The 57,671-nt window shown below is 39.4% G+C and carries 51 protein-coding genes, 8 tRNA genes and 1 pseudogene (2 of these 60 cut by a window edge); 35 read left to right on the forward strand and 25 right to left on the reverse strand.

Annotated features, from left to right (window positions below; genetic code table 11):
• Together AC1M9N_RS08970 and AC1M9N_RS08975 are read left to right on the forward strand one after the other, a co-directional pair.
• Positions 1-815: the final stretch of a DUF6160 family protein gene (locus AC1M9N_RS08970; protein WP_481954612.1), read on the forward strand. The gene continues 1,654 nt to the left of window position 1, outside the view; only the last 815 of its 2,469 coding nucleotides appear in the window; the start codon falls outside the window, past its left edge; it ends in the stop codon at positions 813-815.
• Between the two features lie 32 nt (positions 816-847).
• Positions 848-1,807, forward strand: a complete 960-nt coding sequence (locus tag AC1M9N_RS08975; RefSeq protein WP_481954613.1) for a DUF6160 family protein — start codon at positions 848-850, stop codon at positions 1,805-1,807.
• Between the two features lie 36 nt (positions 1,808-1,843).
• On the opposite strand, the gene AC1M9N_RS08980 is transcribed toward AC1M9N_RS08975, so the two are convergent.
• The 4 genes from AC1M9N_RS08980 to AC1M9N_RS08995 form a co-directional block, all read right to left on the reverse strand.
• Positions 1,844-3,559 carry a proline--tRNA ligase gene (locus AC1M9N_RS08980; RefSeq protein ID WP_481607740.1) on the reverse strand — a complete coding sequence of 572 codons (1,716 nt, stop codon included), beginning with the start codon at positions 3,557-3,559 and terminating at the stop codon, positions 1,844-1,846.
• A gap of 94 nt (positions 3,560-3,653) precedes the next feature.
• Complete coding sequence (locus tag AC1M9N_RS08985) at positions 3,654-6,758, reverse strand: efflux RND transporter permease subunit (RefSeq protein WP_481954614.1); 3,105 nt, start codon at positions 6,756-6,758, stop codon at positions 3,654-3,656.
• Positions 6,759-6,773: 15 nt separating this feature from the next.
• Positions 6,774-7,895, reverse strand: coding sequence for an efflux RND transporter periplasmic adaptor subunit (locus AC1M9N_RS08990; RefSeq protein ID WP_481954615.1), 1,122 nt, complete (start codon positions 7,893-7,895; stop codon positions 6,774-6,776).
• A gap of 34 nt (positions 7,896-7,929) precedes the next feature.
• Positions 7,930-8,574 (reverse strand): hypothetical protein, encoded by a 645-nt coding sequence (locus AC1M9N_RS08995; RefSeq protein WP_257227584.1) that lies wholly within the window; start codon positions 8,572-8,574, stop codon positions 7,930-7,932.
• 276 nt (positions 8,575-8,850) lie between these two features.
• Here AC1M9N_RS08995 and pilG point away from each other — a divergent pair, with 276 nt between their 5' ends.
• From pilG to AC1M9N_RS09020, 5 genes and pseudogenes are all read left to right on the forward strand, one after another.
• Positions 8,851-9,237 carry a twitching motility response regulator PilG gene (gene pilG, locus AC1M9N_RS09000; RefSeq protein ID WP_035269072.1) on the forward strand — a complete coding sequence of 129 codons (387 nt, stop codon included), beginning with the start codon at positions 8,851-8,853 and terminating at the stop codon, positions 9,235-9,237.
• Between the two features lie 18 nt (positions 9,238-9,255).
• Positions 9,256-9,630 carry a response regulator gene (locus AC1M9N_RS09005; RefSeq protein ID WP_035269071.1) on the forward strand — a complete coding sequence of 125 codons (375 nt, stop codon included), beginning with the start codon at positions 9,256-9,258 and terminating at the stop codon, positions 9,628-9,630.
• A complete protein-coding gene (locus AC1M9N_RS09010; RefSeq protein WP_481607736.1) occupies positions 9,627-10,181 on the forward strand; it encodes a chemotaxis protein CheW in 555 nt (184 codons plus the stop codon). The genes AC1M9N_RS09005 and AC1M9N_RS09010 overlap by 4 nt, the downstream gene beginning before the upstream one ends.
• 529 nt (positions 10,182-10,710) lie before the next feature.
• Positions 10,711-11,835, forward strand: a pseudogene (locus AC1M9N_RS09015) (methyl-accepting chemotaxis protein); the annotation flags it as partial.
• A gap of 7 nt (positions 11,836-11,842) precedes the next feature.
• Positions 11,843-15,901 (forward strand): hybrid sensor histidine kinase/response regulator, encoded by a 4,059-nt coding sequence (locus AC1M9N_RS09020; protein WP_481954616.1) that lies wholly within the window; start codon positions 11,843-11,845, stop codon positions 15,899-15,901.
• Between the two features lie 72 nt (positions 15,902-15,973).
• Here the strand turns inward: AC1M9N_RS09020 and dapE are convergent, their stop codons facing one another.
• The 3 genes from dapE to AC1M9N_RS09035 form a co-directional block, all read right to left on the reverse strand.
• Positions 15,974-17,107, reverse strand: coding sequence for a succinyl-diaminopimelate desuccinylase (dapE, locus tag AC1M9N_RS09025; RefSeq protein WP_035269063.1), 1,134 nt, complete (start codon positions 17,105-17,107; stop codon positions 15,974-15,976).
• 138 nt (positions 17,108-17,245) lie between these two features.
• The gene (locus AC1M9N_RS09030; protein WP_092766976.1) at positions 17,246-17,398 is read right to left on the reverse strand and encodes an entericidin A/B family lipoprotein; all 153 of its coding nucleotides are present in this window, start codon (positions 17,396-17,398) and stop codon (positions 17,246-17,248) included.
• A 126-nt stretch (positions 17,399-17,524) separates the two neighbouring features.
• Complete coding sequence (locus AC1M9N_RS09035) at positions 17,525-18,370, reverse strand: DUF1853 family protein (protein ID WP_481954617.1); 846 nt, start codon at positions 18,368-18,370, stop codon at positions 17,525-17,527.
• Between the two features lie 99 nt (positions 18,371-18,469).
• Here AC1M9N_RS09035 and AC1M9N_RS09040 point away from each other — a divergent pair, with 99 nt between their 5' ends.
• The 11 genes from AC1M9N_RS09040 to AC1M9N_RS09090 all read left to right on the forward strand — a co-directional run bounded on the left by AC1M9N_RS09040 (position 18,470) and on the right by AC1M9N_RS09090 (position 21,045).
• Complete coding sequence (locus AC1M9N_RS09040; protein WP_481954618.1) at positions 18,470-18,838, forward strand: YbaN family protein; 369 nt, start codon at positions 18,470-18,472, stop codon at positions 18,836-18,838.
• A 36-nt stretch (positions 18,839-18,874) separates the two neighbouring features.
• Complete coding sequence (gene elsL / locus AC1M9N_RS09045) at positions 18,875-19,402, forward strand: cell wall-recycling L,D-carboxypeptidase ElsL (RefSeq protein WP_035269058.1); 528 nt, start codon at positions 18,875-18,877, stop codon at positions 19,400-19,402.
• Positions 19,403-19,614: 212 nt separating this feature from the next.
• A tRNA-Val gene (locus AC1M9N_RS09050) sits at positions 19,615-19,690 on the forward strand.
• Between the two features lie 22 nt (positions 19,691-19,712).
• Positions 19,713-19,789: transfer RNA gene (locus tag AC1M9N_RS09055), tRNA-Asp, on the forward strand.
• Positions 19,790-19,838: 49 nt separating this feature from the next.
• Positions 19,839-19,915, forward strand: a tRNA-Asp gene (locus AC1M9N_RS09060).
• 22 nt (positions 19,916-19,937) lie between these two features.
• Positions 19,938-20,013 (forward strand) — tRNA-Val (locus tag AC1M9N_RS09065).
• A gap of 13 nt (positions 20,014-20,026) precedes the next feature.
• Positions 20,027-20,103, forward strand: a tRNA-Asp gene (locus tag AC1M9N_RS09070).
• A gap of 23 nt (positions 20,104-20,126) precedes the next feature.
• Positions 20,127-20,202 (forward strand) — tRNA-Val (locus AC1M9N_RS09075).
• A 51-nt stretch (positions 20,203-20,253) separates the two neighbouring features.
• Positions 20,254-20,330 (forward strand) — tRNA-Asp (locus AC1M9N_RS09080).
• A gap of 92 nt (positions 20,331-20,422) precedes the next feature.
• Positions 20,423-20,498: transfer RNA gene (locus AC1M9N_RS09085), tRNA-Val, on the forward strand.
• Positions 20,499-20,574: 76 nt separating this feature from the next.
• Entirely contained in the window at positions 20,575-21,045 is a 471-nt protein-coding gene (locus AC1M9N_RS09090; RefSeq protein WP_035268330.1) for a DUF2750 domain-containing protein, read from the forward strand.
• Positions 21,046-21,050: 5 nt separating this feature from the next.
• On the opposite strand, the gene AC1M9N_RS09095 is transcribed toward AC1M9N_RS09090, so the two are convergent.
• From AC1M9N_RS09095 to AC1M9N_RS09115, 5 genes are all read right to left on the reverse strand, one after another.
• The gene (locus tag AC1M9N_RS09095; protein ID WP_481954619.1) at positions 21,051-21,791 is read right to left on the reverse strand and encodes a YdcF family protein; all 741 of its coding nucleotides are present in this window, start codon (positions 21,789-21,791) and stop codon (positions 21,051-21,053) included.
• 142 nt (positions 21,792-21,933) lie between these two features.
• Positions 21,934-24,522: a PepSY domain-containing protein gene (locus AC1M9N_RS09100; RefSeq protein ID WP_481954620.1), complete on the reverse strand. Its 2,589-nt coding sequence runs from the start codon at positions 24,520-24,522 to the stop codon at positions 21,934-21,936.
• A gap of 155 nt (positions 24,523-24,677) precedes the next feature.
• Positions 24,678-25,238: a YcxB family protein gene (locus AC1M9N_RS09105; protein ID WP_035268336.1), complete on the reverse strand. Its 561-nt coding sequence runs from the start codon at positions 25,236-25,238 to the stop codon at positions 24,678-24,680.
• 101 nt (positions 25,239-25,339) lie between these two features.
• Positions 25,340-27,514 carry a YccS family putative transporter gene (yccS, locus tag AC1M9N_RS09110; protein ID WP_481954621.1) on the reverse strand — a complete coding sequence of 725 codons (2,175 nt, stop codon included), beginning with the start codon at positions 27,512-27,514 and terminating at the stop codon, positions 25,340-25,342.
• A gap of 146 nt (positions 27,515-27,660) precedes the next feature.
• Positions 27,661-28,368 carry a nitroreductase gene (locus tag AC1M9N_RS09115; protein WP_481596314.1) on the reverse strand — a complete coding sequence of 236 codons (708 nt, stop codon included), beginning with the start codon at positions 28,366-28,368 and terminating at the stop codon, positions 27,661-27,663.
• 376 nt (positions 28,369-28,744) lie between these two features.
• On the opposite strand from AC1M9N_RS09115, the gene AC1M9N_RS09120 reads away from it, so the two are divergent.
• The 5 genes from AC1M9N_RS09120 (at position 28,745) to AC1M9N_RS09140 (ending at position 33,901) form a co-directional block, all read left to right on the forward strand.
• Complete coding sequence (locus AC1M9N_RS09120) at positions 28,745-29,998, forward strand: DcaP family trimeric outer membrane transporter (protein ID WP_481954622.1); 1,254 nt, start codon at positions 28,745-28,747, stop codon at positions 29,996-29,998.
• 509 nt (positions 29,999-30,507) lie between these two features.
• On the forward strand, positions 30,508-31,755 hold the full coding sequence (gene gltS / locus AC1M9N_RS09125) for a sodium/glutamate symporter (RefSeq protein WP_180028146.1): 1,248 nt from the start codon (positions 30,508-30,510) through the stop codon (positions 31,753-31,755).
• Between the two features lie 131 nt (positions 31,756-31,886).
• Complete coding sequence (locus AC1M9N_RS09130; protein WP_481954623.1) at positions 31,887-32,882, forward strand: patatin-like phospholipase family protein; 996 nt, start codon at positions 31,887-31,889, stop codon at positions 32,880-32,882.
• A gap of 153 nt (positions 32,883-33,035) precedes the next feature.
• Positions 33,036-33,215, forward strand: coding sequence for a hypothetical protein (locus AC1M9N_RS09135; RefSeq protein ID WP_035268348.1), 180 nt, complete (start codon positions 33,036-33,038; stop codon positions 33,213-33,215).
• Between the two features lie 170 nt (positions 33,216-33,385).
• On the forward strand, positions 33,386-33,901 hold the full coding sequence (locus AC1M9N_RS09140; RefSeq protein WP_035268353.1) for an acyl-CoA thioesterase: 516 nt from the start codon (positions 33,386-33,388) through the stop codon (positions 33,899-33,901).
• Between the two features lie 31 nt (positions 33,902-33,932).
• Here the strand turns inward: AC1M9N_RS09140 and AC1M9N_RS09145 are convergent, their stop codons facing one another.
• Both AC1M9N_RS09145 and AC1M9N_RS09150 read right to left on the reverse strand, forming a co-directional pair.
• Entirely contained in the window at positions 33,933-34,277 is a 345-nt protein-coding gene (locus AC1M9N_RS09145; protein WP_035268380.1) for a hypothetical protein, read from the reverse strand.
• A gap of 232 nt (positions 34,278-34,509) precedes the next feature.
• Positions 34,510-34,740: a hypothetical protein gene (locus tag AC1M9N_RS09150; RefSeq protein WP_035268355.1), complete on the reverse strand. Its 231-nt coding sequence runs from the start codon at positions 34,738-34,740 to the stop codon at positions 34,510-34,512.
• A 581-nt stretch (positions 34,741-35,321) separates the two neighbouring features.
• Between AC1M9N_RS09150 and AC1M9N_RS09155 the strand changes: the two genes are divergently transcribed.
• The 4 genes from AC1M9N_RS09155 (at position 35,322) to sbmA (ending at position 38,698) form a co-directional block, all read left to right on the forward strand.
• Entirely contained in the window at positions 35,322-36,323 is a 1,002-nt protein-coding gene (locus AC1M9N_RS09155; protein WP_481954624.1) for a CobW family GTP-binding protein, read from the forward strand.
• A 102-nt stretch (positions 36,324-36,425) separates the two neighbouring features.
• The gene (locus AC1M9N_RS09160; protein WP_481954625.1) at positions 36,426-36,956 is read left to right on the forward strand and encodes a YaeQ family protein; all 531 of its coding nucleotides are present in this window, start codon (positions 36,426-36,428) and stop codon (positions 36,954-36,956) included.
• Positions 36,957-36,994: 38 nt separating this feature from the next.
• The gene (locus tag AC1M9N_RS09165) at positions 36,995-37,333 is read left to right on the forward strand and encodes an FKBP-type peptidyl-prolyl cis-trans isomerase (protein ID WP_035268363.1); all 339 of its coding nucleotides are present in this window, start codon (positions 36,995-36,997) and stop codon (positions 37,331-37,333) included.
• Positions 37,334-37,498: 165 nt separating this feature from the next.
• The gene (sbmA, locus tag AC1M9N_RS09170) at positions 37,499-38,698 is read left to right on the forward strand and encodes a peptide antibiotic transporter SbmA (protein ID WP_481589098.1); all 1,200 of its coding nucleotides are present in this window, start codon (positions 37,499-37,501) and stop codon (positions 38,696-38,698) included.
• Between the two features lie 69 nt (positions 38,699-38,767).
• Here the strand turns inward: sbmA and AC1M9N_RS09175 are convergent, their stop codons facing one another.
• From AC1M9N_RS09175 to salA, 3 genes are all read right to left on the reverse strand, one after another.
• Positions 38,768-39,658, reverse strand: a complete 891-nt coding sequence (locus AC1M9N_RS09175) for a LysR family transcriptional regulator (RefSeq protein WP_373683302.1) — start codon at positions 39,656-39,658, stop codon at positions 38,768-38,770.
• 124 nt (positions 39,659-39,782) lie between these two features.
• Positions 39,783-41,147 (reverse strand): MFS transporter, encoded by a 1,365-nt coding sequence (locus AC1M9N_RS09180; protein WP_051586596.1) that lies wholly within the window; start codon positions 41,145-41,147, stop codon positions 39,783-39,785.
• Between the two features lie 58 nt (positions 41,148-41,205).
• The gene (salA, locus tag AC1M9N_RS09185) at positions 41,206-42,513 is read right to left on the reverse strand and encodes a salicylate 1-monooxygenase (protein ID WP_481954626.1); all 1,308 of its coding nucleotides are present in this window, start codon (positions 42,511-42,513) and stop codon (positions 41,206-41,208) included.
• Positions 42,514-42,820: 307 nt separating this feature from the next.
• Between salA and AC1M9N_RS09190 the strand changes: the two genes are divergently transcribed.
• Positions 42,821-43,306, forward strand: a complete 486-nt coding sequence (locus AC1M9N_RS09190) for a hypothetical protein (protein WP_481954627.1) — start codon at positions 42,821-42,823, stop codon at positions 43,304-43,306.
• A gap of 137 nt (positions 43,307-43,443) precedes the next feature.
• On the opposite strand, the gene AC1M9N_RS09195 is transcribed toward AC1M9N_RS09190, so the two are convergent.
• The 5 genes from AC1M9N_RS09195 to gatC all read right to left on the reverse strand — a co-directional run bounded on the left by AC1M9N_RS09195 (position 43,444) and on the right by gatC (position 48,974).
• Positions 43,444-44,343, reverse strand: coding sequence for an NADP-dependent oxidoreductase (locus tag AC1M9N_RS09195; RefSeq protein ID WP_481954628.1), 900 nt, complete (start codon positions 44,341-44,343; stop codon positions 43,444-43,446).
• A gap of 385 nt (positions 44,344-44,728) precedes the next feature.
• The gene (locus AC1M9N_RS09200; RefSeq protein ID WP_481954629.1) at positions 44,729-45,568 is read right to left on the reverse strand and encodes a DUF6236 family protein; all 840 of its coding nucleotides are present in this window, start codon (positions 45,566-45,568) and stop codon (positions 44,729-44,731) included.
• Between the two features lie 92 nt (positions 45,569-45,660).
• Positions 45,661-47,136: an Asp-tRNA(Asn)/Glu-tRNA(Gln) amidotransferase subunit GatB gene (gatB, locus tag AC1M9N_RS09205; protein WP_481954630.1), complete on the reverse strand. Its 1,476-nt coding sequence runs from the start codon at positions 47,134-47,136 to the stop codon at positions 45,661-45,663.
• Positions 47,136-48,614: an Asp-tRNA(Asn)/Glu-tRNA(Gln) amidotransferase subunit GatA gene (gene gatA, locus AC1M9N_RS09210; RefSeq protein WP_481597676.1), complete on the reverse strand. Its 1,479-nt coding sequence runs from the start codon at positions 48,612-48,614 to the stop codon at positions 47,136-47,138. Before gatA ends, gatB begins: the two co-directional genes overlap by 1 nt.
• Before the next feature lie 45 nt (positions 48,615-48,659).
• Entirely contained in the window at positions 48,660-48,974 is a 315-nt protein-coding gene (gatC, locus tag AC1M9N_RS09215; protein ID WP_035269791.1) for an Asp-tRNA(Asn)/Glu-tRNA(Gln) amidotransferase subunit GatC, read from the reverse strand.
• A 133-nt stretch (positions 48,975-49,107) separates the two neighbouring features.
• Between gatC and AC1M9N_RS09220 the strand changes: the two genes are divergently transcribed.
• The 6 genes from AC1M9N_RS09220 (at position 49,108) to AC1M9N_RS09245 (ending at position 53,887) form a co-directional block, all read left to right on the forward strand.
• Positions 49,108-50,154, forward strand: a complete 1,047-nt coding sequence (locus AC1M9N_RS09220) for a rod shape-determining protein (protein ID WP_035269793.1) — start codon at positions 49,108-49,110, stop codon at positions 50,152-50,154.
• Between the two features lie 30 nt (positions 50,155-50,184).
• Positions 50,185-51,042, forward strand: coding sequence for a rod shape-determining protein MreC (gene mreC / locus AC1M9N_RS09225; protein WP_035269796.1), 858 nt, complete (start codon positions 50,185-50,187; stop codon positions 51,040-51,042).
• Positions 51,029-51,523, forward strand: a complete 495-nt coding sequence (gene mreD, locus AC1M9N_RS09230; protein WP_092766998.1) for a rod shape-determining protein MreD — start codon at positions 51,029-51,031, stop codon at positions 51,521-51,523. Before mreC ends, mreD begins: the two co-directional genes overlap by 14 nt.
• Positions 51,511-52,077 carry a Maf family nucleotide pyrophosphatase gene (locus AC1M9N_RS09235; RefSeq protein ID WP_180028090.1) on the forward strand — a complete coding sequence of 189 codons (567 nt, stop codon included), beginning with the start codon at positions 51,511-51,513 and terminating at the stop codon, positions 52,075-52,077. Before mreD ends, AC1M9N_RS09235 begins: the two co-directional genes overlap by 13 nt.
• A 51-nt stretch (positions 52,078-52,128) precedes the next feature.
• Complete coding sequence (gene rng / locus AC1M9N_RS09240; protein ID WP_035269804.1) at positions 52,129-53,583, forward strand: ribonuclease G; 1,455 nt, start codon at positions 52,129-52,131, stop codon at positions 53,581-53,583.
• Between the two features lie 136 nt (positions 53,584-53,719).
• Complete coding sequence (locus AC1M9N_RS09245; protein ID WP_171076802.1) at positions 53,720-53,887, forward strand: PA1571 family protein; 168 nt, start codon at positions 53,720-53,722, stop codon at positions 53,885-53,887.
• Between the two features lie 52 nt (positions 53,888-53,939).
• Here AC1M9N_RS09245 and AC1M9N_RS09250 read toward each other — a convergent pair whose 3' ends face one another.
• Together AC1M9N_RS09250 and AC1M9N_RS09255 are read right to left on the reverse strand one after the other, a co-directional pair.
• Entirely contained in the window at positions 53,940-55,394 is a 1,455-nt protein-coding gene (locus AC1M9N_RS09250; protein ID WP_481591639.1) for a WS/DGAT/MGAT family O-acyltransferase, read from the reverse strand.
• A gap of 166 nt (positions 55,395-55,560) precedes the next feature.
• Entirely contained in the window at positions 55,561-56,295 is a 735-nt protein-coding gene (locus tag AC1M9N_RS09255) for a phosphoadenylyl-sulfate reductase (protein WP_481954631.1), read from the reverse strand.
• 198 nt (positions 56,296-56,493) lie between these two features.
• Between AC1M9N_RS09255 and thrH the strand changes: the two genes are divergently transcribed.
• Positions 56,494-57,111: a bifunctional phosphoserine phosphatase/homoserine phosphotransferase ThrH gene (gene thrH / locus AC1M9N_RS09260; RefSeq protein WP_035269809.1), complete on the forward strand. Its 618-nt coding sequence runs from the start codon at positions 56,494-56,496 to the stop codon at positions 57,109-57,111.
• Between the two features lie 52 nt (positions 57,112-57,163).
• On the opposite strand, the gene AC1M9N_RS09265 is transcribed toward thrH, so the two are convergent.
• Positions 57,164-57,671: the end of an OmpP1/FadL family transporter gene (locus tag AC1M9N_RS09265; RefSeq protein WP_481954632.1), read on the reverse strand. 680 nt of this gene lie beyond the right edge of the window; the window shows 508 of its 1,188 coding nt (coding positions 681-1,188); its start codon lies beyond the right edge, outside the window — the gene reads right to left on this strand; it ends in the stop codon at positions 57,164-57,166.

Consider the following 57,671-nt stretch of genomic DNA (forward strand, 5'->3'; position numbering starts at 1 on the left):
TGATTGCTACAACGGGTAATACCTCAAGAATTGGTTTGTCTTTTGCAATGAGTACCTCTGGGGTAGACCGAGCTAATGGTCAAGCGCTAGGTAATAAAACCACGTCAATTTTAGTGGTTGATGGAGGTAAGGTGGGCAGTGGAGATACGGCAACATCAACCGATTACTATATGGGTTTACGTAATATTGATCTGTACGCGAAGGGTACAGGAAATATGGGCGTAGAAAATGGTAGTGTAAATGTCAGTTTACGCGATATGTTGATTGTTTTATCAACAGAAGTTGCTGCGGGTTATCTGCCAGGTACCATTTATAAAACCTGTAAATTAAATAGTGGAGCAGCAGGATGTGCTACGCGAAGTTCATCTCCAGACAACAATTTTGCTTTAGCTGATGATGTGATGTTTGTCGTTAAATCACGTCTTGGTGGTGATGTTGATTTTTCTTTAATTCCGAATAATGCTGCTGAAGATGGTCAGAACTTAACTTTTGTAGGTGAATTAGAATTGAAAGGTGACAATAACACCTTCCAAATTACCGATCCTCATAATGGTTCAACACTTGGTTTAGACCGTTTGACAGGTAAAATTGCATTTAATAATGCATTGGTTGTTAGTAAAGATCAAAATGGTGCGGGACAATTTGGTGTGAATGCTGCCTTGATGTTCAATCCTCAAAAGACAACTTCGGGTGTTTTTAGAGCAAGAGACATCAACTTCTATCCTCCAACTGTAGGTGCTGGCGCTCGTTTAGGCGAATTGGCTATTACTGGCGGTCGCTTGAATAGTGAATTGCGCATTACACCTCGAAATTAATAAGTAAATATGGAAAGTTGAGGGACAGACTCATGAATATGATAAAAACAAAACGATTCAGTTTGCTTATTTTGACCACTGCGGTGGGATTCCCGTGTTTTGCTATGCAACCATTAGATGATCAGTCTCTTTCATCTACTACTGGTCAAGATGGGATCAGCATTGGTATTGGAATGGATAAGATCGAGTTCACACAGGCTGCGATCATTGATCAAGACGGAATTAAAGATCCAATATTAGGAAAAAATTATTCACAAGCAGCTGGCTTAGTGGTCGCAGGTCCAACTGGTAATCCAATTCAGGTTCAATTTTTAGGGCATACCCCTGGTTCGTCTACAATCAATGCAAAAATTGATACAGACGGAGGCAATGGCACGCCATTTGCCAATATAGGTATCACTTTTGCGGAGCAAATTAAAGGGTTTAAATTGAGTCCATTCGCACTTTATATCGCCAGCAGTAATCAGGTGTCTAGTGCTACACAAACTAAATCGATTTATAATGATCTGAAGCAATTGGTGCCTGGTGTCGCTAAAATTTTAGAAATAGGCAGTGCTGATAGAAACTTTGAAATTACATTAAATCAATCCCAACGTCCTCAGATCAATGTTCAATTAGGCAATGTACCACAAGGCTACATGGTCCAGTTTGGAGGCGCAATTCAATCAATCTGTGGCACAGGCTCAGGCTGTCCTATTTCATTTGTATCTGGTAATTCTTCTGCAAAATTCGATTTTCAGGCTAAAGCTACTGATCAAAACAATGGCTTTTCATTATCTGGTTTCCATGCAGGTGTTACACCTTTAGGTATTTACATCGGAAATACAGGACAATCTAGTAAAATGAATGTTGGTCTCAACAATGTGATCTTGGGACGTGAGGGGGCGAGTAGTCCGACGGTCTTTAATGGTTTAGCGAATGGCTCAATGGGGAGCTTTGGGGCTATTGGTACATCTGTGAAAGATTTGAAAGTGAATATCAACGGTCTATAAAAAATCCCGCGAATAGCGGGATTTTTTATGCTCAAATTATTGGGCGATTTTAGCGAGTATTTCTTCTTTACTCAGGTTGCTTGATTCAGTATCAGAACGACCTTTGTACTCAAAAGTACCAGCATCTAAACCTTTTTCACCGATAACAATACGGTGCGGAATACCTGTAATTTCGATATCGGAGAATTTAACGCCTGGTCGTTCATCACGGTCATCTAAAAGCACGTCATAACCAGCAGCTTGAAGTTCTGTATAAAGTGCTTCAGCAGCCTCTACAGTACGAGGTGATTTATGAGCATTCATCGGAACGATTGCGACATGGAAAGGTGCAATAGCAGCAGGCCAAATAATTCCTTTTTCATCGTAATTTTGTTCAATGGCAGCCGCGACTACGCGAGTCACCCCAATTCCATAACAACCCATTGTTACAGTGAATGGTTTACCATCCTTACCTAATACTTTGCAGCCCAGAGCTTCAGAGTATTTTTGACCTAATTGGAAAATATGACCAACTTCAATACCACGTTTAATTTGAAGTACACCTTTACCATCTGGAGATGGATCACCCTCAACAACATTGCGAAGATCATAAACTTCAGTGAATTGAGCATCACGCTCCCAGTTCACACCCGTCGCATGTTTGTTTGCTTCGTTTGCACCTGCAACAAAATCAGACAAAACTGATGCTGCTCGGTCAACGATGACATTAATCCCTTTTTCGACTAAACCTTGAGGACCAACAAAACCAGCGGTTAAGCCTAAAGCACTCAGTTGTTCTTCAGTTGCAAATGCAAGTGGTGATGCAATCAGCGGATGTTTCTCAGCTTTGATTTCGTTTAGCTCATGGTCACCACGAAGGAACAGTGCCACGACAGGCGCAGTTTTACCTTCTTCAGCGACTCCTTGTACCAACAAAGCTTTGACAGACTGTTTTGCATCAGTACCTAAGAAAGCAGATACATCAGCTATAGTCTTTTGATTTGGAGTTTCAACAATTTTTAATTCTTGAGTTGGTGCAGCACGTTCACCTACAAGAATCGCTTCAGCCATTTCGATATTGGCTGCGTAATCTGATTCAGTTGAGAATGCAATATCATCTTCACCGCTAGATGCCAATACATGGAATTCATGCGAACCTGAACCGCCAATTGAACCTGTATCCGCCTGAACTGGACGGAAGTCTAAACCTAAACGAGTAAAAATACGGCAATAGGCATCGTACATCGTGTCGTAAGTTTCTTGTAATGAAGCTTGATCTGCATGGAATGAGTAAGCATCTTTCATCACAAATTCACGAGAGCGCATAACGCCAAAACGAGGACGAACTTCATCACGGAATTTAGTTTGAACTTGGTAGAAATTAGCGGGTAATTGTTTATAACTTTTGAGTTCGTTACGCGCTAAATCAGTAATGACTTCTTCATGTGTAGGGCCGAGAACAAACGGGTTGTTGTGACGGTCATTAAAGCGTAAAAGTTCGGGACCATATTGCACATAGCGACCAGATTCTTCCCATAAACTTGCTGGTTGGGTCACAGGCATCAATACTTGTAGTGAACCAGCACGGTCCATTTCTTCGCGAACAATCGCTTCGACTTTATTTAACACACGTACGCCCATTGGCAACCAAGAATATAATCCTGAAGCCAATTTACGAATCATACCCGCACGAAGCATCAGCTGATGAGAGATTACTTCAGCATCACTTGGGGTTTCTCTTAACGTTGCAAATAAAAAGCGACTCGCGCGCATGGAATTTGTCCTAATAATGAGCGTTAAAGCATAAGATTATACGATAAAAAATGAGGTGAGCATTTTGAATGACACCTCATGACAATTCTCTATATTATGACATGAATTTTCGTGTTTGACGTACCATAAAATTCTTAAAGTCATCTAAGTAAGTAAAGATAACGGGAACGACAACTAAGGTCAGCAGGGTAGAGGTAATGACGCCCCCAATGACAGCATGCGCCATCGGAGCACTTTGTTCACCTCCTTCACCCAAGCCTAATGCCAATGGCACCATACCCATGACCATCGCACTTGTGGTCATCAGAATGGGTCTCAGTCGAGTTTTACCTGCAGCAATAATGGCATCAAAACGTGTCTCACCTCGATCAATAGCTTTCTTAATAAAGTCAATGAGGAGAATCGCATTCTTGGTTACTAATCCCATTAACATGATGATGCCAATAATGGAAAATAAATTCATTGTTGAGTTAAATAAGAATAATGCAAGGAATACCCCGACCAATGACAATGGTAATGAGGCCATGATCGCCGCAGGATGAATAAAACTATTGAATTGAGAGCCTAAAACAATATAGATAAATACAATAGAAAGTGTAACAGCTGTAACAGCGTACCCAATCGATTCTTCCATATCTGCGTTTGCACCTTGTGTTTCAAAACCATAGCCGGCAGGCATCTCGAAGTTATCTTGTAATGCTTTAATATCTCGACCAATATCACCTGCAGGTCGACCTGAAGTATTGGCTTCAACCATGACTTCACGTGCTAAATCACGACGGTTGATTTGAGATGCACCATAACTTTCTTGTGTGCTTGTTACGCTTGAGAGCGGAACCAAGATCGGTTGATTATTCGCATCCACTTTTTGCGATTTTAAATATAAATTATTGATGTCACTTGGAAGCGTACGTTGATCTTCAGAGAGGCGCAAATTGACATCATAGGTTTCACCTTTTTCGTCTTTCCACGTCGTTACATCATCACCAGCAAGGAGAGGGCGGATCACATTGGCAATTTGGCTGACTGATAATCCTAAATCGTTTGCAAGTACACGATTTACATGCACTTCAAGGGTAGGTTTAGGCTCTTTGAGCGAGCTTTCTAAATCGACGACACCATCAATTTTTGCCATTTCCACCATGAAGCGATCAGAAATTTTTTGTAATTCATCTAGCTCAGGTCCTTTGATGGAAATCATGACAGGCTTTTGACCACCAGACACAGTTTCATCCGCTGAAGCTATAGAGGTGAGGGTAATACCCGCCACTGTTTGTAGTCGATCACGAAACTCATTGGTTAAATCAGTCAGTGTCTGAGAGCGCTCTTGGCGAGGACTTAAACTGACTCGGATGCTTACGTGGTTTTTCCCGCGATCAGTCACCCCATTAATAACGCCGTACGTTCCTTTAACCTCTGGATGCTGTCGAATAATAGATTCAACTTGTTTTAACTTTGCCTGAGAGTATTCGAGTGAAGCATCTACGGGCGTTTCAAATTTGATCCGAATTTCACCTTTATCTGGAACTGGTACAAACTCTGTTCCCACCATTTTTGATAGCGCGAGCGCGCCAAACAGTGAAGCAACAGCAACGATAATTGTTATAAAGCGGAATCTTAGAGCCAGTTTTAGCAGCTTCTCGTACACTTCATTTAATGAATCAAGTTTATTTGAGATGCCATTGAAGAAGCGTTTCAATGCGCTCGGTTTTTTATTTGGATGATGACGTTCAGCCCAGTGAGCTGAGAGCATTGGATCGAGCGTAAAACTGACAAACATTGAGATCAGTACGGCGGTACTCACTGTCACGCCAAATTGGTAGAAGAAACGACCGATAATACCGCCCATGAATGCAACTGGTAAGAACACCGCAACAATAGTCAAAGTGGTTGCGAGAACTGCCAGCCCAATTTCTTTGGTTCCATCTAAAGCAGCAGTCACATGATCTTTCCCCATATCAGCATGGCGGACAATATTTTCACGTACAACAATTGCATCATCAATAAGAAGACCAATACTTAAAGACAGGGCAAGAAGAGTCATCATATTGATGGTAAAACCAAAAACCCAAATGAACGTTAATGTGCCGAGTAGGGCGATTGGCAGGGTAAGGCCTGTAATAATCGTCGATCTAAATGAACCTAAAAACAGTAGAACGATGACAACCGCAAGTACACCACCTTCAATAATTGTACGGGCAACATCACCAATACTTGCTCGTATGCCTCGAGATGTATCGACAACTACTTTCAATGTTGTCCCTTTCGGGAGTTGTTGTTCTATACGGTTTAGTGTTTTATAAGCCGCATCTACAACATCAATTACATTTGAATCAGAGCTTCTGAGAATATCCAACGCGACAGCATTTTGACCGTTAATGAATGCACTCGACTCGAGTTCAGCTTGGCTGTCGTAAATTTCAGCTACTTGTTTTAAGTAGATTGGTGTGCCATTTTTACTCGCGACGATGAGATCCCCAAAGGATTGGGGATGAATTACTCTTGATTTAATTTCAACAACCAGCTCTGAATTTGACTGTTTGAGTGTGCCCCCAGGGACTTCAATGTTTTCGCCTTTTAGTGTGTTAATGACTTGATCAACGCCAACACCAAGACTTTGTAATTTTTGTGGATTAACTTCAATACGAATTTGACGCTGCGAGTCACCTAGCAGGTTAACTGTACCTACCCCACGAACAGTTCTCAATTGAGGAACAATTTTTTGATCTAAATAAGAGCTGAGCTCTCGGAGTGACATATTCTCAGACTCAAATACCACCGACATGATGGCACCTGCGGAAGGGTCATAGCGCTCAACAATAGGATCAGTAATTTCATCACGAAATTCAGCTGTCACTGGCGCAATTTTGTCTCGAATATCTTGAGCTGCAACGGTTGAAGGAACATCCAAATTAAACTCAGTGATAATTGTAGAGAGTCCTTCACTCGACTGCGATATCACTTGTTTAACACCTGAGATCGTATTGATCTGATCTTCCATCTTTTTGGTAATTTCAGATTCAACAGTTTCAGGAGAAGCACCTGGGTAAGTGGTATACACGACCACAAATGGGAAATCGACATCAGGGAATTCTTCAACTCCCATTCGTTGCCATGATGATAAGCCCAATACCATCAGGCATAGCATCATCATGATCGTAAAGACAGGATATTTCACACTGATTCGAGTTAACCACATAGTTCAGATCCTGTCTTACTTTGAAGCAATTGAGACTGTTTTATTTAAGTCATCATTATTAAACTTAATTCTACTGATGTAATCCGTTGGCTGAAGACCACTGATCATTGCAATATTCTCGTTGGGTTGTCGATCCAGAATTCGAATATTGGCTTTCTGAATTTTCTGATCACGGATAATCCACAGATAAGGTTTGCCATCTGCATCTTGAATAGTATCAAGAGGAACTTTTTGCCCCTGAATTTGTTTGTCATCTAAAATGAAACCTTCGACAAAAGCACCAATACTCAGTGAATTGACTGATTCATTTGGTTGAGCAAAAAACTCAACCTGACGACTGATTTGATCGGCCATTGGGGAAATGCGTGTTAACTTGGCAGTATAATTTTGGGTAGTCCCTTGAATTTTATATTCAATGTTGTTTCCAATGTTGAGCGCATGTTGAGATTCGACAGGGAGTTTTGCTTGAATTTCCAATTTCTGTGGATCTACGATTTCAAATAATGTTTGACCCATTGAAACGGTTTGACCAGGTTCGACTTGACGCTTGGTAATTACGCCAGAAATGGGGCTACGAATTAATCCATCAGCATCGGCTTTCAGTGCGATATCCACATTCGCTTGCTGAGCTCGTACAGTTTCGAGTTGAGCTTTATGCTCCACTTGACTTTGTTCATATTCAACCTTAGAAATAAATCCTTGATCATAAAGTCGTTTTTTTCGAGTAACCATATTTGCAGCTTGTTGTGCCTGCGCTTCTGCAGAAGCAAGATTAGCGCGAGCTTGTGCGAGTCGGGCTGCATTATCTTGATTATTTAAACGTACCAAGACTTGTCCTTTACTCACCCTTTCACCGACTTGTACAGAGACTTGACTAGCAGTGGCAGTCACTTGCGCTTGAATTGTACTTTGATTCACAGCGCGTATGGTGCCTGTGAAAGCAAATTTCAGATTTGAGACCCCATTTTCAACTTTGACTAAGTCCTGTTGTATTAATTCAATTTTTTGAGGGGTAGATGAGGTTGGCTGTACACTTTCGTCATTTTTTTGACAAGCGGCTAAAAGACAAATCGTACACAGCGTTCCTAATACGAGATATTTCTTAAACTGACTGCTGTGTCGAGTCGCATTCGGCATGTGATAATTCCTTTCCATTCAGACAAACTCTTCTTTATTCAAGAGTTTTTAAGCGCTTGATAATATTGTCGTATTGTGACTGAGTATTTCGATAGTTTGTTTGTAAAGATTCAATATTTTTTTGGATATTACTCATATTCTGCGCATTATAAGTGATTCGATCTTGTAAGTTTTTAGGGACAGGATTCCCTTTTTTGATATAGGTCTGTTCCTGCTTTTTAAACAATATTCGATCTTGCTCCAGTTGTTGGTACTGTTGTTTTTGAAAGGTGATTTGTTTGTTGATGTTTTTCAACATATCATCACGTTTGTTCGCAGCCACTTTACTAGAACCATAAGCACGTTTTAAGCGTAGATCTTGTTCATGTTGTTTGGCTTGTTGCGTACGTACAGCACTTTGTTGCTGTTCTTTATCGGCATCATAAGGTCGATTTTTTTTAATCACTTGCATATTACGGTCAAGTGCTTCATAACCGTGACGAATATGCTCGGGTGTTACCGAGCTACTAATATTAGCTACGCCATTTTTATCATAATAACGATACCAAGACGGTTTGGTCACTGTGGTATTAGCAATTGCTTCACTGATACATAAACCAAATGTCATCATGATCACTAAGAATGTTTTATGATGAAGATGCTTTAACCCAATTCTTGATTTGTGCGAAAGATTAAACATTGGAATTGGCCCCCGTGATATCAATTCAATTTTTTAATTTTTGCTTTTAATAACAAGCATTTTATGAGGTTTTGGTAAATTTATAAATATAAACCGTTAAATAATTTACGCTTAATCTGATTCACCCTTAAATTCTATGAAGCTTTGTGACACAATCTCTCCGCGAGTACTCAACTGCATTGAAAATCAATGTAATGTTATGTTAGAAAATAATGGTTATTCTCTAAATTAAGCGTTTCATTTTTCTTTAAATCTCATCTCAGGAAGGATCATTCAATGGATGATAATCTGCAAAATATTAAAGTGATGGTCATTGATGATTCAAAAACGATTCGTCGGACCGCAGAAACTTTATTACAGCGTGAAGGATATGACGTTGTAACTGCAGTAGATGGATTTGAAGCATTATCTAAAATTGCTGAAACTCGACCTGATATTATTTTTGTAGATATTATGATGCCGCGTTTAGATGGGTATCAAACGTGCGCATTGTTAAAAAACTCACAAAATTTCCAACATATTCCAGTGGTCATGTTATCCAGTAAAGATGGTATGTTTGATCAGGCAAAAGGACGAGTTGTTGGATCTGATGAATACCTCACGAAACCATTCAGTAAAGATGAGCTTTTGAATGCGATTCGTAAACTTGTCGCTTCACGTTAAGTACTGGGAAAATAAAATATGACACGTATCTTAGTGGTAGATGACTCTCCAACAGAAATGTTTAGATTTAAAGAAATTCTGTCCAAAAATGGCTATGAAGTGCTAGAAGCAACCAATGGTGCAGATGGTGTTACCTTAGCGCAAGCAGAGCAACCAGATCTTGTACTTATGGATGTGGTGATGCCTGGTGTGAATGGATTTCAAGCAACTCGGCAAATTGCAAGAGCTGATGTAACGAAGCATATTCCAGTTGTCATTGTCAGTACCAAAGATCAGGATACGGATCGAATTTGGGGCAAAAGACAAGGCGCTGTCGACTACCTGATCAAACCTGTAGATGAATCAAGATTACTTGATGTCATTCAGCAATATTTAAATACAGGCACAGCATGATCACTCAAGATGAAAGTGATCAACAACACTGGTTAACGCAAGCCAGTAATGCTAAGTCGGCTCAAGCAAATGAGTACCGTGATGTGCAAAATCAGGACCTCTGGTCTGGTGTATGTTTTAAAGTTGAGCAGCAGCAATTTATTACCCCACTTGGTGATATTGCGGAGGTTAGCCCTTTACTGAGCATTACCTCATTACCACTTACGCCGCCGTGGTATTTAGGTTTGGCGAATTTGCGAGGTCGAGTACTGTCCGTATTAGATCTAAAGCAATTTGCTTTGAGTAAATCAACACAATTACACGCTAATGTGAAAATTTTATGTTTTAACGTGGGGCAAGACTGTGTTGGATTGCTTGTGGATGAAGTCCTTGGTGTAAAACATTATAAGAATAATACCTATAGCACCAGTTCGGATTTGATCGCAGAACCATATAGATCGTTTTGCCAAGGTTATTTTCTCGATCATTCAACACCTGTAGCTGTGCTGATGATGAGTCTGCTATATGAGCATGATCGTCTAAAGCACATGTTCACATCAAATTCAATTTAATGTGTAGTCAGCAATAGTTTTTTGGGGGAGCTGAGTGAGTTTACGGTTAAAAAAGACCAGTCGGAATGTGAATGATTCAGATTCCAACACACAGGGATGGAAAGCTTCACTTAAGTTAAAACTTGAACAGTTTTCAGAGCTGTTTGGGCAATCTGCCCAAACGAAGTCTTATTTAATCATGGCTATTATTAGCCTCGTTTGTGCTTTTCTGATTTTATTGTTTCTTATGTTTAATCTCCCACGCACGGTAGAGCAAAGTCGTGGGGTGGGGGAACTGAAATATCTCAATCAAATGATGATTATTCAGACTCAACAGTTTGAGGATAATCCTACAGATTACACATTACAGATTCTCAAAAACTCTCAGCTTATTTTTAGTTCACAACTTGAAAATGTAAAATCAGTTTATTTTTATAGTCCGGCTTTAAATGAAGTAGATCGACTATGGTTAGAGTCTCAAAGCAATATCACGGAGTCTCAGTTACAAAAAATTCAAGTAGCCCTCAATGAAATTCGCACAGGTTCTACGTGGTTACTGATTTTACTGTCACTTTTATTGTTGATTAGTTTATCGAGCTTCACCTTTGCAGTGATTAAACTTTTTATTTTGAGAAGCCAAGAAGATCGTCTGCGTTTGATGGAGCTAGTGGATAAAGATAAGAAGAATCAAACGGCGATTTATCGGCTTTTAGATGAAATTGGGGATTTAGCTGAAGGCGATTTGACCAAATATGCTGCGGTTTCTGCAGATTTTACGGGGACAATCGCGGATTCAATTAATGTAGCGATAGATCATTTGCGTGATTTGGTGATGAGAATTAATCAGGCTTCTCAACAAGTTACCCAATATATTCATCAAACTCAGCACATGAGTTCACAATTGGCGCAATCTTCAGAGCTGCAAGCTCGTGAAATCCAAAATACATCGCTCGCCATTCATGACATGGCGGACTCAATTGATCACGTTTATGAAAATGCAGCGCAATCTGCAAAAGTTGCTCAGCGCGCTGTACTTATCGCAGCGAAGGGTGGGGAAGTGGTTGAACGATCAATAGATGGAATGGATCAAATACGAGGGCAGATTCAAGAAACATCTAAAAAAATTAAAAGGCTGGGTGAATCTACTCAAGAGATTGGAAACTTTGTTGCAACCATTGAAGACATTGCAGGGCAAACGCATCTGTTGGCTTTAAATGCAGCCATTCAAGCCGCAATGGCAGGCGATGCTGGACGAGGTTTCGCTAGTGTTGCTGATGAGGTGCAGCGTTTAGCTGAACGTTCAACTGCTGCGACCAAACATATTGAGATATTGGTAAAAAATATTCAATTAGATACGCATGAGGCCGTTCGCTCTATGGAGCAAACAACTTCTGAGGTGGTTAAGGGGACTGGACTTGCTCAAGATGCAGGAGCAGCACTTGCAGATATTCAGTTGATTTCAAAACAGTTGGCTCAACTGATTGCGAATATTTCAGCATCCTCAAAAGTTCAGTCAGCTGCTGCGGGTCAAATTGCGAAAACAATGTCGCTTGTGCAAGATGTCACACGAGAAAATCATGCTTCAACCTTAGATACTGCACAATCGATAGCAGAACTCACTCAAATGGCTGATTCTTTAAGGAAATCAGTTGCAAACTTTAAATTACCTGAGTGATTGAGCCATGAAAAATAATAATCCTAATAAAATACAATTATATCTTTCAGAAGCACTCTATCGTGCATATATAGATATGCAGCTTCCTCAGGATGAATCAAATTTTGAAGATGAGGAGCTTATTACCACCTTTGCTGAAGAGCTTAAGGAATTACTTCAAGAAATATCAGAAAATCTTCAAGTCTTATCGAATGATTTAGAACAGGTAAATATTTGGCAAGCATTGCGCCGTAATTTTCATACCTTAAAGGGTTCAGGTCGAATGCTTGGATTCAACTCAGTTTCTGAGCTTGCATGGACCGTTGAGACAATACTGAATATTAGGCTTGATCAGCAACGTTCATGGAGTCAACTGGTCCTTGAGTATGTTGAGCTGATCTCTCGTATATATCGATACATCATTGTGCCTAGTTTAACAGTGAAACAAGCGATTCAATTAGATGTTAAACCTCTATTGCTTTTAGGTCGGCAATTAGAACATTCAAATATCATAGATCAATCATTGCATCCTTTGTTGGCGATCAACGCTCATCTCACACAGCTAGATCTAGATTTCAGGATTGAATGTCATTGTTTGAATGACTCAAATTCACTCTCAGCAGCAGCCACAATTGAGAATACTCAAATATGGGATAACGAGGTTCTGCAAAGTTTTTATGCTGAAGCTTCAGAACAATTGAAATCCCTGCAAGATATGTTGGATAAATCCAATCAACAATTTCAGGTGGATACGCTTGCACGTGTTGTCCATTCTCTCAGGGGGAGTTCTGCAATTGTTGGACTTGAGAAAATTGAAGTATTGAGTCAGTCATTCGAAAAAATAATACAACGTAATCCATCTCTTGATACCAACAATAAAGAATTGCAAGCGCTCACAACGCAGTATATTGATTTAATCCAGTATTACTTAGAAAGCTTGCAAACAACAGGTGACAACGTAACGAGACAACAACAGTTTCAGGCATTAGAGCATACTTTTTTAATCGCATTGAGAGACTTCTCAGAACAGATTACACAGAACGATCCAAATCTTGATCCGCAAGAGTTACTCAAGAAAATTGTAGATTTGGGTGTAGAAGATGTTTTCCTTATCGATACCTTTGTACAAGATGGTATTTCTAACCTCTTTAGCTCTACACGTACTACTGAACGTTCGAGCTTACTGAGTCAACAACTCAGTTCAATTGCTAAATTTGCCATTAAAGTTGATTTTGATCTCCTTCAAAAAATTTCAGAAATTTTGAGTTCAATTCACTTCAACATTGCAAGAGAACCGAATTCAATTGCCTACTCAAATGTCTACCGAGTTTTACAACAAGGGCATGAAAAACTCTTAGAAATATTTGATGAACTCGCTATAGGTCAATTTGCTCAAAATAATGAAGTTTCTCAGCAGCTATTAGGTGATTTAAAACAACTTAATCATGAATACTTCAGCTTTTCCAATCAATCGAATTGCATTTCCACTATAGAGCAGGAGAGCGAAGTATCTGCTCGCTCCTTAGATGAAACAATTCTGACATTACTCAATATAGATTACGCACTCAAAGATTCAGCGAAAGCAAAACAGGGCTTAGATCGCGAAGTAAGTGGTTTTTTTGTCGAGGAAGCGGAAGAAATCTTGACTCAAATCGAAGACTTGTTCAATACATGGATAGAGTATCAAGAAGATGCTACGTGTATCCAAAAAATTATGCGGCAATTGCACACGTTGAAAGGTGGTGCATACATGTTGCAAGCAGATTACTTTGCAAATCTAATCCATGAGCTTGAATCTTTATATCTTCAACTCATTTCAGAGCAACAAATTGATATAAAAAGTTTCATTATTTTGATTAAAGCCTTACAGCAGGATTTGGTACGGCGTGTCAATATCATTAAAGTTGAGTCTGTCGATTATCCGGTGGAGCAGGCATCAAGGCTTATTCAGGGTTTAATTGATCTTGGATATTTAAATCTTAAGGGTGGTGACTCGAAGCTGAACTTAGTACATTCGATGCAAAATGATATCACTCACCACATCTCTTCGGATTTTAGTATTCATTCAACTTTATCAGCGGACCTTGAAACCAATTTAAGTGATTTAGTCACTACGCATAATAATTCATCAAAGTTTGACTTTTCTTCCATTCAGCAAAACTCACATCAGAATGAACCATCTAACGCTAATGAGAGTGTTTTACCGCCTCCAATGAGTGGTAATTTGCAAAAGTTTGTTCAATCTGCCGTAGCGAACGAGACACTTTCAGTCTCTACTGCTGTAATTGAAGCAACCCTTAATTTGATTGGGGAGGATTTGATTCAACGTTCGCAAGTCGAAGTAGAATTAAAATCATATCGGTCAAATTTGGTAGAAATGGATCAAACCATTCAGCGCCTTACTTCACAATTGAGACGGATGGAAGGGGAATTAGAATCCCAAATTTTATTACAACGTAGATCATATAATTCCGCCGAGCATGGATTTGATCCCTTAGAAATGGATCAATATTCATCACTTAATCAACTCTCAAAATCAATATCAGAGTCAACATCAGACTTGTTAGATATCAGAAACTCTCTGCATGAAAAGCTTCAATCTGCAGAAAGTATATTGATTCTGCAGGCAAGAATACAAAACAACATCCAACACTCGTTGATGCGTACTCGTGTCGTACCATTCAAGACGATACAAATGCGTCTTGAACGCTTATGCAAGCAACTTTCGATGAATCTGAATAAATCTGTTCAGTTACAGATTGAACATGCAGACATCGAATTAGATCGTAGTATTCTTGAAAAGTTGATCACCTCACTTGAGCATATTCTGCGTAATGCGATTGATCACGGAATTGAGTCAGCAGAACAGCGGTTGAAATTAAATAAACCTGAACAAGCAGTCATGCAACTGACACTGGTGAATCATCACAATGAGCTGAGTATTTTGATCAAGGATGATGGTCGAGGAATTGATTCACAAGAGATTAAGCAAAAAGCTGTTGAATTTGGTTGGCTCAATACTGAACGGGAATATTCTGAAACTGAACTATTACAATTGATTTTTAGACCAGGCTTTACCACTGCTGCAAAATTAACAACGGTTTCAGGACGTGGTGTCGGTTTAGATGTCGTAAAAAGTGAAATACAGGCACTGGGTGGGCATGTTCATGTTACTTCGGAAAGAGGACAAGGAACTTGTTTTGAAATCAGAATTCCTAAATCTTCAATTATTACTGAAGCGTTGATGGTAAAAGTTGCGCATCAATTCTTTGCCTTACCGTTACATCAAATACAACGTGTTGAAATGATTGATAGACATGATTTAAATCTCGCGAAGCAACAGGGTCAGTTGTTGAGAGTGCATGAAGCAAGTTATCAATTAAACGATTTGGCTGACTTTGTATTGTTAAATCAACATATAAAAAGAAACTCACCATATTCAGAAACCCAAAAAGTTCCAGTGATTTTGGTGAATATGCACCAGTCTCAACCTGTGGCTTTATTCGTTGATGAAGTCTTAGGAACTAATTCACAAATTATTGTGAAACAGACTGGGAGGCTGATCCATCAAATTGATTATCTCAGCGGTGTAACCATTATGGGCAGTGGAGAAATTTGCCCAATTTTAAATGTAAATCGTGTGGTTCAATATCTCACTCAGCAGGATTGGTCTGTACATCTAGAGTCGAAGCTCTCAAATTTAGAGCATGACAATGAAGCACCTACGATTTTAGTGGTTGATGATTCGGTCACAGTTCGAAAAGTGACATCTAAACTACTTGAGCGTTATGGTTACCAGATTGTCACAGCTATAGATGGTATTGAAGCACTTGAACATTTACAGCATTCAACACCTGCCTTAATGTTAATTGATGTTGAAATGCCAAGAATGGATGGTTTTGAAGTGATGCAGTGGGTGAGAAATCAACCACATCTGCAGAACTTACCTGTGGTTATGATCACTTCACGAGTGGGGGATAAGCATAAACAACATGCTCTTGAGCTTGGTGTATCGGCTTATATGGGTAAACCTTTCCAAGAAGCAGTGTTGATTGAGCAGATCAATCAGCTTTTAAAACAGGATTGAAGTATTTTAAGCGAATTAAAAAAGGATGCATTCGCATCCTTTTTTATATTTCGTTGCTCTTAAATTTTAGCGTTATGCCAATAACTCAATTAAGATTTTTTCATAAATTTCAGCTAAAGGTTCCAAATGTGCGATTTCAACATGTTCATTAATTTGATGAATTGTGGCATTAAGCACTCCCAGTTCGAGTACCTGAGCTCCAGTTGGTGCGATAAAGCGGCCATCTGATGTACCACCACTGGTTGATAATTCTGTTGTCGTACCAGTCACATCCAAAATCGCTTTTTTGGCAGCATTGACGAGCTCACCAACAGGTGTAAGGAATGGTAAACCTGATAGTGTCCATTCGATATCATACTCAACGCCATGCCGATCTAAAATTTCATGTGTACGTGCTTTTAATTCATCAGCAGTGACTTCTGTAGAATAACGGAAGTTAAATAACAAGTTCATCGTGCCAGGCACAACATTGGTTGCACCTGTTCCAGCAGAAATATTCGAGATTTGGAAAGATGTTGCAGGAAAATACTCATTGCCTTGATCCCATTCTGTCTCACATAATTCAGCAATTGCTTTTGAGGCTGTATGAATTGGGTTAATTGCCAAATGTGGATAGGCCACATGCCCTTGCTTACCTTTCACTGTTAAATTGGCATTGAGAGACCCACGACGGCCATTTTTAACAATGTCACCTAAAGTATTCGTACTTGACGGTTCACCGACCAAACACCATGTCATTTTTTCTTGGCGTGCTTCTAAAGTTTCTACAACTTTCACTGTTCCATTGATAGATGGACCTTCTTCATCTGAAGTGATCAAAAAAGCAATCGAACCTTTGTGGTCTGGATGCTTGGCAACGAAACGTTCAGAGGCAATTACCATGGCTGCCAACGCCGTTTTCATATCTGCACTACCACGCCCGTATAACTTTCCATCTCTAATTTCTGGGGCGAATGGATCGGAGTTCCACGCTTCTAGATTGCCTGTAGGAACAACATCAGTATGACCCGCAAAACAAAACACAGGTGATTCAGTCCCGCGACGAGCCCATAAGTTATCAACATCTTCAAAACGCATATTTTCAATGTTAAAACCAATCTTAGATAATCGATCAGCCATAATATTTTGACAGTTATGATCGACTGGAGTCACTGAAGGTTGGCGAAGTAATTGTAAGCTTAAATCGAGTGTTGCAGATTGGGTCATGGAAAGAAATCGAATTGGTCAAAGTGGAACTATCATAAAGTATGTTGAATTTGATGCAAAATATTAATCATTCAAGGGAATCAAATTTAAATAAAAAAAGCCCTATTAAAAAATAGGGCTTTTAGCTTCAACTTCGAATTAGTTGTTACGAATTTCGTTTGAAGTTTTTTCAGCAGTATTTGTTACAGTTTCCCCAGCTTTTGAAACGTCTTGTCCAAAACCTTTGAATGTATTACAACCAGTTAATACAAATGCAACTACGAATGAAGCGGCTAATACTTTTTTCATCATTATCTCCAATGATTGTAAATTATTTTGATGCTTAATCAGAATAAAAATTAATCATTTAGAAGAATATGAGAGTTTTATTATCAGAATGTTATTAATTGTATTCGATACATTTTTTTATTACACGAACTACACGTAAGGAAGCTTTAATGCTGGTTGACGGTACATATAAAACTGATTTGTCTGTACATTGTGATAAAGCCCATTGCTCCACCAATGTGCTTCATTTGAAGTCTGACTCGCATTCGGACAAATCCATTCCTGTCTTTCCAGTCGATAAAAAGATGATCGTAATTGATGTCCCCATGTGCCTATACGACGATGTGGGCTGACCCAGTTGGGTATGGTTTGAAGTTCGGTATGATACGGAAAGTAGAGTTGACCTTTCATCACCGCCATTTTTCGATCAATTTTATAAATATTGGCTTGAGTAAATTGAAATTGCTTTTGCGTAAAATGATTGAGCTTTCTAAATAGAGTGTCGCTTCGATTTAATCCGTACCAATGTTGAAGTTGAAAGTCTTGTTCTGCTAAATAAAATTTCAGTGCAACTTCCCATTGTTCAATTTCTTGGGTGTGATGATTTAATATCACAAAGTCAATTTCACCCAAAGTATGGCGGCCGTCAATGATTTGAACACTGTGATCTAACAGCGAAAAATCAGCTTGATCGCGTTGATCATCTTGCAGCCAGAACCACATTAAATATTCAAAGCGCAAACCTAGACGCGTACTTTTAAGTTGCTGAATAAAATCAATCAGCTCTTGTGGGTTTTGATCTAGATCATGCAGTCTGGAGATATATTTTTCGTACTGAGTTTGCCAAAATTGTTCATGGTGCAATTCAAAAGGATGAACGATCGTTAATTCTTTAGGCGCAAAACGAATAATATTAGGACTTGCGACGACAAAAGCCAGTTGACGTACAATTGTATGATGAAAGTTCTGCCATGGCTCATAAAAATCAGATTGCACCGTTTCTCCAACTAGAATTCAAAATTGAAAATAAATTTACAATCAGACACTACCACAAAAGCATATATACTAGTGAGATTCAACTGAATGAGTTGCGGTATGAAAATCGTGTTTTGGCGGAGCTTGGTCATTATTTTTGTGACTCTAGGTTTTATTGGTGTGCTATTGCCAGGATTGCCAACCACAGTCTTTTTAATTCTTGCCGCATGGGCTGCTTCAAAAGGTTGGCCACAGGTTGATGATTGGCTACTCAATCATCCTAAATATGGACCAACACTGCGAAATTGGCGTGAGCATGGCACGGTTCCACGCAAAGCAAAATGGCTCGCCTCGATGATGATGTTGATCAGCGGTATTCTTATGCTTTATACCAATGCTCCTGATTTAGTAAAAATTTTTACGAATCTCACCATGCTAATTGTCGCGATTTGGTTGTGGTTAAGACCTGAATCAAAAAATATTGTTTAAATCAATGATTAAAAATAATTTAACGCTGAGTTTTGTATGAACCCAAATCTTGAAAGTTATACCCTAAGTCAGGCGGATATCCTGATTGATATGGCGAAACAAGTTCTATATGTACCACGTATGAAAAAAAGCTATTTGGTGTCTACTGGATTGAACGGTATAGGTGAACAGGAAAATTCAGGTAAAACACCAAGAGGATGGCATCGCATTGAACAAAAAATTGGCGATGACCATCCAATCAATGCTGTTTTTAAAGCACGTATTTGGACTGGGGAGATCTATGATGTGGAACTTGGTGAGCAATTTCCAGAACGTGACTGGATTCTAACTCGAATTCTTTGGTTAGCAGGTTTAGAACCTGGTTTTAATCAAGGGGAGGGTTGTGATACCTATAATCGATATATCTATATTCATGGTACGCCAGAGTCAGAACCTTTAGGTATTCCTAAATCACATGGATGTATTCGAATGCACAGTGCAGATGTCATTGAGCTATTTGATATATTGGACGAAGGCGCTTTAGTCTATATTTCAGAACAAGAGATCGAATTGGATCAAATTTAAATCAGAATCGTAAAATGTGTTGTGATAAAAACTTTGAATAAAAATAAAAACATATCTCTAATCAGGCAAATAATAGACAAAAAAGCGATTTTTCAAGAGAAATGATCTATTTTTTAATCATTCAAACTGAAAAACTGAGAAACCTGTAGAAAAGCGTTTGACAGTATCTGAGGATTCTCTATAATGCACCACACAAACGATGAAGTCGTAAAGGGCGCTTAGCTCAGTTGGTAGAGCGTCTGCCTTACAAGCAGAATGTCGGCGGTTCGATCCCGTCAGCGCCCACCAAGCCTTTACGTTAAGTTTTAGTGCAGCGGTAGTTCAGTTGGTTAGAATATCGGCCTGTCACGCCGAGGGTCGCGGGTTCGAGTCCCGTCCGCTGCGCCACTTTAAACTTAATAGATTGTTTGTACTTTAATAGAGATATTACATAAGTGCAGCGGTAGTTCAGTTGGTTAGAATATCGGCCTGTCACGCCGAGGGTCGCGGGTTCGAGTCCCGTCCGCTGCGCCATTTTATGTAATGACCTTATTAAGGGCGCTTAGCTCAGTTGGTAGAGCGTCTGCCTTACAAGCAGAATGTCGGCGGTTCGATCCCGTCAGCGCCCACCAGATTTTTTGTGATGCAGCGGTAGTTCAGTTGGTTAGAATATCGGCCTGTCACGCCGAGGGTCGCGGGTTCGAGTCCCGTCCGCTGCGCCATCCTAAAAATCAAAGCCTAATAAGGGCGCTTAGCTCAGTTGGTAGAGCGTCTGCCTTACAAGCAGAATGTCGGCGGTTCGATCCCGTCAGCGCCCACCATATTCAAGCTGAAAAGCTTATATGACCCTAATTGCGTAAGCAGTTGCCGTTGCAGCGGTAGTTCAGTTGGTTAGAATATCGGCCTGTCACGCCGAGGGTCGCGGGTTCGAGTCCCGTCCGCTGCGCCATTTTCTAGATCCCTTGTCTAGATATAATGGTTTAAATCAGCAAGATTTCTTTCTTGCATCTTAAAAATAGCGGTGCTATTTTTATTCCTCAAGGGCGCTTAGCTCAGTTGGTAGAGCGTCTGCCTTACAAGCAGAATGTCGGCGGTTCGATCCCGTCAGCGCCCACCATATTCTTTCTATAAAAAGTCTTTTAAGTTTCTATAATTTATATAAAATATGATGAATTCATGTTTATAATAGAATTATGAGAAATCCATACCAGCGTAAGCCTTCAAGTACCTCTATTGCCTCTACAGTTGTCTCTCCAAAAGAACAATACCAACAATTTATGGAAACAATTGTAGCTCAGGCTAAAGTTTATAGTTTATATAATGATGGTTGGGCATTGTGCTCCACTCCATCTGGTCAGCGTACGCTTGCTGTTTGGCAAAGTAAAGGAATGGCACAATTATTGGTTCGTGATAAGTGGGAAAAATATCATGTGGAGGAAATCCAACTGATACCATTTATTGAACAAGTTGTTCCTTATATTCGACAACATAATACTCACTTGTCACTGAACTTGATGCCAGAAGGTCAAAATGTTTTGGTATCGGGGCGACAATTTCTAATTGACCTAAAAGCTTATCTATACCAGTTATCGATCGATCAACCTGAAAAATTAAATAGAGAAGGGGTTCCTTCTCCTCGAAAAATCCGAATACATGATAAATAAAAAATTTAGTATTCTTTTAAGATCCAGCCACTAATATAAGCAAAATATTCTCTAAGCCATCCGTTATATCGTGTGGTTAAAGGAGTTTCAGCACTGACTGATGTGATTTGGGTATAACCTTGAAATCGGGCAATGGCTGCAGCACGTGGTGTATGAAAATCACTGGTGACAACTACAATATGACTATCTTGGTTTAAGTCTATTTTGTTTAGCAGCGGGACACTGTTTTTTAAATTGAGTTCGGTGCTGGTGCTTTGACTTTCTTCAAATATACGCTGTGGGTGAATACGATACTTGTCGATCAAATATGCTTTCATCACTGCAGCTTCAGTAATTTTCTGATCAAAACCTAAACCGCCAGTTACAATAATAGAACTACTGGAATATTGAGCGGCGATCGTTGCACCTTGGTCTAATCGAGCCTGAAGCGTTGGGGAGGGTTGGTTATTGATTAAACCACTACCCAAAATAATAATCGCATCAGGTGGTGTATTCATGATGGGGGAATGATTTGGTTTAGCTAAAAAATTAAAAAAAATAGCCAAGCTGATTAACCAGATGGAAAAAATTGTCCATCCCATTTTCCAAAACAAGTTAAAGTTAGAATGATTCAAACGGTAGTGTTGGATTTTCTTATTAAAAAACAGACATACAATGATCATTATGCCAATAAATGCTGGAAGTACAGTACCTAAATGAATTTTATTTTGACTGATTAAAATGATTCCATCGATTAATAGTATCAATGCTATTAACCAAGCGAAAAATTTTAAAATCCTTATATACATTCGATGTCATCACTAGTGGGAAATGAGAAAAAGTATATCGCATAAAAAAACCGAGCAGATTAAATAAAAATCGTGCTCGGTTTTGATCATAATAACCGTGTTAGTAAACGTCTCTACGGTAGCGACCAGCTTGTCTTAATTCATCTACAGTAGTTTCACCTAAGATTTCAATTAAGGCTAGATCAACATCGCTTGCCATACCATTGATACTGCCGCACACATAGATTACAGCACCTTGATGAATCCATTTAACGACTTCAGCCGCATTTTGACGCAGAATATGGTGTACATAGACTTTTTCTGGTTGGTCTCGAGAGAACGCGAGATCAATACGCTTTAACATCGCTGTATTTTGCCAAGCTTCGATTGTTTCTTTATAAAAGAAATCATGTTCGCGTTGGCGTTCACCGAAGATGAGCCAGTTGTCAGTGTAGTCCAAACGTACGCGAGCTGAAATTAAGCTCATTAGACCTGCGATTCCTGTCCCGTTACCGATACAAATAATCGGTCGATTATCATCAATTAAATGGAATGATTCATTGGTTCGAATACGAAGTTGTACCTGACTACCAACCGCAACATGATGTGTTAACCAGCCTGAGCCTAAGCCGAGTTGCTGCTGTTCATCACGTTGTTGACGTACCACCAAGCGCATCATGCCTTGAGTTGGAATACTTGCGATCGAATATTCACGAGTAGGTAAATTTTCAAGCTGCTCAACGAGTTCCTTAGCTGTAGCAAATGGCTGAATCTCACTATTTAAATTTTTATTCCACAGGCTTTCAACTAAGGTTTGACCTGTAGTTGCGAGAACTAAAGCCTCATCTAAGTTGTGCTGTTGTAAAAATGCTTGAATACGTTCAATGCTATTGCCGGGTTGAATTTCCGCAATATCTCCAGCTTGCCAGATCGCGTCGTGATCAGACTCAAGCTCTAAATTATAAGCTGGTTGACCCAAACTGTTTGGATTAAGCAGTGTACGTTTTTGAAGTTTCCATTGATCAAAGACTTTATCAATAGATAGTGTTGCTAATTCCAATTGAGCAGCTTGTGCGAGTGCATCTGTCCAATTTTGAATATCTTGGTTATTGGCATTGTCCACTTCAATCACATTAAAGAGGGGAGTTGCACCAGATGCATTGAACCAGTCATAAATACGATGACCAAAACTACAATAAGTGTCAGGATATTCACGTGAACCAAGTGCCATAACTGCGAATTGAGCATGACTTAGATTCAGTGGATGAGACATCAATTTCTTTTCAAAGCTTGCAGCTAAGTCTGGAGCTTCACCTGTACCGTAAGTACTCGCGACCACTAGAATTTGAGATGCTGTTTGTAGCTCATTAGTGGTCAGGCTTTGCACTGATTTAACAGTGACGGGTTGGCGTGCTGCTTGCAGAATTGAAGCTGTACGCCAAGCCAATTGCTCGGATACACCAGTTTGACTTGCATAAGCGATGAGCCAAGGTTTGGCATTTGGATCAACATCAACCACTGCTAAATTTTGCTTCGCTTCACGGGTCAATTGTTTTTGCTTGCGGCGTTTGAGGTAGAGCATCCAACCCGTCACAAAGAATAACGGCATAGCGAGTGCAGCTAACATCGCGAAGAACTGGTAAATAGGACCAAAGAAGCTGCCACGGTGTACAGGTAACATGCTGCTCATGATTTTTTCATTGAGCTTTTTGTCTTCGTACAATTCAACATCTTTCAATTGATTCGTATTTAAGTCGACAGTCGCTTTGTTACGAGCACGTTCATGTTGCGGAACAGGATCAACGAAACTCAGTTCTAATTCACCGTTTGCACGTTTAGGAATGGTGAAGGTTACGGAAGAAAATTGATTTTTAAACTGTTGATCAAACGTAGACCAAGATTGGTTGAGCGCAAAGTGAATCTGTTCTGTTTGGAGTGATTTACGCTCTTCACGTCCTTCACGTCCTTCACGTCCTTCACGTTGAGCATTTGGTCCAGCATTTGAACCAGGACCTCCCGCTTGCATTTGGGGTTGCGGGCGCTCAACACCAAGCACTTTAAACATGCCGTTGCGCCACCAGTCATATGACCAATATAAACCTGTGCAAGCCAACATGAGATAGAAAATGGCCACCCATGTTCCAACGACTGCGTGTAAATCCCAAATAAAGTTTCGACCTTTTAATTTGGGTTTAACTGAAAACCATTGTTTGAAACTGTGTTTTTTCGGCCAACGTAGATATAAGCCACTGAGGACAAAGAAAATAAGAATCAGTGTACATGCACCGGTAATTTGTTTTCCAACTGGTCCGACTGTCAAGTTACGATGTAGTTGTTGTACGAATGCGAAGAATTTTCGACCTTTAATTTCAGGTAGTAATTCAGCACTGTAGGGATTGATCATCATGGTCAAACCACGACGTTCGCCTTCCTTCGCAACATTGATACTTGATGAGTCAGTAGGTTGAGCAGCAATCGTAATGCTATTGATTTTAAGGTCAGGATGCTCCTGCTGGAAATGTTGATAAATTTCAGCTGGTGTTAATTTTGGGCGTTGTTCAGCAACAACTGTATAACTTTCCTGATTGATCAGCTTGATAATTTGCTGCTCATAAGAATATATTGCCCCAGTGACACCCATAAGTGCCAAAATAAGGCCTGCTGTTATTCCGAAAAACCAGTGTAACTGGAAAAATATTTTCTTGAACATAAGGGTCTGAGTGAATTGGAATTTTTGAATGGTGCGATTATAACCTAACTCAAAAAAAGTGGAATGTATTTGAAGATAATATTTATTCTCATTCTCATATAAAAAATTGTGATAAAAAAACCTCCAAAGTCGGAGGTTTTAATATAAAGCCGTATTTACAGTGATTTTGGCTCACCTACGCTTTCTTTAAGATGTTTACGGATGGTCTCGAAAGAGAAGTTTTTGCTGTTCATTCGTTTTGGCAAGATATAAGCGCCTTGCTGACCTTTAACTTTAAAGTTCACCAAAATGAAATCTGGCGTGTTATACCACTCATAGATATCTTTCCAACCAATTGAACCTACACCTTCTTGTAGTCCCATTTTTTGACGCATCACGATACCATGAGGCTGAACACCTAATTTAATTCCAGTAATTTCTTGTACTGGAAACTCATTCATTTTGCGTTTAGCGTACCATTCTAGTCCAAACTTTCGTACTAAAAAGTATGTCAGCACACAGACTAAAGCCACCCAGCAAAATACAGTAGAGTAATTTTTAATAAAAATTAGACCCAAAATTGCAAGCGCAGTAATTGCACCCATAATAGCCCAAGCTTTAGTTCCAATTTTATTTGTGCTGCGCCAGATTGCGAGTTGCGCATGGCGTTGTTCAGCTTCAGTAACCTCGTAAGGAACGGGTTGTAAAGTATAGGCGTATAAGTTTTTTGCAGTCATAGTTTCGTTAACAAAATGTGTATATCTGAGCAGAGTTTAGCATTAAATTAATACAATCAGGGAGTATATTGTACTAATTTACTGCCTTGAAAATTCAACATTTACAGTGATGCCAATGCGCTGGATTGAGTATCATGTTCATGACTTAAACTTTGTTTTAAGGTACTTAATCGTCTTAATACACCAAGCATTAAAGAAAGTTGCTGTAAAACAATCAATGATTTATGTGAATCCTGATCATCTTTATTCAAACGTTCACGAATCGCGGACTCCAAATTTGTCAGATTTAGCTCAGGGAATTCATCTCGTAAAAAAGCACCTTGGATATCATTTAACGCTTGTTGAAGTAGTTCTAATGTTGACTGATCTTGAATTTTTTCACGGTGTGCACCTAGCGCAGCAATATAGCTGATAAATGTATGATTGAGACAGAGGAACTCAAATGCTAGAGATTTTTGCGTTGGATCAAAATCAGGTTCTGTTGCTAATGTCGATATGAGTGATGCGACATCCGCATCACGATTATGTGCAGTGCGGCGGACTACGCGGTAGTTCAAACTATTATTACGTCCATGATGGTACTGTTGTACGACTTCAGTAAGATACTGACATTGAGCTTCGAGTGAACGTCTGATTGAATGGGGGAGTCGTCTGAATTTCCAATCTGGAAAAATAAAGCTTACCCCAAACCATGCCAATGCACAGCCAATTAAAGTATCTAACATTCTAGGAAATGCTGCTTGGAAACCTAAACCGTCCAAATTGAAATTAATTAAGGCTAAGATCGTAATAAAGGCAGTGGCTTGCGCATATTGCTTACTGCGTAATTCAAAAAATAGGACACCACTCACAATTAATAATAAGAGTTGACCTTCAACAGAAGGAACGAAATACAGAATTGCAAAACCAAGAGTAATGCCACCGAGTGTTCCCATGATCCTGAGTCTGAGTCGACGTTTTGTGGCGTTGAAGTTTGGTTGACTAACAAATAGGGCTGTTAACAGTACCCAATAACCGTATTCGATATTGGTGACTTGAACAAAAACATATCCGATGAAAAGTACGATGGAAACACGAATTGCATGTCGAAAGAGTACGGATTCAGGGGTTAAATTTTGTTTGATACGAGAAACGATATCTTCCCAACCTTTCAGATCGTCATCTTTAAGTTGGTTTTCTAAATGTTTAGTGCGGTCAAATTTAATATGCCGTTCAGTTTCAAGATTTCGTAATTGAGCATCGATGGCTTTTAAGTTCTGGAGTAAGGCAAAAAGAGCATTAACCCAGATAAGATCATGTTTTTGTTCATCACGGATTTTTTCTAATGACTTTCTGAGATTACTAAATGCATGTTCAAAACGTGGATTATGCTGGTAAGTTGTGCGATTTAAGATGCTTTCACTTAAATCTTTACATGCTTTTGCTTGCAGTGTAAGAATACGTTGGAAGCGAAATAAAATATCACTATGTTCAAAGGCTTTGGTTAATTGTTGATAATCAATATGTGCCGAGTCAGCTCGCTCGTGAATGTCCTGTGCAATAAAATAATATTGTAAGCTGCGACGGGTATCACTTTGACCACGATCTCCTTTTAATCGGGTAAGGAGTGTGGTTTTCATATCATTAAAGATACCTACTAATTTCCCATTTTCCAGCGACAAGCTGATCATACTTTTTTGGTAGCTATTCGCTGTCATATCCACATCAAAGAGATTGGATTTAGCAAAAAGGAAATCACCGAGTGAAGAATAGCTTTTCGAGAGTTGATCTTGAACTTGTCGAGCTGGAAAAAGCAAGAAACTAAGCGTAGACAAGATCCCATACCAAATGGCACCAATCACCAAAAGACTGGGTTGCATGTACCATTCGTCAAAAATATCAACACCTAGCATGGCATAGACAGAAATCACTAAGCAACCATATGAAATGGTAGCATAACGTCTGCCTAATGAGCCTAGTAAAATGAGACCAATACAAGAGATGATCAGGCCTGAAGCAAAAAGCACAGGATATGGGAATAACAGTTGAACAGAAGCTGCCGCAATAAAGAAACCAATATAGGTATAAATCAGATTCATGATACGTACTGAGAAGCGATCATCGATGTCGCTCAGCCCAGCAGCAACAACCCCTAATGTTAATGGAATTGTCATCAATTGCTGATCTAACAGATAGGGAATAAACGCGGTACCTGCGAAAGCGACGATCATCCGCAGGTTATACATAAATGAAGTATTATAGGTCGCTTTTTTAAGCTGAATCAGCCATTTGTTCAAACCAGAATCCTTTATGAATAGAGGATAGGGAGAGATGAATATAGGTTGAATATTCATCTAATTTAAATAGGGATTATATGCTTGAAATTAACTGTTTGTCTTTATAAAACCACCCTAACTGAATGAGCGTTTTGATCCTTAAAAAATCAGTCTTCCAAGAAAACAGCAAACTCTTCAACTGGAACTCGAGGTGTTCTGAAAGTATTCACAAGCGCATCAGGGTCGGCATAGCCTAAAGCCATCCCACAAACGAGTTCTTCGTTGGCAGGAGCATCCAGAACATCAGTGACGATTTGATGAAAATGATTCCATGCCGCTTGAGGGCATGTATCTAAACCACGTGCTTTTGCTGCTAGCATAACATTTTGAATCATCATGGAAATATCCATTTTAGAGCCAATGCCCATGGCTTTATCCACGGTAAAGAAAATGCCAACAGGTGCATCAAATAATTGATAGTTTCTAAGATGTTGTGCAGCCATCTTATCCTTTTCACCTTTTTGAATGCCCAGCAACCCATAAAGTCCCCAACCATTTTCACGACGACGATCGATATACGGGGAAATCCATGTTTCTGGATAATAAGCAAAAGTCTCGTTGTATTGTTGAGCAAGTTCAGGGTTTTGATAAAGTTGCATTTGTGCATGACAAACTTGATCAATTAAACGTTGACGACGTGCGCCTGTCACCACATAGACTTTCCAGGGTTGAGTATTTGTGCCAGAAGGTGCTCTTGATGCGACTTCTAAGATTTCTTGGATAAGTTTTGTGTCTACGGGGTGATCTAAAAAGGCACGTATAGATTGGCGGCCAGTGATCACTTCATCAACGGCTTGAGTATGTTCTGTGGACATTGCAACTCCTATTTGAATAATTTTGGATGATCCATGATGTCTCTACGACTAAGGTATAATTTTGAATATGCTTTTAAATAAAGATTTTATAAATTATACAGATATAAACTTTTTTCAATTCATCATCAGAAATTGTGATTGAGAAAATTGGTTTTGACAATAAAAAACATTTAATTATGAAACATAAGTTGCTAGATTAAGTTACAACGAATACACATTATGTTACGTATTTATTTTAATCAATTCATCAAATTTAAAAAAAAGCAGTTTAGTGCATCGTTGATTATTTTAAATTAATCAAACGTTGTGATTGGGATTCAGCAGGTTGACCAAGCATATATGCACGGATGCAAGATGAAATAATTGGAGATTTTTAATGAGTCAATCAAAACATCAAACATTTTTAAAGAAAAGTTTAGCAATCGCAGTTGCAACTTTTGCAGTTTCTACTGCACAAGCAGCGACTGAAAAAGATGAAATTCAAAAATTACGCCAAGAAGTTGAAGCGTTAAAAGCTTTAATTCAACAGCAACATCAAGTACAACAACAGCAGCAAGTACAATTGGCTGAAGTTAAAGCTCAACCAGTAGCAGCAGCGCCTACAAACTTGAAAACTAAAGCAGGTGCTGAAGTGAATCTATATGGTTTTGTACGTGGGGATGCGAACTATATCATTGAAGGTGCTGACAATGACTTTAATGCTGTAAACAGCGTTGGAACGAGTAATAATCCGTTAGTTGAAGATAAATTACGTGCAACTGCAAAAACAACACGTCTTGGTTTAGATTTCAAATCTAAAGTAGAAGGGGCAGACGTTGGTGGTAAAGTAGAAGTGGACTTTGCAGGCTCAAATGAAGCATTACGTATTCGTCATGCGTATTTAACACTAAATAATTGGTTATTCGGTCAAACTACTTCAAACTTCTTGTCAAATCATGCTCCAGAAATGATCGATTTTGGTACCAACATTGGTGGCGGAACAAACCGTTTACCGCAAGTGCGTTGGTCTCACAACTTAGCGCCAACAACTCAATTATTTATTTCAGCTGAAGAGGGTAATTCTACTGGAGATGGTATTAAATACCGTCTTCCAACTTTAACTGCAAAAGTCACGCAAGCTTATGCAGAGGGTAAAGGTAATGCTTCAGCTCGTGCCTTAATCGAAAATTATAAATCTGATACCGCTGGTGATGATAAGACTGGTTTTGGTGTAGCGATCGGTACAAATTACCAAATTAGCGAACCACTCAAAGTATCTGCTGACGTGTCTTATGTAAAAGGAAACAGCAACTATTTATATGGCTCAAATAGTGCTTATGTTGTCGATGCAAATAACAATATTGAACAAAATGAGTTTATTGCAACCCAACTTGGTGCTACATATAAGTTCTCACCTCAGTTACGCTCAACACTGGCTTATGGCGCACACTATGCTGATGACAGCACGGGATATGCTAAAGCGAACCCAAGTGCAAATGAAACTGTTCAACAAGCATGGATTAACTTTATCTATACACCTGTGAAACCTGTTGATTTAGGTGTTGAATATATCAATGGTAAGCGTGAAACTTTCGCAGGTCAAAGCTATAATGATGACCGTGTAGGCTTAATGGCGAAATACAGCTTCTAAGCATGAGTTATAAAAAACCGAGCATAGTCTCGGTTTTTTTATTCACTTGTCATTCATCAGTTAAGACTAAAGAATGTCTGAATTTTGCTGATTGAATAAACAAAAGTAATGCGAATTATAAAAAAAAGTGCATAATGTTCGGCTTAAACAGTGAGCAGTCCTGATCATCAGGAATTTCTTAATCATTTTAAGTTCACTAAAACATATTTAAGTGTTTGTTTGAGCCATAAATCAATTGTATCTAGCCAAACGTATGTCTAAGAATAGAGTGCGTTTTGAGCAACTGATTTATTTTGAAAAGTGTATGTTTTTTATTAACAAGATTGAATCCAATGAAATCGAGGAATTAATATATTGTTACTCAATTAAAAATTTATCTATTCCTTTAGATAATCAATATTGAATAAGGATATGTTTATTTTTGGATGTGAGATTCGAAATAAATCTTATTGATTAAAAAACAAGCATAATATGAATTAACAGTCATCTGTATTTGCTGAGAATTAATGATGGAATTTACTTTTAACGCTTTTTACACGTTAATTGCTGCAGTAATAGTTTTATTGCTTGGCCGTTTTCTTGTCAACAAAATCGACTTCTTAAAAAAATATAATATCCCAGAGCCTGTAGCTGGTGGTTTGGTTGCTGCCATAGTTTCGTTAATTGTTCACAATTTGTGGGGTTACAGCATTACTACGAGTAGTGAATTGCAAACCAGTTTCATGTTGGTGTTTTTTGCGTCGATTGGTTTGAGTGCAAACTTCGCCAAACTCAAAGAAGGTGGTATGGGACTGGTGATCTTCCTGATCTGTGTCGCATCATTTATTATCGTACAAAACTTTGTCGGTATGAGCCTTGCAACGTTACTTGGTATTGATCCACTTATTGGTTTAATTGCAGGTTCTATTACCTTAACGGGTGGTCATGGTACTGCTGGTGCATGGGGTGAGATTTTAGAAGTAGAGCATGGTATTCAAGGTGCTTTAGCACTGGGTATGGCAAGTGCGACATTTGGTTTGATTATTGGTGGTTTGATTGGTGGTCCATTAGCAAAATTATTGATTAATAAGCACCAGCTCTCATCACCAGTGACGAATTCGGTTGAAAAAGACACACGTGATGCGAATGCAATTGCAAATCCGAATGATCAAGGCGAGTTTGTGCCTTTTGAAAACCGTAATCAAGTTCGTTTAATCACTGCGGATAATGCGATTACCACATTAGGTTTATTTGCTGCGTGTTTGGCATTTGCTGAATTTATGACAGGTTATAGTAAAGGCACTTGGTTTGAGCTTCCAACTTTCGTTTGGGCATTAGGTGGTGGTGTTATCCTGCGTAACATCCTCGAAGGTCTCATGAAAGTGGAAATCTTCGATCGTGCAATTGATGTATTTGGTAATGCCTCGTTATCGTTATACCTAGCAATGGCACTTCTTTCACTTAAGTTGTGGCAATTGGCTGATCTTGCAGGCCCATTGGTTGTGATCTTAACAGCTCAAACCTTAACTATGGCATTGTACGCAGCATTTGTCACTTTCCGTGTGATGGGTAAAAACTACGATGCAGCAGTTCTTGCAGCAGGTCACTGTGGTTTCGGTATGGGAGCAACACCAACAGCAGTTGCAAACATGCAGGCGATTACAAATATGTATGGTCCTTCACATAAAGCATTCTTAATAGTACCTTTATGTGGCGCCTTCTTTGTTGACTTAATCAACGCAACAGTGATTCAGATGATTCTAAAATTCTTTGCTTAATCTGAAGATTTTTTAAGAAAGTGTCATTTACAAAAAGCCCCTCATCTGGGGCTTTTTGTCATAAAAAATTCATACAGACGACCTGTCAATGATATGCTTTCATTCAGTTTAGATTTTTAATTTCTGATGCAATGAAGAAGTTTGTACTCCTGATTTCCCTCTTATCTTTGATTTGCTTACAAGGCTGTCAACAGGTTGTAACCAAAGCTCAGCTTTCAAAATCAGTGTCTACTCCTTTGGTGGATGCTTCATCTCATATCATTAAAAATAAGCATAAGAAAACTGATGCTCCGAGTATTGCATTGGTGCTCGGGAGTGGGGGAGCGCGAGGTTATGCACACATTGGTGTCATTGAAGTTTTAGAGCAACGTGGAATCAAGCCTGATTTTATTGTTGGTACCAGCGCAGGGAGTATAGTCGGGTCAATATATGCCAGTGGAAAATCAGCAAAATCGTTACGTGAAGTTGCATTAAATATGCAAGTCAATGATGTACGTGATTTTAACATTGGTATTCAAGGCTTTTTTGATGGCGCTAAGGTTGAGAACTATGTCAATAAACAAGTGGACTTTATGCCCTTAGAACAGCTTCCTATTCCAATGTATGTGGTGGCAACAGAGTTAAAAAATGGAAATTTAACAGTATTTAACTATGGTAATACTGGGCAAGCAGTGAGAGCTTCTATCTCTATTCCAAGCATGTTTATTCCCGTAAAAATTGCTGATAAGGATTATGTTGATGGCGGTTTAGTGAGCCCTGTACCAGTCAATGTGGCGAGAGAATTAGGGGCAGATATTGTCATTGCTGTTGATATTTTGGCCCAGCCAGAGCACACGGAAACCTCGAATGTGTGGGGGATGTTTAATCAAAATATAAATATTATGCAAAATAAGATCGCGTATAACGAGCTAAAAAATGCAGATATTGTGATACAGCCAGATCTAAGAGAAAAAGCACATATCTTTGATGTTAAGGGTCGTGAAAATACGATTCAAGCAGGTATGACTGCAGCATTGAACAAAGTTAGTTTATTAGATCAGATACGTCATCGGATGATAGGACAATATGATGCTCATCAGTATCCTGCCCATGATGATAGTAAAAGAGCTGTTTGTTTAAATTGCTAAATTGAATCAGATCTTAATTGTCTCATAAAATATATATAAAAAATAAGTAAAATCATTGTTATAAATTGAATGATTGTTATATTGGGGTCATAAAAATGAGGGTTAGTACTTTATCTAACCCTTAAAAAGATGAAATATAAATTAAGGTGTAGTGTGTCAGTTTTTCAAGTTGGTCAAATTGTTTATTTAGCGTCAAATTCAGATATTACATTCGAAATAATACGAATTAACTATGATGAAACCTATGAAATCCAAGTCAAGAATCAAGCATCGTTAAAGTTAAAATACGATAATATTTCTGCTGAGATGCTTCGTTTAGTCAAAGATGAATAAATTTTAGGCAAATTTATCATAGTTTCTGAGAGTGAATGATTTCCTCTGATACTTTTAAGCTATCAAGTCTTGAAATTATTGGAGTTTGTTTCTGATTTAAACATTTTATAATCAAGAAAAAAGTTATAATAGTGTATTAAATCTCCTGTCATGATTGAGTTCTAATATTTATGTCCGAATTTAACCAAGCGTTACCGCTTGCAGATGATCAGTCTGAATTAACGATGTCTGTATTAATGACGCCGGATATGGCGAATTTCTCAGGTAATGTACATGGTGGAACAATTTTAAAGCTGCTTGACCAAGTTGCTTATGCGTGTGCAAGTCGATATTCAGGTTCTTATGTGGTAACTTTATCTGTTGATAAAGTGAACTTTAAAGAACCAATCCACGTGGGTGAGTTGGTGACTTTTTTAGCCAGTGTGAATCATGTGGGGCGTACCTCAATGGAAATTGGGATCCGCGTTGAAGCACAAAATATTCAAAAACGTACGGTACGACATACCAATAGTTGTTATTTCACAATGGTCGCTGTGGATGAACATGGGAAACCAAAACAAATTCCACCGCTAAACCTAGATAATGACTGGAAACGCTGTCGTTTTGAAGCTGCTGAGCATCGTAAAATTGCTCGTTTGAATGAAAATCATCATCCTTCTTGCAGCATATATAAGAAATCGGTTTAAGAAAAAAGACTTCACATGGTGAAGTCTTTTTTTATGGATTTTGTAGCTTGGCGAGGGTATGTCCATCGACAATCATGTACCAATTCCCTTGTGCATCCTTGTAGGGTTGACGAGTGACAATAAATTTCGTGTTGATAGGACCTAAACCTGTTTCAAATCCAGTATCTGAAAACTGTTTAATTGGAGCTGAAACGGCGGTTTTTTTACTGAGCTGATTGTTACTATATTCTATACGACCATTAGCAGTAATATTCAATTGAACACGACTGTCCGCGCTAATCCAATGTCCTACATAATCCAGTTTATCCTCTGGTAAAGGTTTGGAACATGCAACCAGCCATAGGCTGAGTATAGCTATCCCAAGAAATTTCTTCATTTTCATGTCACGTGCTTAGAATTGAATTGGCTTTTTGGTTGAAATATGTGATTTATTTGTCACTTATATCGTTTTATAATAATTATGTATATGTGTTTATCGTAATTTATAGAGAATTATTCAAAAAAAACAGGCATAAAAAAGTAGAGCTGTAGCAAAGCTCTACTTTTAATCAGATCAAGCCATCGGGGGAAGACTTGGTCTAAAATTCAGTCAATTTATTTTTGATTAATTACTGAGCAGGTTGAGCTACAGGAGCTTCAGTACCTTCTTCAGCTGCAACCTCTGTACCCGGTTGAGCAGCTGTTGGTTGACCAGCAGCAGTAGTTTCAGCATTCACTGGTTGTTCTTGAGAAGAAATCAACACTTCCTGTTTTTTTTCATCTTTTGCTTCTGTTGCAGCAAATGTTGAGAAAGCTGTGAAGGCAAGTGTAGTTGCTAATAAAGTTTTAACTAAATTCATGAGTGGCATCCTTATTCAATAAAATAAATTAGAATTTAATCTCATAAGCTTTCCGAGGAGAGAAGCGAATATGAAATTAAATCTAGATCATCGCGTAAAATGTTAAAAGCTGAATCGCATCTAATACGGTTAGCGAGTCAACGAAATTCATCCTAAGTCCAGAAGCTCAATTGGGCAATCAATGCAACAAAGTGAAACACGATAGTTAACGCACGACTAACAAACCAAGGTGTAATGTAGTTTTTTTGTCTCAATGAGAGTCAATATGCCTCATAAAGTTGTCAAAAAATATGTCATGGTGAAGAAAAAAACAGCAATTTTTTTACTTAGTTTTACATTTGAAAAGGTTCGATTAGAAAATCAAAATTGAAGTTTTGAATTAAATTCAGAGTAATGATCTGTGAAATAGATTTACATATTTTTAATTTTGATTCAACAGTTCACTTATCCTATTTAATTCCAATCATTTAGTCTTTTGAATTCATGCATTCATATAAATTATGAGGAAAATTATCCTAGACTTGTTTTTTAGATAAATTCCGACAAGAATCCGTACACCTCTTCAAATTCAGAGATCCATTTTGAAAGTACTTGCAACTCAGTCAGTGCCGACACATATCATTACAGGTTTTTTAGGTGCAGGGAAAACCACGCTTTTACAACAACTTCTCAAATTTAAACCTAAAAATGAGCGATGGGCTGTATTGATGAATGAGTTTGGTCAAATTGGCGTTGATCAACAGTTATTGCCAAATAATGATGGCTATGAAATCAAAGAGCTATTGGGTGGATGTCTGTGTTGTACAAGTCAATTGCCAATGCAAATTGCATTGTCTCGGTTATTACAAGAATCTCACCCAGATCGGCTATTTATAGAGCCGACAGGGTTGGGTCATCCTGCACAGTTGGTTGAACAACTGACTGAACCACATTGGCAACATCTAGTTGCGATGCGTTCTGTAGTGACCGTGATTGATGGATCTCGTTTACATGACTCTGATTGGATGAGGCAGAGTTTATATCAAGATCAGTTAAAAGCGGCTCAAGTTGTGGTTGTGTCTCATGCTTCGGACATGAATGACTTGGATCGAAAAGAATTGGCTGATTTAAAACAACAATATTTAGCTTATATTCCACATTGGCTTGAAGCTGATCAAGGCAATATTCGCTTAGAACAAATTGATTATCCTTATGTGGGAATTCAGCGTTCAATGCAACCCTTATTCAAGGTTCAGCGACAGTTCAAAGTTGATGAGGAAATGCCAGCTGTAAAGCAACTTCCATATCATTACGTCGAACAGGCTCAAGGGTATATTGTGGCAGGATGGAAGCTTCCAAAACGTTGGCAGTTTGATTTTTATGAATTATTAGACATCCTTTGTGAGCTAAAACACTGGGTACGTATTAAAGGCATCTTCAATACCAACCAAGGTTGGATGACATTCAATTTTAATCCTGATCAATTCAATTACAAATCAGGCGAAGAGAATATTGATAATAGGATTGAAGTGATAACCCAGCAGAATCAAGATTGGGAGCATTTAGAGCAATCAATTCTTAAGGCGCGAATCGATGATCAATAAAATCGTTAGATCATTCAACTCAGAATACAGACGGATTGAAAAGCATTTTCTCAATGTACGCTGAATCGGGTATGCTTAGCAACAAATTTGAGGATACCCCTTATGGCGTTAAAAGCGACGATTTATAAAGCAGATTTAAACATAGCCAATATGGATGTTCATCAATATGGCGACTATCAGTTAACGATGGCTCTACATCCGTCGGAAACGATTGAACGTTTGATGGTTCGAGTATTGGCATATGCTCGTTTTGCAGATGAGCATTTAGAATTTACTAAAGATTTATTTGAAACTGATGAGCCAGCACTTTGGCAGAGAGATTTAACAGGTCAGTTAGAAAAATGGATTGAAGTGGGTAGTCCAGACGAAGATAAAGTAAAAAAAGCGAGTGCGCGTTGTAAGGAAGTTGCGGTGGTCACTTATGGATCATCAGTGGATGAATGGTATAAGCGCAACAGTAAATTGAAAACATTGAAAAATGTGCAAATCTGGCAACTCAGTGAAAAAACAACGGCACAAATCCAAGCATTGTGCGAACGTACAATGCAACTGCAATTGAATGTGATGGATGGTGAGTGGACATTGATTTCAGATCAAGGTCAAGCTGAGATTGAGTGGACTCAATTACAGTAAGCCACTAAGATTTTAAAGATTAAATTTGGAGTAAGCACATGACGGCTGAATTAGAAATTATTGACTTGGTGGTAGGTGAAGGTAAAGAGGCTGTAAAAGGTGCTTTAATTACCACTCATTATACTGGTTGGTTGGAAGATGGTACGAAGTTTGATTCATCATTAGACCGTGGTAATTACTTTGAGACTGTGATTGGTACAGGTCGTGTCATTAAAGGCTGGGATCAAGGTATTATTGGAATGAAAGTGGGGGGTAAGCGTAAACTAATTGTGCCTGCACATTTGGCTTATGGTGAGCGTAAAATGGGGAATATTATCCCAGCCAATTCTAATCTAATCTTTGAAATTGAATTGTACGATGTGAAAACTCGCGATTAATTAAAGTCGATGAAAAGCCCTGCATTGCGGGGCTTTTTTATGTTACAACAATGCTGAGCGTGCAATAGATATAACAAAAAATTTCTAAAAAACGCACCGACTCAGCAGAATTAGGATTACTATTCAGAAAATTCATTCAAACAAAATTAGGGATATAAGCGCTGAATGTTTAAGTCATTTTTTCCGAACCCAAAGTGGTTTTTTCTCTCTGTCGTCTTGTGGTTTTTTATTAATCTCGCTTTATGGTTTTTTGCGGATGGAAAACAATGGGGCGAATATTTAGGTTTTCCTCAAGGTTATGCAGAAGCTGAACTTGCGATTAATATCAGTCGTTTTTGGTCACCACAATTTTTGTGGTTCTATCTATGGTTCTTGGTGGCGACCGCCTTATTTGCACTGTTTTGGAAAATAAAATCAGACAATCCGTGGCAGCGTTGGTCAGTATGGGGATCTGCATTTATCCTTTTTAATATTTGGTTAACAGTACAAGTCAGCGTTGCTGTGAATGCATGGTATGTACCATTTTGGGATTCTATTCAACAGATTTTAAATTCTGGTGGTGGTGAGGTGGATAAACTCTATGCGGAATCATGGACCTTTATCAGCTTGGCCAGTATTTCAGTGACATCAGGCGTCATCAGTGCTTTCTTTACCAGTCACTATATTTTTAGATGGCGTACAGCAATGAACGAATACTATGTTCAGCATTGGGAGAAATTGCGTCATATCGAAGGTGCTTCGCAACGTGTACAGGAAGACACCATGCGTTTTGCAACGATCGTTGAGGATTTAGGGGTTGAGTTAGTACGTGCAGTACTGATGTTAATTGCCTTTCTTCCTTTATTATTTGCATTGTCTGCGAAAGTGCCTGTTTTACCATTTATTGGTGAGTTGCAATATTCTTTAGTATGGGCAGCGATTGGATGGGCGGTATTTGGAACTGTCTTATTAATGGTGGTGGGTATGAAACTGCCAGGATTAGAATTTAATAATCAAAAAGTAGAAGCGGCATATCGTAAAGAGTTGGTATACGGCGAAGACCATGAAAATCGTGCGCAACCTGCAACTTTAAAACAACTTTTTAAGAATATTCGTGCTAACTATTTTAAATTGTATTTCCATTATGCCTATTTCAACTTGTTTGCACGTTGGTATGGACAACTGGATAATCTGTATATGTTATTTGTGTTGTTCCCCGCGATTGCAGCAGGCCTGTTGACACTGGGATTGATCCAACAAATTATGGGTGTATTCAATCGTGTTCGTGAGTCATTCCAATATTTGGTGAGTTCGTGGAAAACGATTATTGAGCTACTTTCTATCCGTAAACGTCTAAAAGCATTTGAATCTATTTTGGATAAGTAGTGTCCATCATGGATTTAAATTATTAAAAAAGGCTCGTATATACGAGCCTTTTTATGTCTGAGTGGGAACTTAGAGCGTGCTGAAAATATTTTTTAGAATCTTACAAAACCACTTACGTGCGTCTAAGTCATCCTTATGGTTATACCAGTTAACACTGACATTGAATGAGCTAACTTCAAAAGGGAGTTCAAAAATTTGAATATCCGTATGCTGTTGATAAACCTTCGCGGCTCTCGAAGGCAGAGTAACCAGAAGTTCTGAGTGTTTTACCACGTTCTGCAAAACACTGAAGTGGGGGACTTCAAGCATGATCTGACGAGAATGACCAAGTTCTTTTAAACGCTGATCAATTTCAATATGACCAGTACTCGATTTGATCGCAACATGTTTTTCCGATAAATACGCGTCCATGCTGAGCTTTTGCTGTATGCGCGGATGCTCTTTTTTAGCGATACAGACATAACGTTCCTCAAACAAATTTCGAGATTCAATTTTGGGCATAATGGTGTGACTGCTATTAAAAACAGCCACATCCAAAAAGCCTTCAACCAGCCATTCCTCTACTTTTTCTGAGTGAATTTCCTCAATTTCGAGTTTGATATTGGGAGCATGTTGTTCTAAATATTCAATCAGCGAGGGAAGTAAACAAATTTCTCCTAAATCAGAAATGCCTAAACGAAATACTTTTGAAGAGGTTAGCGGGTCGAAATGCTTGGCAGAATCAATTGCCATATCAATTTTAACAATTGCTTCGTAGAAACTTGGATAAAGACTTTGTGCAAGCTTTGTGGGTTTAACACCAAACTTGTCACGTACAAAAAGCTGATCATTCAGCATTTTCCGCAGTCGATTTAAATTATAGGTGACGGAAGGTTGACTGAGATTCAAACGTTCTGCGGCGTGACTGATATTTTGAGTTTGATAAATAATAATAAAAACTTTAATCAGACTTAAATCGATCAACTTTACATTCCTTGTAAATATTTAGAGACAGTCGCTATATCGAATAACCACTGTAACAAAAAAAAGAGAGAGTTAACTCTCTCTTTTATTTTTAATGACTTAGATGTTATTGATGAATCATTTACTCATAAGCCACGTTTTTAACGCCGTTTGCTGCGCCTGCAATTTTTTTATTGCGCAGATGGATCGCAGTCACACTGATCACTGCAATCATACAAGGGATAGATAAGGCAATGAAATTATATTGAACTGGCAAATTAAGGCTGAGTAACCATCCACATAAGATCGGACCCAAGATCGCGCCTAAACGACCTACGCCAAGTGCCATACCTAGACCTGTCGCACGTATGTTAGATGAATAATATTGTGACATATAAGCCAACAATAAAATTTGTCCGCCAATCGATGCTGCACCTGCGACTGCTACACAGAAGTAAAGCACCATGGTAGGTAAGTTATAGCTTAATAAGAATAGGGAAATTGCGCCGCTCACAAACAAGGTGCAAAGAACTTTAGGTAAACTGAATTTATCAGCAAAAAAACCACCAAAGATTGCACCCAGCATACCACCAATATTGAGCGCAAATAGGAACACTAAACTGGTTGAGAGGTTGTAGCCAGCTTCCATCATCAGTTTAGGTAACCAGTTACCAAGTGCATATACCAATACCAATGCCATAAAGACACTTGCCCAGAATAGAACAGTAGTTACACCACGACTTTCAGTAAATAAGTCTTTCACTGGTGATTTAGACGATTCTTGGTTTTCTTGATGCAGACTAATGCGCATATCAGCAGGAATTCTTAGATTTGTGTCAATTTGTTCTAAGATATGAGCAGCTTCTTTATGCTTGTTTTGACGAACCAAATAATCGATGGATTCAGGCAATAACTTCCAAATGATTGGCAATAGAATGAGTGGAATACCTGCAATCATAAACATGATTTTCCAGCCAAATTGCGGTACTAGCCACATGCCTAAAATGGCAGAACACATTCCGCCTACAGCGTAACCACTAAACATCAATGACACTAAGGTGGAGCGTAAACGCTTAGGCGCATACTCTGTCATTAGTGTAATAACGTTCGGCATCACGCCACCAAGACCTAAGCCAGCAATAAAGCGATAGATCCCGAACTCTTGAGGATTGCTCGCTAGTCCACACATCACGGTAAAACCACTAAAAATGACAATACAAACTGCAATCAGTTTTTTACGGCTAAAGCCATATTTTTCAAGTTTGTCACTCATACTGCCAAAAATGATGGCTCCAAACATCATGCCAAAGAGGGCAAGACTTCCTAAGAAGCCCGCCGTCATTGGATCGATTGCCCATTCTTGCATGAGTTTAGGCAATGCCACACCGTAGATGACTAAGTCATAGCCATCAAAAATAATAATCAATGCGCTGAGTAAGATGACTCGCCAGTGAATGGCTTTGAGTTTGGCATGATCAATAATTTCATTTGCATTTAACGTATTCATGGAGACCTCCCTGGTCAATGAATCGGTTGATAACAGTCCTGTTAATGTTTTTGCTTATTTATATGGCTTCAGCCACGAGATGTTTCTCTATTGCTTGGCCTAAGCGATGTTGTGCGAGTACAACGTCTTTTTCTAAATCGTGTTGCCATAACCAATCAAAACGGTGTGCCAAATGTTGACCTACACTGTCAAAGTCTGGATACAGGGGTGAATATAATTCGTAAATCTCACCAGATTCTCGTGATGTGTTTTGTACACGGATGGCACGCTCTTTGCGCAGTTGCTCATAGACATGAGAGAGTTGTGCAAGGTCTTCAGTGCAGATTTGCGCTGAGTGATGTTCCAGATGTTTGAATAATGCAGAAAGAATTAAAGCATCTTCAAGACCTTGACCAGCACCAGCTCCTTGGTGTGGCAACATCGCATGTGCTGCATCACCAATCAAAATTACATTGTGTTCGCTGTTTTGATAGGTCTTAAGTGGCTCAATCTCATGAAGGGCCCAGATGGTAGGTTTTTCAATTAAGTTCAGTAATGCGCGACAGCTCTCACTCCAATCCGCAAAATCAGCCAGCATTTCAGTTTTGGTTGTTGGTCGTGTCCAAGGGGTCCCTTCTGGCAGAGTTGTATTCTTGCGATCTGACTTAAAGGCAACAATATTGATTTCTTCACCTTTACGAATAGGGAAAGTTAAGATGTGTTTGTCTTTCCCCAATAACATTTGTGGGACATCTGCAAGTTCAGGATCGTGTCCAAGTTCTGCAATGACCTGTTTAAAATCTAAATACTTGATAATGCCGCGATAAGCCCATGTTCCTGAAAACTGAGGATCGACTTTTGGAAGTTGATTCGATGCCAATACATGATCACGCACAACAGAATGGATACCATCACAACCAATCACGTAATCAGCTTCAACCACTTCACCATCTTGGAAAGTTAAACGAACACCAGCGCTTGAAGCTTCAACAGATTGTACACGTTTATTGAAATGTGCATTTTGTGAAGGAACGAATGGAATAAGTGCATCAAGAAAATCAGCACGATGCACAGAAGATTGACCGACTTGAGGTGCGATCGAAGCCGATAGGTATTCATCGGTATAGCCATTACGCCATTGGAACCAGATATCTTGATAAGGCGCAGCAACTGTATCCGCAATGGCGTGATATTCTTCACCCAAGCCTAGAAGCTCAATTGCTTTAACAGCATTGGCACCAAATGAAATGCCTGCGCCAATTTCTGAAAATCGTGCTGCTGACTCATATAAATGCACATCAAATTTTTTATTTTTTACCAGGTTGGTCATTAAAGCTAATCCAGCAATACCACCACCAATGAGCGCAATCTTAATTCTTCTTTCCATGATTCAATTCCGAGTTGTTTGCCCTGAATAAGATCATTACTGATTTTTAACTACTTATCCAATTTATATATTTTGGTGAAAACTATTTAAAAAATTGATAGTTTGAATTTGACGTCTATTCCTACTGGTTTTGAAGCTTTATTGTCAATTTATGATCATTGATGTGCGTGATTTAGCAAATTTACTACCTAAATTTTCATGTGCTTACTTGTTTTACAGTGTATCTGTAGGGAAATGCGTTCAGGATGTGATACAACAAAAACATAATGACAACGATGAAAATTGAGTTTAAGTGATGACATTAAAAATGAATAAAACTGCTTTACGTACACTGTGTGCATCGGCTTTGATCATGGGCGTATCGACATTTTCGAATGCGGGACCAGCTGTAGATCAATTGAGTGATTGTGTGGTCAAGTCGACGACTGCTGCTGATAAAACGACAGTATTACAGTGGACATATTCAGCACTGTCTACTCATCCTGATTTAAAAGGCTTTAGTAATGTCAGTGCTGAGCAACGTACTGCATTGGATCAAAAGTTAGCGCAAGTCTTGCAACGTGTGATCGTAGAGCAATGTTCAACACAGACCAAAGCGGTGATTCAAGCTGAGGGTATTCAAGCTGTTGGTGAAAGTTTCCAAGCATTGGGTCGTAGTGCAGGCGAAGAAATCATTAAAAACCCTGAAGTGAATAATCAGCTGAAAGGGGTGGTGCGTTATATTGATTTAAATAAATTGGTGACAACATTCCTTACCCCTGATATTTGGAACAAGCTTGGGATCACTCGTTAATCTCGAATTTCAATCAATCGTAAGAATATACATAATTTAGCGATTGATGAATGTAGAGTGGCGTTACTCAACATCATAATTCAAACTAGAAAAAAGGCAGGATGATATCCTGCCTTTTCACATTGTACGCATAGAAATTATTTGAATAGCAGCACACTTTTACCTTGCGTATGACCCTCTAAAATGTCTCGATAGGCTTGCTGTGCTTCTGTAAAAGGATATTCACGACTGACTGTCCAATTGAAGGTATTATTTGCAACGCCTTCGACCACGTGTTTTAAATTGGAAACATTACGTTTAACCCAGACCGCTTGAATTTTAGCGGATGACAGTTTTCGTCCTGCAATCGTGCCCATAAATCCGCCATTTTTCACTGTTGCCAATGAGGCTTGAGTGGCATCCTCGTTACCTGCCATATCAATCGAAGCATCAAATTGATCTGGATGGGCTTGTTTCAGACGCTCAATCAATCCTTCGCCGTACACGACAGGAATCGCCCCTAAACTGCGGATATAGTCTTGGTTTTTTGCTGATGCCGTTGCTACGACGGTAATGCCACGACTCACTGCCAATTGAATGGTGATTGAACCCACACCGCCTGATCCTCCGTGTACCAATAAGCTTTGCATTGGACCAATTTCATCTAAAATAGTCATCGCAGTTTGAGCTGCTCCTGCAATCGAACCTGCAATCGACCATTCTAGATTTTTAGGTTTTGCGACTAAATTGGCGAGGGGAACATCTATCACGGTTGCATGGGTAAATGCTCCACCAGAACCCAAAACTTCGTCACCGACTTTCCATGCACTGTTTTCAGGTACTTCTACGATTACTCCAGCAAATTCAGTTCCAAAGGTTTGTGGAAGTTGTGCATGTTTGAATTCGCCTGTCATGCGACGTGCATCAATGGGGTTAATCCCTGCGGCTTTGACTTGGATGCGTGCCATGTCAGGGTTTAATGGTGGGAGGGTGTAGTCTGTAAATTCGAGGACTTCGGGTTGTCCGTAGCTTTGTGCAAGAAGAATTGTACTGTTCATTTTTATTTGCCTAATTTGCAATGTATGGATTGATTATAGAGAGCAAAAGTAAGGGGATTGAAGAGCTAAAAATAGGACAGTGTTTTCTGATGTTTAGATTTTTTATTTTAAAAGATGCCTCTCCCTAGCCCTCTCCTGAGCGAGTTTTAAAGCAGTGCTTTAAAACTCGCTCAGGAGAGGGGATATTCATTACAAAATCGATAATGGTATTTACTTAGTAATGAAAGCTCCTTTTCCTTTTGGGATGAGCGACAATGTTGCGCAAGGGGGAAGAGGGTGATCAGATACCACGCATAAAGAAAGACTGTGAAAGTTGAATATGTCCTAAGTCTTTGAGTTTGGCGATGGAGCTTACTTTTTTGATGGTCATAATAAATTAACCATCTCAAATAATATTATTTTGTTTGGCTTTAACTAAATAATCGAGTTTTAAATTTCCTTCAGCAGATTTCAAAGTCCATTCTTTAGCAAATTTAAACTTTATCATTGATCTAACAGTGTTAGCGATAGTTAGTATAGGAAACGTGGTTGATGCTATGTCAACAACACTGGTTTTAATCATATCGGATAAAACTGTTTCATTAAATTCTAAGCTAACAGAATGATCAACACGTGAGGTTAAACGAAAACGCTCAAGCAGTGTGCGGTCTAAACTATGTATAGCTACTTTTAAATTATGAAATTCTTTTTTTCTTCTTAGGTCTTGGTCTTCACTCTTTAATATTTTTTCATAAATTTCATCTAAAGATTCATGTAATGCTATTAGTTCAGCCTTACGTTGCCTTTTGAAGTCTAATAAATCGTGAATTGCCACATTGTTTCTAGGTACAGGTAAAAGATTCTTTAATTCAGCTTTTAGTACGTCTTTATTTTTATACTGAAGTGGGTCATTGTCTTTGGCATTAAGCATGTGTACCAAAGTCCAATCATTGACTTGATCTTGTAGTTTTTTGTTTGCCACATAAGTATGTGATTGTTGAAGAATTGATGCTCCTGCACCTGAGTGAAATGGAGAGCGGACTAATTCTAAAATTCCTGCTTCGATATAATCTTGTTCATAAGGCAAGGCTAATTTAATAGCGCGTTGCTCAGGAACAGCTATTTTGTCCCAATATAGTGAAAAATATTGTAATTCTTGAGAGTTATATGACCTTTCAATAAATATATTATTATTTTCAACATCACACTTGATTAACGCAGGGGGGATGATAATACCTCTTTCCATATAATCATTTCTCTCTTTTAATTTTTTTATTATAAATTAGAATTTTAAAAAAAAACCCGCTCTAAAGCGGGTTTTATTAAAAAAAGATCAGATCAACCAATCAATTTCTTCATCAATTCATTCACTTGAGCAGGGTTAGCTTTACCTTTCGCTGCTTTCATTACTTGACCCACAAGACCGTTAAAGGCTTTCTCTTTACCAGATTTATACTCTTCAACCATCTTCTCGTTCGCAGCAAGTACGTCTTTAATAATCGCTTCAATTGCGCCTGTATCAGTTTCCTGTTTCAAGCCTTTTTCAGCAATGATCTCATCCGCAGTTTTGGCTTCTTCCCACATAAAGCCGAACACTTGTTTCGCAATCTTACCGTTAATGGTGTTATCCACAATACGCGCAATCATGCCACCCAATTTCTCTGCTGATACAGGAGAGTCTGCCAACTCTAAGCCCGCTTTGTTTAAAGCACCTGAGAATTCACCCATCACCCAGTTTGCAGCAATCTTACCTTGTGCAGCACCGCCCGCAGCCTTAACAACTTCTTCATAAAACTCTGACATTTCACGAGTCAATGTTAAAACGTGCGCATCGTATTCAGTCACACCAAAGTCCGCTACAAAACGCGCACGACGTGCAGCAGGAAGCTCAGGCATAGTCGCTTTAATCGCTTCGATTTGCTCATCTGCAATGATCACAGGCAACAAGTCTGGATCTGGGAAGTAGCGGTAATCGTTCGCTTCTTCTTTCGAACGCATAGAACGCGTTTCCATCTTCACAGGGTCGAACAAACGCGTTTCTTGGTCGATGGTGCCATCCCATTCCAAGATTTCCATTTGACGTTCAATTTCAACATTGATCGCTTGTTCAATGAAACGGAATGAGTTGAGGTTTTTAAGCTCACAACGTGTACCAAACGGCTGACCCGGACGACGTAAAGACACGTTACAGTCGGCACGGAACGAACCTTCTGCCATGTTACCGTCAGAAATACCTAACCAACGTACTAACGTGTGAATCGCTTTAATATAAGCAACAGCTTCTTCAACCGAACGCATATCTGGTTCAGATACGATTTCAAGCAAGGGCGTACCAGCACGGTTTAAGTCGATACCTGACATCCCTTCAAATTGGTCATGGATCGATTTACCTGCATCTTCCTCAAGGTGCGCACGGGTTACGCCAATGCGTTTAACTGTGCCATCTTCAAGTTGGATGTCGATATGACCCAACCCCACAATTGGGTTGTCCATTTGGCTGATTTGGTAGCCTTTTGGAGAGTCAGGGTAGAAATAGTTTTTACGTGCAAATACAGACGCTTGGTCGATGTAAGCATCGATACCCAAACCAAAGCGAATAGCAAGATCAACCACTTCTTTATTTAATACAGGCAGTACGCCCGGCATTGCCAAATCAACAAGGCTCGCTTGAGTGTTTGGGTCTTGACCAAATTCAGTTGAAGAACCTGAGAAGATTTTAGATTTAGTCGCAAGTTGAGTGTGAATCTCAATACCAATAACGACTTCCCAACCATCAATCAAATTTGATTTAGGTTTTGCATTGTTCTTCGCCATTATGCATTCTCCTCAGCAATTGCAGCGCGTTTGGTGTGCCAATCCGTTGCTTGTTGGTATTGATGCACCACAGACAACAATTGAGATTCTGACCAGTAATTTCCAATCAGCTGTAAGCCAACAGGTAAATTATTTTGATCAAAACCAACAGGCGCGTTAATCGCAGGAAGACCTGCAAGGTTGACCGCGATGGTATAGATATCGCCCAAGTACATTTCAACTGGAGAAAGGTTTGCACCAATCTTATACGCCGTTGTCGGTGCAGATGGCGCAGCAATCACGTCAACAGATTCAAATGCTTTTAAGAAATCTTGTTGAATTAAACGACGTACTTTTTGTGCTTTTACGTAGTACGCATCGTAATAACCTGCAGACAGCGCATAAGTACCAATCAAAATACGGCGTTGAACTTCAGCACCAAAACCTTCAGAGCGAGAACGTTTATATAAGTCCATGATGTCTTTTGGATCTTCACAGCGGTAGCCATAACGTACGCCGTCAAAACGTGACAAGTTAGACGATGCTTCAGCAGGGGCAATCAGGTAATAGGTTGGAACATATGCCTCAGTCATGTTGAGGTCAATTTCAACAAGCGTTGCGCCCATCTCTTCCAATTTTTTTAGAGATTCTTCAACACGTGCTTTAACGTCAGCAGCTAAACCTTCAACATTAAAGTACTGTTTTGGAATACCAATGCGTAATCCTTTTACCGATGTGCCGTTCAAGTTTGCAACGTAGTCATCAGCATCTTTTTGTACAGATGTTGAATCTTTTGCATCATGTCCTGCCATCACGTTCATAAGGTAAGCACAGTCTTCTGCTGAACGCGCCATTGGGCCACCTTGGTCAAGTGATGATGCATAGGCAATCATACCGAAACGTGATACACGACCATAGGTTGGTTTTAAGCCTGTAAGACCACAGAAAGATGCAGGTTGACGGATTGAACCGCCTGTATCTGTACCAGTCGCAAACGGTGCAAGGTCAGCTGCAACTGCCGCAGCCGAACCACCTGAAGAACCACCCGGAACACGGTCAAGCGCCCAAGGGTTCGCCGTTGCACCGAAGTAAGATGATTCTGATGTAGAGCCCATGGCAAATTCGTCCATGTTCACTTTACCTAAAGTCACTAGGCCCGCAGCTTTACCTTTCGCTACAACGGTTGCGTCGTACGGAGAGATAAAGTTGTCTAGCATTTTAGAACCAGCCGTGGTTTTAATGCCTTGCGTACAGAAAATATCTTTATGTGCAATAGGTAAACCAGTCAAAGTGGTCGCTGTACCTGCTTTGATCGCTGCATCAGCTGCATCAGCTTGAGCCAATGCTTGTTCAGCAGTCACAGTGACATATGATTTGACTTGCGCATCAATTTTTTCAATACGGTTTAAATAATGTTGCGTCAATTCACGTGAAGAGAATTTAGCGGTTGCTAAACCATCGATAAGTTCACGAACCGATAAGCGATGTAAATCTGTCATGAGAAAAATTCTTAACTAAAATTTAAATAGGGCAAAACTGAACAATTATTCAATTACACGTGGAACAAGATACAAACCGTCTTGCACAGCTGGTGCAACGGCTTGATAGTCATCACGATGGTTTTGTTCAGACACAGCGTCTTCACGTAATGGCTGCGGATGGTCAAATGGACTCTTTAGTGGCTCAACACCTTCGGTATCAATGCCTTTCAAGGTTTCCATCATTCCTAAAATTTTATTCAAACTTTGAGCATATTCAGCAGATTGAGTGTCATCCAAAGACAAGCGTGCTAAGTGTGCAATGCTTGAAACGGTTTGTGCATTTAAATCTGCAGATTGCTGAGCATCTGATGCTGACATGCTGTCTCACCTAATCAGTAATAAAAATATTCAAAATATCATGCGTTATAATAAGCGATTGACTTGTCCAAAGCATCACATTTAGTTAAAGTTGCCATCTTACGTCTATATAACGTTGAACTGAGAACGACCCGTGATTCTAAAACGACTAATTGGCTTGTTTTCGCCAGATCTAGCCATAGATTTAGGCACCGCTAATACACTAATTTATGCGCCAGGACGGGGCATTATATTAAATGAACCGACTGTTGTGGCAATTCGTCACAGTGGTTCACAAAAAATAGTTGCCGCTGTTGGCTTGGATGCTAAGCAAATGCTTGGTCGTACCCCTGCGAATATTTCTGCAATTCGTCCAATGAAAGATGGCGTGATTGCGGATTTCGAAGTCACTGAGACCATGTTAAACCAATTTATTGGTAAAGTGCATGAAAAGCGTCTTTTCCCACCAGCGCCGCGTGTTGTGGTGTGTGTGCCATGTAAATCAACTTTGGTTGAGCGTCGTGCGATTCGTGAGGCTGTATTCAATGCAGGTGCACGTGATGTACGTTTAATCGAAGAACCAATGGCAGCAGCGATTGGTGCAGGCATGCCAGTTGAGCAAGCGTGTGGTTCGATGGTCGTAGACGTGGGTGGTGGTACAACTGAAATTGCAATCATTTCATTGCAAGGTTGTGTCTATGCAGACTCATTACGCATTGGTGGTGATGTATTTGATGAACAAATTATTCATTATGTTCGTAAAGCACACGGTTGCGTCATTGGTGAAACGACAGCTGAAACCATCAAAAAAGAAGTGGGTATGGCACTTCCGGATGAAGATGGCAAAGTGCTAGAAATCGAAGTTCGTGGTCGTAACTTGGCGGAAGGTGTTCCTCGCGCGATTACGGTGACTTCTGATGAAATTACTCAAGCAATCACTGATCCATTGCAAAGCATTGTCTCTGCAGTGAAATCTGCGCTTGAACAAACACCTCCTGAGTTGTCATCAGATATCGCGGAGCGCGGTATTGTATTGACTGGTGGTGGTGCGTTATTACGTAACTTAGACAAGTTATTGTCACAAGAAACAGGTTTGCCAGTAGTAGTTGCTGAAGATCCGCTTTCTTGCGTAACACGTGGTGGTGGTAAAGTCTTAGAACTCTTTGACAACCCGAACCATGACATGCTGTTTGTTGGTTAATTTTCTGTAATTTAATTTAAGGACGAGGCGGTGCAACCGAATCTGTTTTCAAGACAACCGCCATCTTTTCGCTCTTTCATCATTGCAGTCATCGTGTGTTTGTTCGTGTTAATGTTTAATTGGCGCGCTCCACACTTGATTCAACCAGCAAGAGATGTCTTGTACGCGGCATACAATCCCATTTATGCCATTGCAAGTTATCCCGTTTTATCGAAAGAATGGCTCAGTCAACAAACCAAGTCTGAAGCGCAACTGCGTCGTGAGAATACTGCGATGCAGGCAGAGTTGCTTCAGGCTCAGGTTCGCCTTCAAAAACTCTCAGAACTTTCTGCTGAAAATACGCGCTTACGTGGATTATTGGATACACCTTTGATCATTGACGGTCGTATGGAAATCTCTGAGGTGATTGGCACAGATGCTGATCCATTACGTCATATCATTATCATTAACCGCGGTGCTGCGAGCCAACTGCGTGTCGGGCAAACGGTGTTGGATGATAACGGTATCATGGGTCAGATCATCAATGTTTATCCGCACAGTAGTCGTGTCATGTTGCTGTCTGATAAAGAACACTCTCTATCTGTACGTCTTGAAAACTCTGGCATGCGTGCCATTGTGTCAGGCACTGGTGATTTAGGTCGTCTGAAAATGGAATATGTACCGACCAGCGCTAACGTCAAAGTCGGGGACAAGGTGTATAGTTCAGGTTTAGGACAACATTTTCCTGCGGGTTATTTGGTCGGAACAGTATCCAAAGTTAAGCGTGAAAATACCGGTGAGTTTGCGCAGATAGACGTGAAACCTGCAGCTCAGTTGGCAGGTGGACACCATGTGGTGGTACTGTTCTCAGACTCATTAGCCATGGAGCAACCTCATGCTCAGCGCTAAAAAAATATCATCAGTTAAAACACGTGATCCTCTATGGATCATCGTGCTTTCAATCATTATTGGTTCGGTGTTGGTGGTGTATCCTCTGTCTTATACATTGGCAGGATGGCGACCGCTGATCATGTTGATGATTACGGTGTATTGGATCTTGCTTCAACCGACATGGTGTGGCGTTTGGTTTGCTTTTGCAGTCGGATTATTTACCGATTTACTGCTTGATGCACCCCTTGGATTACATGCCTTAAGCTTCGTTTTACTAACATTTACCATCCGTTGGTTTGTGCGTGAACGCCGTTTAATGACGTTTGGAAATACTTGGGCAATCGCTAGTGTTGCTATATTGGCACATCTGATTTATGTCCTGTTTGCACAAATTATTTCCGATATGCAATTTTCGATTACTCGTCATTGGCAGCCACTAATGAGCAGTATTTTAACTTGGCCCATCTTGTATTATTTGCTTAGAAAATGGCGAATTTAATCCTGGCGTCGAGCTCGCCTCGGCGTAAAGAACTGCTTGCACAGCTTGGACTTAAATTTGATATTTTTAGTCCAGAAATCGATGAGTCTGTACATGATGGTGAGCAAGCACATGATTATGTTCGACGTTTGGCAGAACAAAAAGCTCAGGTTGTTTTAGCACAATTTCCAGATGCGGTGGTCATTGCCGCAGATACAAGCCTCAGTTTAGATGGGCAAATTATTGGCAAACCTGACTCGAAGCAACATGCGTTTGAAATTTGGCAATCCTTGTCAGGGCGTCAGCATGAAGTTCTCAGTGGCCTTTGTGTGGCTTCACAACATAAAACAATAAGTACGGTAGTGAGCACAAAGGTTGATTTTCAATCACTCAGTCATCATGATATGGAAGAATATTGGTCAACTGGGGAACCTGTAGGAAAAGCAGGGGCTTACGCAATACAAGGAATCGCCGCAAAGTTCGTTCCTCGTATTGAAGGTAGCTACACCAATGTGGTGGGTTTGCCTTTACATGAAACATCACAGTTACTGAATCAAATATTGAAAAATGGTTAAGGCACTAAATTAACCTTTTAAAAAATTTTTATAATGTTTTGAGTGTTTTTTATGTCTGACGAGTTGTTGATTAACGTCACCCCAATGGAGTGTCGGGTGGCGTTAGTTGAAAATGGGACGGTCAACGAACTATTTGTTGAACGCAATGCTAAACGTGGTTTAGTCGGGAATATTTATAAAGCCAAAGTTGTACGTGTATTGCCTGGTATGCAAGCGGCATTTGTAGACATTGGCTTATCTCGTACTGCTTTTTTACATATCAATGACATGATTTGGCCTCGTAATCAACCGACGCCAAATGTATTTGATCTTCTGCAACCGGGTCAGATTCTGACAGTGCAGGTGATGAAAGATATGTTAGGCACAAAAGGTGCGCGTCTAAGTACTGATCTTTCCATTCCTTCTCGCTATTTGGTGATGATGCCTTATGGACATCATACTGGCGTGTCTCAGCGAATTGAATCAGAAGAAGAGCGTGATCGTTTACGTTCGATCATTGAGCGTATTCAAGCTGAACATAAGTTACCCGGTTCTGTCATTGTACGAACTGCAGCAGAGGGGATCGAAGAAGCCGCTATTGCGCAAGATATGGCGTATTTGGCAAAACTTTGGGAATTTATTCAGCGTAAACAAAAAAGTGTCGTGGTGCCATCACTTATCTTTGAAGAGCTACCACTTCCTCAACGTATCATCCGTGATCTGGCAAATGAAGATACGGTAAAAATTCAAGTCGATTCAAGAGAAGTGTTTGGCAAGCTACAAGAGTTCGTGGCTGAGTTTGTACCAAATATGGTTGATCGTCTGAAACATTATCCTGGTGAGTGTCCGATATTCGACTTATACAATGTTGAAACAGATATTCAAAAAGCACTGCAAACACGTGTTGCTTTAAAGTCTGGTGGTTATCTCATGATTGATCAGACGGAGGCCATGACCACTATTGACGTCAATACAGGCTCATATGTAGGTGGACGCTCTCTTGAGGACACCGTCTTTAAGACCAACATGGAAGCGACACAAGTCATTGTGCGTCAACTCAGACTGCGCAACTTAGGTGGAATTATCATTATTGACTTTATTGATATGCAAGAGGCCTCACACCGTGATGAAGTGCTTAAGCAATTTGAAAAAGTCTTAGAACGTGACCATGCAAAAACTAAAATCACTCAAGTGTCTGAGCTTGGCTTGGTAGAAATGACGCGTAAACGGACGCGTGAATCACTTGAACATTTGTTATGTGAGTCTTGTCCAACGTGTCAGGGACGTGGTTATGTGAAAAGTGCCGAGACTGTTTGTTACGAAATCTTTCGAGAGATATTAAGATATGCTCGAGATTTTGAGTCTCAGACTGACTTTACTGTCGTTGCGCATCCATCGGTTGTGGATCGATTATTAACCGTAGAAGCTGCGGCCGTCTCTGATTTAGAGCATTTTGTGAAACGTGTCATTAAGTTCCAAGTCGAAAATTTATACACGCAAGAGCAATACGATATCATTTTGAATTGAAATTGTAACAGAATATCGTTAAACACTTGTTACAACTGAGATTTTACATTCGATCTCGATTTCTCAATACTTAAGAAATCAAATCGAATAGCCAAAGACAGCGATGTTGTCTTAGCAAAGTGAGGTCAAAGTGGGTATGAATTTAACGGAACAATTAGCGGGTAGCCATCGTCAAATTGTGGATTCAAACAAAAGCGCTTGCTTGATGCTCAACGATCAAGGTCAAGAAGTTCGAGTTACACAAGCGATGGTCGTTTCGCTCTGTCAGCAATTAATCAAGCAGTGTCGTAATATTAAAAATTAAGGGGCCTTTTTAAAGCCCCTTAATTTTTTTGTAAATATCGAAATATACAGCCTTAAGCTGGTTTTTCATTTGCAACTTCTATATCCGCTACGACTTGTTTCTTTGTTACACTACGCTTAGTAGCCTTTTTCATAATCTGCGGTTTGTCATCTTCAGGTAGACCCACAATTTTTTCAAATCTTTGAATCTCATCTTCTAAATGGGTCAATAAATTTTGCATCTTAGGCAAAGCATTTCGACATGCGGTTAAACCGACTTCTAATTTATCCATATAACTGGTCATTGTAATATTCAATGCTTGACCATCAAGTACGATAGAAGCAGGGTAGAGTGCGTCCAAACGTGCACCATTCCAATATAGCGGCTCTTTAGGCCCTGGTACGTTAGAAATAACGAGGTTAAATGCCTGACGTTTAGGTGCTAAACCAGAGATGATATTTAAACCTGCAGGACCATATACGAAGGCACTATAGTTGAGAATCTGATCTGAAGTCATGCGTTTGAATTTTTGTTTCGCATTCATTACGCTACGACGAATAAGATCGAGTCGTTCTAATGGATCGGCTTTATGTGTCGCTAAGTTGGCCAGAATCATCGTTATACGATTTGACATATCTGAATCATCCGTACGAACGGAGACAGGAACCATAGCGATTAATGGTTTCTCAGGTAAAGCACTTTGACTGATTAAGTATTCACGCAAAGCACCAGAGCAAATCGCGAGAACAATATCGTTAATGGTCACACCCAGTGATTTTGAAATATGGTTGAGGCGCTTAAACTCATATGACTGAGCAGCGAAACGACGCGATGAGCTGACTTTTTGATTCAGAATACTACTTGGGGCTTGGAAACTAGATACATAGTCCGGATTACGTCCCATATCCTTAAAGACAGTTTCAGACAGCACTTTGAATACACCCGGTGTAGACTGCACTTGACCTTTCAAATTAGACAATATTTGTTTTGCACGGCTTACTTTAGGTGTTTTAAGTCGCTTAGCACGCGGACCTTCGACACACCATGGCGGAACGATACTTCTTGCATTTGGATCATGAGAGAGTGATTTTTCAATTAAACGCATGCCTGCAATACCATCGACCATCCCATGATGTATTTTGAAATACATGGCGAAACGATTGCCTTCAATGCCCTCAATGATATGACACATCCATAATGGCTTAGCTCGATCAATTAATGAACTGTGCTCTTGGGAAATGTAGGTGAGTAGCTCACGAATACGACCAGGATGTGGTAGAGCAATATGTCTGAAGTGATGATCAAGATCGAATTCAGTGTCTGTGTCCCAAAACAGTCCGTTTAATTTATTATTAAACGGTGGAATTGGAATAGATTTTGAGTTGCGAATATCTGCCACTAAATCTTGAATAAAGGTTGGTGGCGCATCTTCTGGAATTTCAAATAAAAATAATCCGCCAACATGCATGGGCTGTTGTCTTTTTTCCAAAGATAAGAAAATAAAATCAAGCGGGTGTAATGGGCGCATAGTCTAGGTTTGCCTCACTGCAAATTTCTAAAATTGTTTTTTAGAATTATCAATCCAAGAGATCAGTATAGACGTATTTGTTGGAGGGGGCATAAATTTTTTTAATGAATGGTCAGTACAAAAAAGCCACTTTAAATCAGTGGCTTAAAACTTTGTGAGACAGTTTTTACTTTTTTAAATTACCTGAATGTAAACCACATTCTTTATGCGTTGCTTCTTCCCACCACCAACGACCTTCACGCTCGTGCTGATTTGGAAGTACTGGACGCGTGCATGATTCACATCCAATTGAAATAAAACCTTTTTCATGCAATGGATTATATGGAATTTCCATCATGCGAATATAATTCCAAACGTCAGCACTCGTCCAATTCGCCAAAGGGTTGTATTTAATGAGTTGTTTACCTTCACCTGAAAAACCTAGATCAGCTTGAATCACTGGAATTTCAGTACGTGTACCCGGACTTTGATCTTTACGTTGACCCGTGATCCAACCATCAAGTGCTGCTAACTTTTTACGAAGAGGTTGAACCTTACGGATACCACAACACTCTTTATGATCATCTTGATAAAAGCTAAACAGTCCTTTTTCGTTGACCAGATTCTGAACAGCTTCAGCTTCCGGGAAACATATTTCAATGTTGATATTATAGTGCTTACGAACAGTCTCAATAAATTGATAAGTTTCTGAATGCAAGCGACCTGTATCTAGACTAAACACGCGAAAAGGTTTACCTAAATTTGCAGCCATATCAATCAATACAACATCTTCAGCACCTGAAAATGAAATGGCAATTTCACCTGTTTGATTTAAAGCTAAGGCTATAATTTCCGAAGGGGATTTATCTTCATACTCTGATGCAAGTGCATCAATTAAATCTATGCTTGGAATGGTAGTCATGAGAATCCTGGCGATATAGGCTTGGAAACAACAAGTCCTATATTAAAATATTTGATGTATATTTTAGTTGAATTCAGAGATTTATCTTATGAAATAAAAATAAATACTTATGAATAAAATAGATTTAAAAAATTACATCGATATTCAACAATCTTCGGCTATGATATTGCAAATTTTATTAATGCTGAGGGCAGTATCATGGAAATCGTTTGTCTAGATCTTGAAGGCGTTTTGGTTCCTGAAATTTGGATTAATTTTGCAAAAAAAACAGGAATTAAAGAGCTTGAAGCAACAACTCGAGATATTCCAGACTACGATGTGCTCATGACTCAGCGTTTAAATATTCTTAAACAACATGGTTTAGGTTTAAATGACATTCAAGCTGTTATTGCAGATATGGGACCGTTTGAAGGCGCTAAGGAGTTTGTCGAGTGGGTACGTACTCATTTCCAACTCATCATTTTATCTGACACATTCTATGAATTTGCTCATCCATTGATGAAGCAGTTAGGTTGGCCTACGATTTTCTGTCACAAATTAGAAACTGACGAAAATGGTATGATTACAAATTATAAACTACGTCAACCTGATCAAAAACGTAAAGCAGTGCAAGCTTTACACGGTTTAAATTTCCGTGTAATTGCTGCAGGCGACTCGTATAACGATACTACGATGCTCGGTGAAGCAGATCAAGGTTTCTTATTTGATGCGCCGGATAATGTAATTGCAGAATTCCCACAATTTCCTGCGATTAATGGTTATGCTGCATTGAAAGAAGCGATCCGCAACGCTTCTGTACGTGATATTCCAGCCTAAGTTATTACTTTGAAAAAAAGGACGCTTTAGCGTCCTTTTTTTATAACAATTGTTAGAATCGATACCCGATTTTCATGCCATAACCTAATGCATAATTGTTGCTGAATTCTCCAACATTTATGCCACCCGTTTGTGCAGTTGCATCGCCTAACCAGAAATATTTAACACCAGCTTGAATAAAGCTTTGCTGTGATGGGTTGAATTGACCACCTAAGCCTACACTCCAATAACCTTCAGTTGGACCTAAAGTGGTTACAGGGTTTCCAGCTCCAGAGTCATAGCCTACAGTTGTGGTTGCTGCCCATTGATCATTAAATTTATGTGCAACACCTAAGGTTGCAGAGTACTGATCATCGGAATACGAAATGAGATCCTGTCCAACTAATCCAAGTAATTTAGGTGTAACCGTAAATTGATCCCAATGAACCCAACGCAGGTTAGCAAACGCCAAAGTGTTTGTTGCAATTCCAGACTGTAAATCAATATTTACAGATTGTGGAGTAACTGCTTCAGTTACTGCAGCGATCTTATCTAATCTATTAAACTCAGGCTTTTTTAAT

The sequence above is a fragment of the Acinetobacter sp. ANC_7655 genome (assembly GCF_056784015.1).

What these genes read in the sequence shown, in the direction of transcription:
- AC1M9N_RS09145 (WP_035268380.1), bottom strand. Translation starts at nt 34,277, where the DNA reads ATGAAGAAATTTCTTGGGATAGCTATACTCAGCCTATGGCTGGTTGCA.
- AC1M9N_RS09180 (WP_051586596.1), bottom strand. Translation starts at nt 41,147, where the DNA reads ATGAATACGTTAAATGCAAATGAAATTATTGATCATGCCAAACTCAAA.
- AC1M9N_RS09235 (WP_180028090.1), top strand. Translation starts at nt 51,511, where the DNA reads ATGGCGAATTTAATCCTGGCGTCGAGCTCGCCTCGGCGTAAAGAACTG.
- elsL (WP_035269058.1), top strand. Translation starts at nt 18,875, where the DNA reads ATGAACCCAAATCTTGAAAGTTATACCCTAAGTCAGGCGGATATCCTG.
- pilG (WP_035269072.1), top strand. Translation starts at nt 8,851, where the DNA reads ATGGATGATAATCTGCAAAATATTAAAGTGATGGTCATTGATGATTCA.
- AC1M9N_RS09195 (WP_481954628.1), bottom strand. Translation starts at nt 44,343, where the DNA reads ATGAACAGTACAATTCTTCTTGCACAAAGCTACGGACAACCCGAAGTC.
- AC1M9N_RS09115 (WP_481596314.1), bottom strand. Translation starts at nt 28,368, where the DNA reads ATGTCCACAGAACATACTCAAGCCGTTGATGAAGTGATCACTGGCCGC.
- AC1M9N_RS09150 (WP_035268355.1), bottom strand. Translation starts at nt 34,740, where the DNA reads ATGAATTTAGTTAAAACTTTATTAGCAACTACACTTGCCTTCACAGCT.
- mreD (WP_092766998.1), top strand. Translation starts at nt 51,029, where the DNA reads ATGCTCAGCGCTAAAAAAATATCATCAGTTAAAACACGTGATCCTCTA.
- gatB (WP_481954630.1), bottom strand. Translation starts at nt 47,136, where the DNA reads ATGGCGAAGAACAATGCAAAACCTAAATCAAATTTGATTGATGGTTGG.
- AC1M9N_RS09200 (WP_481954629.1), bottom strand. Translation starts at nt 45,568, where the DNA reads ATGGAAAGAGGTATTATCATCCCCCCTGCGTTAATCAAGTGTGATGTT.
- gatC (WP_035269791.1), bottom strand. Translation starts at nt 48,974, where the DNA reads ATGTCAGCATCAGATGCTCAGCAATCTGCAGATTTAAATGCACAAACC.
- AC1M9N_RS09020 (WP_481954616.1), top strand. Translation starts at nt 11,843, where the DNA reads ATGAAAAATAATAATCCTAATAAAATACAATTATATCTTTCAGAAGCA.
- AC1M9N_RS08975 (WP_481954613.1), top strand. Translation starts at nt 848, where the DNA reads ATGAATATGATAAAAACAAAACGATTCAGTTTGCTTATTTTGACCACT.
- AC1M9N_RS09030 (WP_092766976.1), bottom strand. Translation starts at nt 17,398, where the DNA reads ATGATGAAAAAAGTATTAGCCGCTTCATTCGTAGTTGCATTTGTATTA.
- AC1M9N_RS08995 (WP_257227584.1), bottom strand. Translation starts at nt 8,574, where the DNA reads ATGTTTAATCTTTCGCACAAATCAAGAATTGGGTTAAAGCATCTTCAT.
- AC1M9N_RS09190 (WP_481954627.1), top strand. Translation starts at nt 42,821, where the DNA reads ATGAATAAAACTGCTTTACGTACACTGTGTGCATCGGCTTTGATCATG.
- thrH (WP_035269809.1), top strand. Translation starts at nt 56,494, where the DNA reads ATGGAAATCGTTTGTCTAGATCTTGAAGGCGTTTTGGTTCCTGAAATT.
- AC1M9N_RS08980 (WP_481607740.1), bottom strand. Translation starts at nt 3,559, where the DNA reads ATGCGCGCGAGTCGCTTTTTATTTGCAACGTTAAGAGAAACCCCAAGT.
- AC1M9N_RS09005 (WP_035269071.1), top strand. Translation starts at nt 9,256, where the DNA reads ATGACACGTATCTTAGTGGTAGATGACTCTCCAACAGAAATGTTTAGA.
- AC1M9N_RS09105 (WP_035268336.1), bottom strand. Translation starts at nt 25,238, where the DNA reads ATGACTGCAAAAAACTTATACGCCTATACTTTACAACCCGTTCCTTAC.
- sbmA (WP_481589098.1), top strand. Translation starts at nt 37,499, where the DNA reads ATGTTTAAGTCATTTTTTCCGAACCCAAAGTGGTTTTTTCTCTCTGTC.
- dapE (WP_035269063.1), bottom strand. Translation starts at nt 17,107, where the DNA reads ATGACCCAATCTGCAACACTCGATTTAAGCTTACAATTACTTCGCCAA.
- AC1M9N_RS09120 (WP_481954622.1), top strand. Translation starts at nt 28,745, where the DNA reads ATGAGTCAATCAAAACATCAAACATTTTTAAAGAAAAGTTTAGCAATC.
- AC1M9N_RS09130 (WP_481954623.1), top strand. Translation starts at nt 31,887, where the DNA reads ATGAAGAAGTTTGTACTCCTGATTTCCCTCTTATCTTTGATTTGCTTA.
- rng (WP_035269804.1), top strand. Translation starts at nt 52,129, where the DNA reads ATGTCTGACGAGTTGTTGATTAACGTCACCCCAATGGAGTGTCGGGTG.
- gatA (WP_481597676.1), bottom strand. Translation starts at nt 48,614, where the DNA reads ATGACAGATTTACATCGCTTATCGGTTCGTGAACTTATCGATGGTTTA.
- AC1M9N_RS08985 (WP_481954614.1), bottom strand. Translation starts at nt 6,758, where the DNA reads ATGTGGTTAACTCGAATCAGTGTGAAATATCCTGTCTTTACGATCATG.
- AC1M9N_RS09165 (WP_035268363.1), top strand. Translation starts at nt 36,995, where the DNA reads ATGACGGCTGAATTAGAAATTATTGACTTGGTGGTAGGTGAAGGTAAA.
- AC1M9N_RS09010 (WP_481607736.1), top strand. Translation starts at nt 9,627, where the DNA reads ATGATCACTCAAGATGAAAGTGATCAACAACACTGGTTAACGCAAGCC.
- AC1M9N_RS09245 (WP_171076802.1), top strand. Translation starts at nt 53,720, where the DNA reads ATGAATTTAACGGAACAATTAGCGGGTAGCCATCGTCAAATTGTGGAT.
- AC1M9N_RS09160 (WP_481954625.1), top strand. Translation starts at nt 36,426, where the DNA reads ATGGCGTTAAAAGCGACGATTTATAAAGCAGATTTAAACATAGCCAAT.
- AC1M9N_RS08990 (WP_481954615.1), bottom strand. Translation starts at nt 7,895, where the DNA reads ATGCCGAATGCGACTCGACACAGCAGTCAGTTTAAGAAATATCTCGTA.
- AC1M9N_RS09250 (WP_481591639.1), bottom strand. Translation starts at nt 55,394, where the DNA reads ATGCGCCCATTACACCCGCTTGATTTTATTTTCTTATCTTTGGAAAAA.
- gltS (WP_180028146.1), top strand. Translation starts at nt 30,508, where the DNA reads ATGGAATTTACTTTTAACGCTTTTTACACGTTAATTGCTGCAGTAATA.
- AC1M9N_RS09040 (WP_481954618.1), top strand. Translation starts at nt 18,470, where the DNA reads ATGAAAATCGTGTTTTGGCGGAGCTTGGTCATTATTTTTGTGACTCTA.
- AC1M9N_RS09100 (WP_481954620.1), bottom strand. Translation starts at nt 24,522, where the DNA reads ATGTTCAAGAAAATATTTTTCCAGTTACACTGGTTTTTCGGAATAACA.
- salA (WP_481954626.1), bottom strand. Translation starts at nt 42,513, where the DNA reads ATGGAAAGAAGAATTAAGATTGCGCTCATTGGTGGTGGTATTGCTGGA.
- AC1M9N_RS09255 (WP_481954631.1), bottom strand. Translation starts at nt 56,295, where the DNA reads ATGACTACCATTCCAAGCATAGATTTAATTGATGCACTTGCATCAGAG.
- AC1M9N_RS09140 (WP_035268353.1), top strand. Translation starts at nt 33,386, where the DNA reads ATGTCCGAATTTAACCAAGCGTTACCGCTTGCAGATGATCAGTCTGAA.
- AC1M9N_RS09090 (WP_035268330.1), top strand. Translation starts at nt 20,575, where the DNA reads ATGAGAAATCCATACCAGCGTAAGCCTTCAAGTACCTCTATTGCCTCT.